This is a genomic window from uncultured Roseobacter sp. (assembly GCF_947492555.1).
Lineage (GTDB): Bacteria > Pseudomonadota > Alphaproteobacteria > Rhodobacterales > Rhodobacteraceae > Roseobacter.
In genome coordinates this window covers 1-56,541 of the sequence record NZ_CANLNE010000005.1, presented here as the reverse complement: position 1 = coordinate 56,541, position 56,541 = coordinate 1, and the positions used below count along the sequence as shown (strand labels likewise).

The window sequence follows — 56,541 nt, the reverse complement described above, 5'->3', positions numbered from 1 at the left end:
CGGAGGGCCCACCGCCCACGACAAACACATCATACATGGCTCATTCTCCCGGAACCAGAACCTCATGCCGCACCGCGGGTCGGTCCATCACCCGCAACGCCATATATGCAGCGGCCACGAAAAGCGCCGCCTCGATCAGAAAAACTGTGCCGAAGGCCGTGGCGTCCCGGCCCATTCCAGCGCGCATCACATCCACCAATGCTGCGCCCATCAGCCCGCCGAAGCCTGCGGCCAAGGCCTGTGCCGCGCCCCAAAGCCCCATGCGGGTGCCTTCCCGCGCGTGCCGGCCCTGTCCGGCCAGGGCCATCATCGACCCGATCGCCCCGACGGCAAAGACGCCGTTGAAAAATCCAAGACCCACCACTGCGGGCGTCAAAGGCACCCCGGCACCGAGCTGCCCCAGCAGGGTCAAGGCACCCAGCATCGCCGCCGATCCTAGGCAGCCGCCGATCACCCAGGCGCGCAGGCTGCCCAGTTTGAACCCCGTGGCCATGACGCCCACGACCACCATGCCCAGAAACACGCCGCCGTTTTGCGCCCCGGATAGCGTGGTTGACTGACCGGGGCTGTAGTCAAAAACAAGTCCGGCGTAGGGTTCCAGGATCAGTTCCTGCATGAAGTAGGCCGTCATCGACAGGAAGACGAAGAAGGTGAAATTGCGCGCCTTACGCTCTGCCCAGATCTCCGCCAGCCCTTCGCGGAAGGGCACATGGGCTGCTTCCGGGGCGGCGTCGACACGGGCTTCGACGCCCCAGACAGCGAGGCAGGTCAGGACAAGGGCGCCACCGGTGACGCAGGCCACGATCTGTAAAAGCAGCCCGGATGAATAGGGATCAAGCTGCGCGCCCACCACGCCCGCGGTCACCGCAATCCCGGCGATCATCATCAGCCACGTGATCGTTGCTGCCGCGGCGCGCCGGGTGGGCGCGGTGGCTGTCGCAAGCAGAGCCAAAAGAGAGGTGCCCGAGGCCCCGACGCCAAGACCAATCAGCGCATAGGCGAGGATCGACAGCAGCAGCCCCAGGGTAAACCGCGCCTCCAGCACGACAACCCCATAGGCGGCAAGCATGGCACCGGCCGCCAGCGCCGCCATCCCGAGGATGATCCACCGGGTCCGGTTGCCACCTGTGTCCGACAGAAACCCCCAGTTCGGGCGTGTGATCTGAATGCCGTAGTGCAAGGCGACCAAGAGGCCCGGCATCACCGCAGGCAGGGCCAGTTCCACCACCATCAGGCGGTTCAGGGTCGAGGTGGTGAGCACCACAATCGCGCCCAGACACATCTGCACCAGGCCCAACCGCACGATGGAGAGCCAGCTCAGCCTCATGACAGGCCCCGGACGGCAAAAGCGGTGATCATCATGCCGCTGACATAGAGCAGAACACCGGTGCCGTTGTACCAGGGCGCCTTTGCTTTGGGATCCTTGAACATCACGGTCATCGCCCAGAATTGCACGCCCAACACGGCGCCGACACCGAGAGCATGCAAGGGCTTATCCCAGAGGACTAGCAAGGCAACGACCACCACCTGCGGCACCGCCATCACGGTACAGGCAACCTTGGCCGCCCGTTCGGGCCCAAGTGTCACCGGCAGGGAGTTAACCCCGGTTTGCCGGTCCCCTTCCAGCGCCTTGAAATCGTTCAGTGTCATGATCCCATGCGCCCCGATACCATAGAGCAGGGCCACAGTGATGACATAAAGGCTCGGCGCCCCCGCGCTCAGAATGGCGGCACCGGTAAACCAGGGCAGGGTTTCGTAACTCAGGCCCACCAGCCCCGGCCCCTGGATACCGGAACGCTTCAACCGCACCGGCTCTGCTGAATAGGCCCAGGCCGCGAGCACGCCGACAATGGTGGCCCCAAACCCCCAGGGACCGAATTGCCACCCAACGATCAGGGAGAGTACCGACATCGCCAGCGCGATCCACAAGCCCCAGCGGCCCGGGATGCGCCCCGAGGGGATCGGCCGGTCGGGCTCGTTGATGGCGTCGACGTGGCGGTCGCACCAGTCGTTCGCCGCCTGGCTCATGCCGCAGACAATCGGGCCCGCGAGGATTACCCCGAGGACCACCAGCCACCATTGCCCGGACGGCGACACGCCAGAGGAGATCACCCCGCACAGGTAGGCCCACATCGGCGGGAACCACGTGATGGGTTTGATCAATCGCAGCGTCGCTGCAGGGTCAGGAAAACGGCGCGACTGTATGACCTGAGTGACAGACATGTGTAAACTATGACTGACACTTTGAGTCGGCGCAAGAGGAACGGGGGATGGAGTTGTTGCTCAGCTGTTCTTGCTGAGCAGCCCGTATTTCCGCAGCTTCACGTAGAGGCTCTGGCGCGACAGGCCAAGCATTTCCGCCGCCGCCACACGGTTGTTGCTGGTCAATTCGACCGCGGTCTCGATACACATCTTTTCAACGACATCCGTCGTCTCGGCCACGATATCCTTGAGCGATGCGGAGCCCACCAGCTCCATCACATTGCGCGCAGGCTCTGCAGGCATCTGCGCAGACCCGCCCCCCATGGGCTGGCGCCCGGCCTCCACATGGCTCACATCACGAATGACACAGCCGATCACAGCCTCACCCGTCTCTTCCAGATGCGACGCGGAGATCTCGACCGACAGCCGTGTCCCCAGATCGTTGATCAGTTTGGTAGCGTAGATACGCATCTGCCCGGACCGCTGAGGCTGATCCGTCAGCACACCCAGATCGATCTGCCCGCGCCCCAGGAAATCCGCAAAACTACGCCCGACGACATCCGACAGATGCGCGGCCCCGATGATATCGAGAAAGCTCTCGTTCACCGACACGATCACGCCCTTGCCCGTCATGAACAGCATCGCATCGCTGCCCGACCTGAAAAGCGACAGGGCTTGTGTGGCCGCCGCATCAGAAGATTTCACCTTTTCGTTCTGCTCCTCGATCCGGCAGAGCAGAACACGCTGACCGCCCGCGCGGAAGATGACGGGACGCACAGTCAACGCACGTCCGCCCCGCTGGGCGCGTAATGTGACCTTGCCACCTTCTTCCGCCAGGGTGGCATTCATCAGGCTTTCGGTCAGCTCTACGGTAGAGCGGTCGGCAAACTGCTGCGCAAAGGCACTGCCTTTCAGCGAGTCCAGCTTCAGACCCAGAAGAGACGCCGCCGCTTCATTGGCGTCATCCACCCGGCCTGACTGAACCGAGACGAATGCAATCGCCTGATCGGTATTGGCCAGAAGGACACGGAACCGTGCATCAAACTCACGGCGCGCCTCGTACCCCTGCTCCAGCGCGATCTGCGCTTGCACCAGCTGTTGCTGTGTCTCGGCGATCGGGCGCAGATCGCGGCCCAGCAACAGGGCCGCATTCTCCTGACCAAACCGGTGGAACGTATAGCGCACGGGATATTGCCAGACCGCATTGTCGCTGTGGTTCAGCTCAAGCGGCTTGGTCGGCACCTCCCCTTCCAGATAGGCGGCATGTGCTGCCTCAAACTTCGGCGCCGTCTCGCGGGTCAGAAACTGGACAACCGGCCGGCCTTCCCAATGTTTGAGATTGCCAAAGGATTCGCTGTGCGTGTTCAGCACAACCGACAGGATCACCCCTTCGGCAGAGACCACCAGCGCGATGTCAGAGGCCGCCCCCAGAATGCTGCTCAGGAATTCAGGCTCGATCAGCGGCACAGCGCCACTGCTCCAGAACGTATTGGCGCCGGTTGTCATTTCCTGTTCGGCATCCGGCCACTTTTGGTACAGAAGGTAACGGCGTCTTTGGCAGTCTTGGTCACAATATCTACGCCCGTTGCTTTCTTCAGATCTTCGGCCTCGTCCAGAACGGCGCCGCCAAGCGCAATGACGGGACTCTTCTTGGTTGCCGCGCGGATTACTTGCACTGTCTCCACGACAGTTTCAAGGGTTTCACGCCGCGCGCAGGAGATCATCACCAGATTGGGAAGCTCCTTGAAGACGCGGGCGCTGAGGCTGCCGAGCGTCTCATCAAAGGACACCGAGACCTCGCAGCCCATACGGCGCAATTGTGCTGCGACGACGTTTATACCCAGGAAATGCTGTTCGCCCTGCGGCAAGACAACCATGACCTGCAGCCGCGTTTCATCGGTCGGCAGGTCGATCAGGGTCTGACGCGACGCCTCGCCCAACAGCGATTGCAATCGCAGTGCCCCGACCGTGACGTCCGCAAAACTGATATCATCATCAACCCAGCTTTGCCCCAGAACGCAGGCCGCGTGCGGAATATAAAGGTCAATGATCGCATCGACGCTGAGCCGATGGCCGCGCATCTCCTCCAGCAGCAACCCGGCGTCGAATATGGTGCGCGAGAGAATGGCGCGCACCAGATGATCCAGCACGAACTGGCGCACCCCGTCGCGACACACAACCTGACGGTCGCGCAATACGGAAATGACCTTTGTCGCAAGTGTCCCGACGTATTCCGGCCGGTTGCGTTGAAGGCCACGCGTCTGTGATAGATCATCCTGCGACATGGCACCACCTTGGCCGACTCCGGACATAATGCTCACGGACACAGGCCCGCGCGGAGTCGCTGACTGCGTTAAGCTTCTGTCGTGACCGCCTTAATGTCAAATCAAATTGACAGATTCTGCCTACCTCTACCGCTAAAACTAGACACCCAAGCGCGTTCATACCCCAAAGGTTACTGAGCATTACATCGATTTCCAGCACGAACGGGCCGATCCGCAGTGTAAATACAGAGATTTGACAGTGTAAGTTTCAGTTGACACTTTTCCGGCATTGCCGCTACCGTTGAGAGTATAAATCGAGGGAGGTCATCCACGCGATGGACAGCCACAAGGCTCGAAAATCCGCTCCAACAGGGCTCTATACTGCCGAAGAACGCGCCCGCCGCGACCAAACCGTATGGACCCTGATCCAAGGCATTCTCGCACCTCTTCAATTCGTGGTTTTTCTGATCTCTCTGGTCCTCGTCCTGCGCTATCTTTGGACGGGCCTCGGATATGAAATCGCAACGGTCTCGATCCTGCTGAAAACAGCCCTTTTGTACCTGATCATGATCACCGGTGCGATTTGGGAGAAAATCGTTTTCGGTCAGTATCTTTTCGCGGCCGCGTTCTTCTGGGAAGACGTCTTTTCCTTCGCCGTCATCGCCCTTCACACGGCCTACCTCTGGGCACTGTTTACCGCCGTCCTGGCCCCGGTCCCCCTGATGCTGTTGGCCCTGGCCGCCTATGCGGCCTACGTGATCAATGCGACCCAGTTCGTGCTCAAGCTCCGGGCGGCGAGATTGCAGGCCCAGACCTCCCAAAATCCAGCGCAGGAACTCACCGCATGACCGAGGTCCCACGCCTTCCGACATCTGGTGGTTGCCGCAGCGAACCGATTCTGAAACAGCGCGGCCAGCGGGAAGTCTTTTGCGGCCTGACCGGCATCATTTGGCTGCACCGCAAAATGCAGGATGCCTTTTTTCTCGTCATCGGCAGCCGGACCTGCGCGCATTTGCTGCAATCGGCGGCAGGTGTGATGATTTTTGCCGAACCGCGGTTCGGAACGGCGATTCTCGAAGAGACCGACCTTGCAGGGCTCGCAGATGCGCAGACCGAACTCGATAAAGTCGTCGATCAGCTGCTGGCCCGCCGCACCGACATCAAACAGCTGTTCCTCGTCGGTTCCTGCCCCTCAGAGGTGATTAAGCTCGACCTCAGCCGGGCCGCCGAGCGCATGACGGAAAAATACGCGCCCTCGGTCCGGGTGCTGAATTTCTCCGGCTCCGGCATTGAAACGACCTTTACCCAGGGCGAGGATGCCTGCCTGGCGTCGATGGTACCAGTCCTACCGGAGACCTCCGAACGACAATTGCTTCTGGTTGGTGCATTGCCCGATGTAGTCGAAGAACAGGCCGTCTCCCTGTTAACCCAGATGGGCATCGGCCCGATCAAGGTTCTGCCTGCCCCCCGCGCCGACACGGACCTCAGACTTGGGGAAAACATAGTCTTCGCGCTGACACAACCGTTCCTGGGCGACACGCACGCAGCGCTGGAACGACGCGGTGCACGCCACCTGCCGGCCCCCTTCCCCTTTGGGGAGGAAGGCACAACTGCCTGGCTGCGCGCCATCGCCGATGAATTTGACATCGACGCGGAAACCTTCGAGCGTGTCACCGCAGCGCCCCGCACCCGCGCCCGCAAAGCCATCGCACAGGCGTCCGAGGCCCTGCGCGGCAAATCCATCTTCTTCTTTCCCGACAGCCAGCTGGAAATCCCGCTGGCCCGTTTCCTGACCCGGGAATGCGGCATGGAGGCGATCGAAGTCGGCGCGCCCTTCATCCACAAGGGCATCGTCGGCCCCGATCTGGACATGCTCGCCCAGGGCCCGACCTTGTCCGAAGGACAGGATGTCGACCTGCAGCTCGACCGCTGCCGAACCGCCCGCCCCGATCTCACGGTCTGCGGCCTTGGTCTCGCCAATCCGCTGGAGGCTGACGGTCTGGCCACCAAATGGGCCATCGAACTGGTCTTCACCCCGGTGCATTTCTACGAGCAGGCAGGCGATCTCGCGGGCCTCTTTTCCCGCCCGGTCCGCCGCGCCAACCTGCTGAGACTGGAGGCCGCCGAATGAGCCTTCATTGTTCCAAAAATATGCAAAAGCACCCCAAACCATGAAGCTCACCGTCTGGACATATGAGGGTCCGCCCCATGTCGGCGCCATGCGTGTCGCCACCGGCATGACCGGTCTGCACTATGTCCTGCATGCCCCGCAAGGCGACACCTACGCCGATCTGCTCTTCACGATGATCGAGCGGCGCAATCACCGTCCCCCCGTCACCTACACCACCTTCCAGGCCCGCGATCTGGGCTCCGACACGGCCAATCTCTTCAAGACCTCGCTGCAGGACGCCTATGCACGGTTTCAACCGGAAGCGCTGATCGTCGGCGCCTCCTGCACCGCTGAACTCATCCAGGATGATCCGGGTGGCATGGCCGAGACCATGGACATCCCCGTGCCCGTGATCCCTTTGGAACTGCCAAGCTACCAGCGCAAGGAAAACTTCGGCGCGGATGAGACTTTTTTCCAAATCGTGCGAACCCTCGCAAAACCTATGCAGCGCACTGCGCAAATCACCTGCAACCTGATCGGCCCAACCGCGCTCGGCTTTCGCCACCGCGACGACATCACCGAGATGACCTCGCTGCTGTCGGACATGGGCATCAGTGTTAATGTTGTGGCCCCGATGACCGCACGCCCCTCCGACATTGCCCGCATGGGAGCTGCGCATTTCAACGTGCTGATGTACCCCGAGACCGCCGAAAGTGCGGCGCGCTGGATGGAGCGGGAACTTAATCAACCCTATACAAAGACGGTGCCCATCGGCGTTGGCGCCACCCGTGATTTCGTGTCTGAAGTCGCCAAGATCACCGGCGTAAAACCTTACCTGGACGACAGCCGCCTGCGCCTGCCGTGGTATTCGAAATCCGTCGACAGCACATATCTGACCGGCAAGCGCGTCTTTCTCTTTGGCGACGGCACCCATGTGGCCGCCGCAGCCCGCATCGCGCGGGATGAGATGGGCTTCGAGGTCGTGGGCCTGGGCTGCTACAACCGCGAAATGGCGCGGCCCATCCGGGCGTTGGCAAAGGACTATGGCGTCGAGGCGCTGATCACCGATGATTATCTAGAAGTCGAGCGCGTGATCGAAGCGCTGCAGCCCGAGATGATCCTCGGCACGCAGATGGAACGTCACATCGGCAAGCGGCTTGGTATTCCCTGCGCCGTCATCTCTGCGCCGGTGCATGTGCAGGATTTCCCTGCGCGCTACTCTCCCCAAATGGGGATCGAAGGCGCGAATGTGATCTTCGACACCTGGGTGCACCCGCTGGTCATGGGGCTGGAGGAGCATCTGCTGCACATGTTCCGGGACGATTTCGAGTTCCATGATGCTGCGGGACCTTCGCACCACGGCGGTCACGCACCGAAACCTGATATGGAAGGGGGGCCAGCCCCCCAAGCTGCGCTTTCCCCCCGGGATATTTCAAGCCAGAAGAAGCAGGGCGCGGATGTCATCTGGTTGGACGATGCAGAGCGCGAATTGAAAAAGATCCCCTTCTTCGTACGCGGCAAGGCGCGGCGCAATACCGAGAGTTTTGCCACCGAACGTGGGGTTTCAGAGATCAGCATCGACACGCTTTACGAGGCCAAGGCCCATTATGCGCGATGACCGGGGCATAAACGGGCGTCTGCCCGGCTACCGCGTCGTGATCCTGACGCTGGACAGCCACGCAGCTGGCCCTGCTCTGCGCGCGATGGACCGGCTGAGCCTCGACTATCCCGGCCTTTCCGTCTCAGTGCACGCCGCCGCCGAATGGGGTGAGACGCCTGGGGCTTTCGAGGCCGCAAAGGAGGCCGTTGAGACCGGCGACATCATCGTCGCCAATCTGCTGTTCCTCGAAGAACATATCTCGCGCATCCTGCCCAGCCTGCAGGCCCGCCGTGATCATTGTGATGCGATGATCGGCGTGATCGCCGATGCAGCGATTGTGAAGCTGACGCGCATGGGATCACTCGACATGATGGCGCCGCAGTCGGGCACCATGAAGCTGATGAAACGGCTGCGCGGCTCGTCCAAGCCTTCGAGTTCTTCCGGCGCGCAGAAAATGGCGCTGCTGCGGCGTCTGCCTAAGATCCTAAAGTACATACCCGGTAAGAGCCAGGATCTGCGTGCCTGGTTCCTGACCATGCAATACTGGCTCGGCGGGTCGGACGATAACGTCGAGGCGATGGTCCGCTTCCTGGTGAACCGTTACGCGCAAGGGACCGGTTGGACCCCTGCGCCCGAGGCCGCAGCCCCCATCGAATACCCCGATGCCGGGCTCTACCACCCAGATTTGCCGGGCCGGATCACCACGGATGCGGCTCACCTGCCCGCGCCCAAAGGGGCAACGATGACCGTGGGGTTACTGATGATGCGGTCTTACGTGCTGTCGTCAGACACGGCACATTACGATGCGGTCATCAGGGCCTTCGAAGCCCGCGGCATCCGGGTTCTGGCAGGGTTTGCCGGAGGGTTGGACGGTCGGCCCGCCATCGACGCCTATTTCCGTGATGGCAATGACGTAAAGATCGATGCGCTGGTCTCGCTGACCGGGTTTTCGCTGGTCGGCGGCCCGGCCTATAATGACAATGTCGCCGCGATCGAGGTACTGACCGCGCTTGATGTGCCCTACATCGCCGCCCATCCGCTGGAGTTCCAGACGCTTGCTCAATGGTCTGCGTCCGCTCAGGGGCTAGGGCCGATCGAAACAACAATGCTGATCGCCCTGCCCGAGCTGGATGGCGCCACGACACCCACGGTCTTTGCAGGCCGTCACGGGGAAAGCGGTTGCCAGGGCTGCGCCCGTGCCTGCAACGGCCGGAGCGCGAATAAGGCAATGGCCCCCTGCCCTGAACGGATCGAGGCGCTGGTCGCGCGCACCGAACGGCAGGCGAGATTGCGCCAATCAGAGACCTTCAACCGGACCGTCGGCATCGTGCTTTTTGGCTTCCCACCAAATGCGGGTGCCGCTGGCACTGCCGCACACCTCAGCGTTTTTGAAAGTCTTTTCAATACGTTGGTGCGTATGAAAACAGAAGGCTATGATGTCGAAGTGCCCGAAAACGTCGACGCTTTGCGCGCCGCGGTGCTCGAAGGCTCGGCCCAAAGATACGGGCAGGAGGCCAATGTCGCCGCCCACGTCAGCGCCGATGAGGTTGTCAGCAACACCCCCTGGCTGAGCGAGATCGAAGCGCAATGGGGTCCGGCTCCCGGACGCGTGCAATCGGACGGGCGCGGGGTGTTCGTTCTGGGCGCACAGTTCGGCAAGGTCTTTGTCGGGTTGCAACCGGGGTTCGGCTATGAGGGTGACCCGATGCGTCTGCTCTTCGAGCGCGGCTTTGCCCCGACACACGCCTTCACGACCTTCTATCTCTGGCTTAAGAATACGCTGAAGGCCGATGTGCTGCTGCACTTCGGGATGCATGGTGCGTTGGAATTCATGCCGGGCAAGCAGGCGGGGCCCTGCGGTGCGGATTGGCCCGACCGGTTGATCGGTGACATGCCGAATGTCTATCTCTATGCGGCCAACAACCCGTCTGAGGCAACACTGGCCAAGCGGCGCAGCAACGCGGTGACCATCAGCCATCTGACGCCGCCGCTGGCCACTGCCGGGCTCTACAAGGGGCTGGCGGAGTTGAAAGACAGCCTGACCCGGTGGCGCGGCAGCGATCCTGCGGCGCCGGACCGCGCCGATCTGGAAACGCTGATCGCGGAACAGGCTGCAGCAGTGGATATGGGCGGCGTGCCTGTCGAGGCGCTCTGGATCAAGCTGCTGGAGACCGAGGAAGCGCTGATCCCCGAAGGTCTGCATGTGGTTGGCCAACCGCTAAGCAATGCTGAGCGGACTGAGTACCTGCGCATCCTGCCCGACCTTGATGACGGTACACGGGCACACGTCGATCACCTGTTGCGGCAGGAAACCGAGCTTGATGCATTGATGGCCGCCCTTGCCGGGCATTTCACGGCGCCCGTGGCAGGTGGCGACCTGATCCGCTCCCCCGAGATTCTGCCGACGGGGCGCAATATCCATGCCTTTGACCCGTTTCGGATGCCCACGGCCTTTGCGTGTCAGGATGGGGCCAAACAGGCGCGACTGCTGCTTGAGACCCATGACAGCCTGCCGCGCACCGTGGCGCTGGTGCTCTGGGGCAGTGACAATATCAAGTCCGACGGCGGGCCCATTGCCCAGGCGCTTGCATTGATGGGCTGTACCCCGCGTTTCGACAGTTTTGGCAGGATTTCCGGCGCTGATCTGATCGCGCTGGAGGACCTGGGACGGCCCCGCATCGACGTGATCATGACGCTCTCGGGGATTTTCCGCGACCTGCTGCCCTTGCAGACGCGCATGCTGGCTGAGGCGGCGCTGAAATGCGCAACGGCAGATGAGCCGCTGGATCAGAACTACATCCGCGCCCATGCGCTGGCCTATGTGGAAAAGACCGGATGCGCTGTTGAGGAGGCCGCCCTGCGGGTCTTTTCCAACGCGGAAGGCGCGTATGGGTCGAACGTGAACGGGCTGGTAGACAGTTCAGCCTTCGGCGACGAGGACGAGTTGGCTGATGCCTATGAGGCGCGCAAGAGCTTTGCCTATGGCACCGACGGCAAAGCCGCCGCCAATACGGCGTTGTTACAGGCCACACTGGCCGAGGTCGACGTGGCCTATCAGAACCTTGAATCGGTTGAGCTGGGTGTGACGACGGTTGATCACTATTTCGACACGCTGGGCGGCATCGCCCGCGCGGTGAAACGCGCCAAGGGATCGGATGCGGCCGTCTATATCGGCGATCAGACCCGCGGGACGGGCAAGGTCCGCACGCTGAAGGATCAGGTGGCGCTGGAGACCCGCGCCCGCAGTCTGAACCCCAAGTTTTTCGAGGGTTTGCTGAAGCACGGTCCCGAAGGCGTGCGCCAGATCGAGGCGCATGTGACCAATACGCTGGGTTGGTCGGCGACCACCGGGCAAGTCGATGATTGGGTGTATCAGCGCATTTCCGAGACTTTTGTGCTGGACACGGAGATGCGCCAGCGTCTCGCTGACCTGAACCCCACCGCCTCCAGCCGCATGGCGAACCGTTTGCTGGAGGCCAATGACCGGAATTACTGGTCGCCTGACGCGGACACGTTGGCCGCGCTGCAGGAAGCGGCAGATGCGCTTGAAGACCAGTTGGAAGGGATCGCAGCACAATGATCCGGATCTCCGACATCGACGTAGGAAGCCTCCGGCGGGCATATTTTTGGAACAATGAAGGGGAGTGCGCCCCTTTGAAAGGACGTGTGACATGAGTCCACTCGACAGGACACCCCCCTCGTTGCGGGGTCAGGACGGCGAAGGCTCGGTGCAGGTCCATCAGGACGAAAGTGCCAAGATCGAGGGCGCCAAGGTCTTTTCGGTCTACGGCAAGGGCGGGATCGGGAAATCGACCACCTCGTCGAACCTGTCGGCGGCGTTTTCCATGCTGGGCAAGCGGGTGTTGCAGATCGGCTGTGACCCGAAGCATGACAGTACGTTTACGTTGACCGGCAGCCTCGTGCCCACGGTGATTGATATTCTGAAGGAGGTGGATTTCCACCCCGAGGAGCTGCGCGCCGAGGATTTTGTCTTTGACGGCTTCAACGGCGTGAAATGCGTCGAAGCCGGGGGGCCCCCCGCAGGTACCGGCTGTGGCGGTTATGTGGTTGGCCAGACCGTGAAGCTGCTGAAACAGCATCATCTGCTGGAAGACACCGATGTGGTGATCTTTGACGTGCTGGGCGATGTGGTCTGCGGCGGGTTTGCAGCGCCTTTGCAGCACGCGGACCGGGCGTTGATCGTCACCGCCAATGATTTCGACAGCATCTATGCGATGAACCGGATCATTGCCGCCGTGCAGGCGAAATCGGCCAATTACAAGGTGCGGCTGGCGGGCTGTGTCGCCAACCGCAGCCGCGAGACTGATGAGGTGGATCGGTACTGCAAGACCGTGGGGTTCAACCGGATCGCGCATATGCCGGATCTGGACGCCATTCGCCGGTCGCGGCTGAAGAAAAAGACGCTCTTTGAGATGCCGGATGATGAAGAGATCGTGCAGGTGCGCAAGGAGTACATCCGCCTTGCCGAAACGCTGTGGAACGGCACGGAACCGTTGGCCCCTGCCCCGCTGCCCGATCGAGATATTTTTGAACTGCTGGGATTTGACTGATGCGGGACGTCGCCCCTTTCACTTCACCGGCCGCTGTGCCTGAGGCCGCGTTGCAGGCGCGGTCCGGGTATGATGCGACCCTGGGGCGCGTCGAGACCTATTTCGACAAGACCGCGACCAAGACCTGGGCGCGGCTGACCTCGGATGCGCCGGTGTCTCGAATTCGCGAGACGGTCCGGCAGGGGCGCGACCGGATGCGGGCGCTGATGCTGAGCCGTCTGCCCGCCGATCTGACCGGACATCGTGTGTTGGATGCTGGCTGTGGCGCGGGGCAGATGACGGCGGAACTGGCCGCGCGCGGGGCCGAGGTCCTAGCGATTGATATTTCACCGCAGCTTGTGGACATCGCCGAGCTGCGCCTGCCGGAAGAGTATCGCAAGCAGGTCACTTTTACCTCCGGCGACATGCTGGACACCGCCCTGGGCCGCTTCGACCATGTGATCGCGATGGACAGCCTGATCTACTACAACGCCAGGGACATCGGCACAGCGCTGGCCGGGCTGGAAAAGCGGACGGACCGCACGATTGTCTTCACTGTCGCCCCGCGTACCCGCCTGCTGATGGCGATGTGGTATGCGGGCAAGCTGTTCCCCCGGTCCGACCGCAGCCCGGTCATGATCCCGCACGCGCATCAACCACTGGCACAGGCCGCGCGCGCAGAAGGGGTCAGCGGCATGATCCGCCCGGTGGAGCGTATCTCTTCCGGGTTTTACATCTCTCAGGCGATGGAGGTGCGTGCATGACGTCGCGCCTGCAGTCCCTCTCGCTCAAGGCCATGCCCTTTGCCGATGCGGCCAGCGCTGACCTGCCGATGGGGCAGCTCTTGCGCCTGTCGCTGTTTCAGGTCTCGGTGGGGATGGCTTCGGTACTGCTGCTGGGCACGCTCAACCGGGTGATGATCGTGGAACTGAGCGTACCTGCGATGATCGTGGCACTGATGATCGCCCTGCCAGTGCTGATCGCGCCCTTCCGGGCCCTGCTGGGGTTCCGCTCGGATACCCACAAATCCGCGATTGGCTGGAAACGCATCCCCTACATCTGGTTTGGATCGCTGTGGCAGTTTGGCGGGCTGGCAGTGATGCCCTTTGCGCTTCTGGTGCTGGGCGGCGATGTGGTGCACGACATTCCCTTTGCGGGTGAGGTGCTGGCCGCACTTGCTTTCCTGATGACCGGTCTTGGCATGCATATGACGCAAACCGCCGGGCTGGCTTTGGCCTCGGACCGGGCCACGGACGAAACCCGACCCCGGGTCGTTGCGCTCCTCTATGTCATGTTCCTTGTCGGCATGGGGATTTCGGCGGTGATCATGGGCGTGCTGCTCACCGATTTCACCGCGCTGAAACTGATCCGCGTGGTCCAGGGCGCCGCCGTCGTGGGCATCGCGCTGGTGCTGATTGCCCTTTGGAAACAAGAACATGTGCGCCCGATGAGCCGCGAGGAGCGGGCGGAACCCCGCCCGGCCTTCTCGGAGGCATGGCGCGATTTCATGACGGGCGGGCGCGCCGGACGGCTGCTGGCCTGCGTCTTTGTCGGCACCATGGCCTTCAACATGCAGGACGTTCTGCTGGAACCCTATGGCGGCGAAATCCTCGGGCTGTCCGTCTCTGCCACCACCTTGCTCACCGCCCTCTGGGCCGCAGGCGCGCTGATCGGGTTTGCGCTGGCCGGGCGGCGGTTGTCGGGTGGCTCCAACCCCTACCGTCTGGCCGGGGCCGGGATCGTGGCGGGTATTTGGGCCTTCTCCATGGTGATCTTTGCCGCACCGATGAATTCAAACGCACTGTTCTTTGCAGGGGCGGGCGTCATTGGCTTTGGCGGCGGGCTTTTCGCCGTGGCCACGCTGACCGCGGCCATGACCATGCCCGCGACCGGCAGGGCGGGCCGGGGTCTTGCCCTCGGGGCCTGGGGCGCGGCCCAGGCCACCGCGGCGGGCGTCTCCATCGCCATCGGCGGGGGCCTGCGCGACTGGGTGGGCCATGCGGCCACCTCCGGCCAGCTTGGCGAGGTCCTGAACAGCCCCGCCACCGGATATTCATTCGTTTACCACACCGAGATTGGCCTCTTGTTTGCCACGCTCGTAATCCTGGGACCGCTCGTGCGCCAAAGTGGCCCCCTCACCCCGACGGAACGCGGCACCCGGCCCATGGGCCTCGCCGATTTCCCGACATGACCCCGTTTCAGGAGGAAACACTATGACTGGAACATTCTTTGGCGAATTCGATCTGGCGAGCCTTTCGCTCTGGCTCTTTTACGTGTTCTTCGCGATCCTCATCATCTGGATTCAGCGTGAGAACATGCGCGAGGGCTATCCGCTGGAAGATGACGAGGGCAACAAGTCCTCCAACCCCAGCATGTGGCCCCTGCCCGAGGATAAGACCTTCAAACTGCCGCATGGGCGCGGCGAGGTCACCGTGCCGAGCGGCCAGACGCCGGAACGCGCGGATATCGCGCTGAAACGGGTCGGGCCGGGTAATGGCTATCCGCTGGAACCGACGGGTGATCCGATGCTGGACGGGGTTGGACCTGCCAGCTGGGCCCCGCGCCGCGATGCGCCGGAACTGGACGGCCATGGGCACCCCAAGATCGTACCGATGTCCGGGGCCGAAGGCTTCCATGTCGCCGCAGGCCGTGACCCGCGCGGGCTGCCCGTTGTTGCCGGAGACGGCGAGATCGTAGGTAAGATCGTGGACATGTGGCTCGATGAACCGGAACAGTTGGTCCGCTATCTGGAGCTGGAACTAGATAGCAAGTGGGGCTCCGGCAACCGCCTGCTGCCGATCACCTTCGCCCGCATCCGGTCGAACCGCGTCAGCGTGCATGCCCTGCACGGCAAGCATTTCGCCACCGTGCCCACCATCGCCAGCCCGCGCCAGGTGACCCTGCTCGAAGAGGACAAGATCTCGGGCTACTACGGCGGCGGCAAGCTCTTTGCCGGGAACCGCGCCGAACCGAAACTCTGACCACCTGCGCGCGGGTGGCCAAGGGCCCGCGCGCATCAACCCGCAAATGGAGATACTCGCCATGTCCCATGATGATTTCGAGATCGAGCCCGTGGAAGGGCTGCCCGAGGAGCCACCCAGAGGAGAGCAGATCCTCTGGCAGGGGCGCCCCGACTGGTGGCGCCTCAGCATCGAGGCGCTCAGCCTGAAATGGGTGGCGGGCTATTTTGCCCTGCTTGCGATCTGGCGATTTCTCTCCGGTGTCGACCTGATGCCGCTCGGCCGGGCGATCGGATCGGCGGTGCCCTTTGTCCTGCTGGGTCTGGTGGTCTGCGGGCTACTGATGCTGGTGGCCTACGTGCAGGCGCGGGCCACAGTGTACACGGTAACTGACGCCCGCGTCGTGATGCGGATTGGGGCCGCGCTCACCATCACGCTGAACCTGCCCTACACGCAGGTGGGCAACGCCATGCTGGATTTGCGCAAGGGCGGCACCGGCACCATCGCGCTGGAGACCATCGGCGATACCAGGCTGAGCTATCTGGTCTGCTGGCCGCATGTCCGCCCCTGGCACATCAAACATACGCAGCCCGCGCTGCGCTGTATCCCCGAGGCGGAAAAGGTCGCCCGCCTGCTGGCCGAGGCCGCAGAGGCACGCGTATCTGTACCGCATGTAAGCCGCGCCCTGCCCCGCACAGCCGTGGCAGCGGAGTAAGCGGATATGAGCACCCACACCCACCCCCGCATCCATGCCAAGCCCGAAGAGCTGGTGCCCCGCATCCTTGTGCGCATCATGTTCGGGCTGGTCGCCTGCGTGCTGGTGATCGTGAGCCTCGCCACGCTCACCGGTCGCCCGGTGCAGAACACGCCCCCCGTCGCCCCGATCATCGCGGAGCGCGCGATCATCCTGACCGGCGATGCCTCGGGCGCTGCGCGTGTCTTTGACACCAATGGCGTACTGATTGCCGATTTCCCGTCTGACAAGGGCGGCTTTGTCGCTGGTGTCGAACGGGTGCTGGCCCGCACGCGCGGGCTGCAGGGCATCGACCCCGCCACCCCCGTTCTTTTGCAATTGCGCGAGGGCAACCGCCTGTCGCTGCATGACCCCGCCACCGGATGGTCCGCCGAGCTTATGGGCTTTGGCGCATCCAACTCCCGCGTCTTCGCCAGACTGCTGGACCAACCCTGAACCTTAGGAGGAAGCCACCTATGGGACTACTGACGAAAGACTTTGAACGTGCCCCCTGCACGGTCGAAATCAGCCACAAATTCGAGAGCCTGCATGCGCATGTGCGGTTCGACAACGGCGCCGTGATCTACCCCGGTGACGAAGTGAAGGTGCACGGCGACGAGATCATGGCCCCTTTCGGTGAGATCGTCACCGAGAAGCGTGAGGCCACGATCATCCGCGCCAGCAAGCTCGAACAGCTCTGGACCCGCCTGACGGGCGATTTCGAGGTCATGGAGCTGTGTGAATTTTCCTTCTCTGAGGAGGTCACACTATGAACGTTCAGACCCCCCGCCCCTCTGATGCGCCGAAAAACCTCAAGCATACGGCGGACGCCACCACGGTCGAGGAAGGCCTCGCAATCCAGGAAGAGCAGGCCAAGTTCGACAGCAAGGCCGCGACCGAGATCGCCATGCAGAACACCCTGCTGACGCCACGGTTCTACACCACCGATTTCGACGAGCTGGATGCGATAGATGTGTCGTCCGTGCGTGAGGATTGGGACAAGCTGATCGACCAGATGGTGTCAGACCCCAACAAGGGCCATTTCCGCAAGAATGAAGACTGGGACCATGTGGATTGGGACGGGATGGAACCGGGCCTGAAGAAGGAGTTCATCGACTTCCTGATAAGTTCCTGCACGGCCGAGTTTTCGGGTTGCGTGCTCTACAAGGAAATGAAGCGGCGCGGGGCCAACAAGGACATCACCCAGCTGTTTCAGCTGATGGCGCGGGATGAGGCGCGGCATGCGGGCTTCATCAACGATGCGCTGCGCGAAGCGGGTGTGGCGGTGAACCTTGGGTTCCTGACACAGAAGAAGAAGTACACCTACTTCAGACCAAAGTTCATCTACTATGCCACCTATCTTTCCGAGAAGATCGGCTATGCGCGGTACATCACGATTTTCCGCCACCTTGAGGCGCATCCAGAGCATCGGTTCCACCCGATCTTCAAGTGGTTTCACGAGTGGTGCAATGATGAGTTCAGCCACGGCGAAGCCTTTGCACTGCTGATGAAGACCAATCCCAAGCTGACAAGCGGGTTCAACGTCTATTGGATCAAGTTCTTCCTGACGGCGGTCTATGCCACAATGTATGTCCGCGACCACCAGCGCCCCGCCTTCCACGAGGCTTTGGGGGTTGATCCGGATTGGTATGCGCATGAGGTCTTTACCAAGACCTCGAAGCTCAGCGAGCAGATTTTCCCGATCACGCTGGACATCGACCATCCGCGCTGGCAGCCGACGCTGGAGAAGCTGCAGAAGGCCAATGCAGACCTGGCCAAGGCGACGCAAGAAGGTCGGTTCTTTGCCAAAATCGGCGCCCAGGCGCGGGCGGCGGCGGCCTTTGTGTCGCTGATCACGATCCCGGCGAACAAACATCAGGTGCCAACCTCGACCCGGCTGGAGCCGGCGTATTGAAACAGGCGCACATCATAGATGTTTGCGCTTCAGGCAGGCGCGGGCGCTGGGGCCATACGAGGCCCTGCGCGCCCGGTCTCCCTTGCGGGAGACGTGACCCGTGAACCTCTGGACGCCTGCCCTTTTTGCGCTGTTTCTGTGGTGGTTTTCCACCGGTGCGATCCTTTGGGTGGTGAAGTCTGCAGATCGCAACGGGTTGGCCGCACGCAAGCGTGCGGTGCTGCTGGGTCTGCCGTTCCTCGGGCTTGGCTGTCTGGGGTTCTGGGCGTCGCTGCAGGATGCGTCGGCTTTCGGGGCCTACACGGGCTTTGTTGCAGCGCTGGCGATCTGGGGCTGGATCGAACTGGCGTTCCTGACCGGGATCATCACCGGGCCCAACGACCACAAACTGCCTGAGAATGTCCCGGAATGGGAGCGGTTTATCCGCGCCTGGGGCACGCTTGCCTATCACGAGATGCTGCTGGTGGCGACGCTGATCGCGATGGTGCTGATCGACTGGAATCTGGGTGCTGAGAATAAATTCGCCACCTGGACCTTTGCGGTGCTGTTCTTCGCGCGTCTCTCCGCCAAGCTGAACCTGTTTTTCGGCGTGCCCAAGATCAACATCGATTTCCTGCCCGAAGCGCTCGCCCATCTGCCGAGCCACTTCCGGCACCGCGCGATGAACTGGTTTTTCCCGATCTCCATCACCGCGCTGACTTTTGCCGCAGCCTGCTGGCTGGAACGGCTCTATGCCGCCGAGACCGCAGGCGCCATCGCAGGGTTCACCCTGCTGACCGCCATCACCGCCTTGGCGCTTTTCGAGCACTGGATGATGGTGCTGCCAATCCCGGACGAGAAACTCTGGCGCTGGATGATGCCAACTGAAGCGCCGACAAAAAATCAAAATCAACCTATACCGACAGCTAAAATCAAGGGGGGACATCATGGACTTTGATGCACTGTTCCAGACACAGCTCGATGAGCTCAAGAACGATGGCAACTACCGCATCTTCGCGGAACTGGAGCGCAAGGCTGGGGCCTTTCCGACCGCGAAATGCCATGATGAGGACAGCCCTGATCAGGTGACCGTCTGGTGCTCGAACGACTATCTGGGCATGGGCCAGCACCCTTCCGTCATCAACGCGATGAAAGAGGCGATTGATAATTGCGGTGCAGGCGCAGGCGGGACCCGCAACATCTCGGGCACCAACCACAATCACAAACTGCTGGAGGCAGAACTGGCCGACCTGCACGGCAAGGAGCAGGCGCTGCTGTTTACCTCGGGCTATGTCTCGAACTGGGCGGCGCTTAGCACGCTGGGCGCGCGGATCCCCGATTGTGTGATCCTCAGCGATGAACTGAACCATGCCTCTATGATCGAAGGCATTCGTCACTCCCGCGCCAACAAGGTGCTGTGGCGGCATAACGACCCGGAAGACCTGGATCGCAAACTGGCCGCCCTGCCCGCCAATGCGCCAAAGATCGTGGCGTTTGAGAGCGTTTATTCCATGGACGGCGACATCTGCCCGATGAAAGAGATCGTCGAGGTGGCCGAAAAGCACGGCGCCATGACCTATCTCGACGAGGTGCACGCGGTGGGCCTTTACGGACCGCACGGTGGTGGCATTTCGGAACGCGAGGGGCTGGCGGACCGTATCACCCTCATTGAAGGCACCCTGGGCAAGGCCTACGGCGTCGTGGGCGGCTATATCACGGGCTCTGAGGCCTTATGCGACTTTATCCGGTCCTTTGCCTCCGGTTTCATCTTCACGACCGCCCTGCCCCCCGCTGTGGCGGCCGCAGCGCAAACCTCGATCCGGCATCTCAAGCAGTCCGATCAGGAGCGCCTTTTGCAGCGCGAGCGCGTGGCCTATCTGCGCAAACGGCTGGATATGGAAGGTATCCCGCATCTGGACAACCCCAGCCATATCATCCCCGTGATGATCAAGGACCCGGTCAAGTGCCGCATGATCGCGGACTACCTGATGCAGCAGTACGGAATCTACGTACAGCCCATCAACTACCCGACGGTCCCGAAGGGCACCGAACGGCTGCGCTTCACCCCCTCCCCGCTGCACAGTGTCGATGATATCGAAAAACTTGTGCTCGCGCTCAAGGAGCTGTGGAAGCAATGCGCAATATCGCACGCAGTGGCCTGAGCGCGCGACATTGTGACTGTTGACTCTGATCGATATCTCCTACGTTGTACCCCAAGCAACTAAGGAGATAACGATGATACGTACCTTTGCAGCCATCATAGCGATCAGCTTTGCCGCCCCGGCATTCGCCGACGGCCATTCGGCAGGTGACGCGGCAGCTGGCGAAAAGACCTTCAACAAGTGCAAGTCCTGCCACATGATCGAGACAGATGACGGCGAGGTGATCGTCAAGGGCGGGAAGACCGGCCCGAACCTCTATGGTGTTATCGGTCGCCAAGCGGGCAGTGCTGACTTCCGCTATGGCGATGATCTGGTTGCCGCCGGAGAAGCCGGCCTCGTCTGGGATGAAACGACCCTGGCGGAATACACTGCGGACCCCCGCGAATTCCTGCGCACCTATCTTGACGATTCCAAAGCCAAATCGCGCATGGCCTTCAAGTTGAAGAAAGGTGGCGAAGACGTTGCAGCCTACCTCGCTTCGGTAGGCCCACAGAGCTAAACCTGACGAACACACAACAAGCCGTCGCTCGTGACCCGGGCGGTGGCTATTTTTTTGCCTGCACCTTGACGCTTTACTGTGAAACGGTCACCGCATCAGGCAAAATCTCTTCCAGCAACCCATTCAGGAAATCCTGCACTTTATCGTGCCGCACCCGCGCAAGCCGCCGTCCTGTGGCGGTCTGAAAAGAACCGCTCAACGTCAACAGCTTGGTTTGGAAATGATCCATGGCAAAGGCCCGGTCATCAAGCGCCCGTCGGTCTGCCCCCGGATCGAACGGGTCACAGATTGGCCGGTTCATCTGGCCCGACACATGAAAACAGCGCGCGATCCCGATATGCCCTATGGCGTCGAGCCGGTCCGCGTCCTGTAGAATCTTCGCCTCTAGCGTAGTGGGTACAATACCCGCAGAAAAGCTATGGGCCTCAATGGCATGTCGTACTTTTTCGACATCCCCTGCGGTCCAGTTCAGGCTGTCCAGCACGTGCGCCGCCTTTTCGGCTGCCATGCGCGAAGCAGATGATCTCAACGGTGAATCCTTCGGCACGTGAACGCAATCGTGCAAGAGTGTCGCAGCTGTCAAAACCGGCCTGTCACCGCCTTCCTCTGCCATGAGCCTTTCGGCGTTCCCCCAGACGCGCAGGAGATGCCCGACATCATGCGCCGCATCCATCGGCTCGCCGAGGGTGGCCTGTAGCAAATGTTCCGCAAGCTCTTGATGGGGTGCAAACCGGCTGGCAACCGACCTCATACGATAATCCTGACCTCTGCCACATCGGCGTCGACATCCTGACAAGCTGCCAGCAACCGGCGCTCCAGATGCGTCTGCACGTAGGCCGCGTGAAAGCGGGACGGAGCGCGCAGGGTCAACCGCCCCCCTGCCCTTTCCGCACGTTCCAGCGCCGCGATCCAGCTGGCATATGTGCCTGCGTCCTCGGTATGCAGGACAAGCCGCGCCAACGCCCATTCCGTGCCGTTGGAGACGTCGGGGGCTGCAACGGACCCGCGTACCGGCAAGGGCACGACCTGCGGCTGCGCATCCCCCTGCCCCATGCGCACTTCGAAGTCGGAGCCGACGCAGGCCCATGTCACGGCAGTGTCGGTCAACAACTGATCGATGCCCAGCCCATATTGCGTCACACGTCCGCGCGCGCCCTGGCGTTTCACCACCAGCCAGCCCCGGCCCCGCAGCTGCGCCATCTCCCGTTTCACAGTGCGTTCATCAACGGACCACAGCCGTGCGATTTCACGCTGCCCTACGGCAAGCTCGTCACGGGCCCAATTGTACCGCGCGGTGATCAGGGTCATCAGTCGAAGCGCTCTGCGCTGATCATGCTTGCCCTGCGACAGGGCAAAAGCCCCCAAAGCGGTCAACAGATCATATTTGCGTGCAGACGCTCCACGACCTACCGGTTTCGTGGAAAGCATGGAACTGCCCTCATTTTATGTGATGTACGGCCATTGGCCGGTACTGCCTCGGAAACGGGCTGATGTGTCAGCCTCTTTCGGCTTGGTCTGGAAAACCCGCCGCTTTTCAATGTGGTTCCCTGATTTGCGTCCGATTGAACGATTCTGTCAAGCTTGAAGTCATTCGGGCCCTGGTGACGCCCCTGAAATCAGAAAGAAAAATTGGTTTAAAGGTATTGGGGGACGTTCAATATGTCCCCTATTTCCATGGTTTTGTCCCCCAATAGGATGTGGGGTCATAAAAACTGTCCCCCAATATCTCGTCCTATCACGAGGGGCAGTGTCTCCCGCAGGGAATCACCGCTGTAGTGCATATCCCCCTTTGTCCTCACGTTGTCCGTGTCTGCGAAAATCTGCTCTTGTGATCATATTCGCTTTTGCATTTTTCTCCAAATCCGCGTAAATCTGGAAAAAACAAGAATTAGCGTCCCCGCGGGGACAGAAGATAACAGGCATTCCATGTTTACACATACGGATCTGGCACGGCTACAGGCGCAATCGCTTAAGATGCAGGGGTTCATTCGGCAGCAGACCTATAGCCCGCAGAATGAAAAGACCCTGCGCCGCTTTTCCAGCTGGGAAGTGGCCGAGCTGATCTTCAAGGTGAACCAGTCCACGATGCGGGGGCGGCTGGCAGCAGACCCTACCCTGCCCCAGGGCACGGTGGAGGCCGATGGCCGCCAGCATTGGTACAGCCTCGAAGAGATCAACGAGCTGCGCCGCCGCCTCAAGGTGAACCGCAAGTCTCTGATGCCTTACCGGCCGGTCGGCAAACGGGCGATGCGCGCCGCCATCGCGAACTTCAAAGGCGGCGCGGGCAAGTCCACTGTCGCCCTGCACTTTGCCCATGCCGCGGCCCTGGACGGCTACCGCGTACTCTGCGTCGATTTTGACCCGCAGGCGACGCTCAGCCATTCTATGGGCCTCAGCGATGTGGCCGAAGAATACACTGTCTGGGGCATCATGGCGCGCGATCTGGCGAGCGAGACGGAGCGTATGAACCGTGCCAGCCAAGGGGCGGAGAGCGGCACCGCCCTGCCCCAACGCCGCCTGCCCGCCAGCATCACTGACATGGGGCTTGCCGACCTGCGCGCCGCGGATTTCATCAAACCGACGAACTGGCCAACCATCGACATCGTACCCTCCTGCGCCAATGCCGCCTTTGTCGAATTTGCCTCCGCCCAGTACCGACACCTGAACCCCGAATGGTCGTTCTTTGCTGCCGTCTCGCGCTTCCTCGACCAGCTGCCCGCCGACGCCTATGACCTGGTGCTGTTCGACTGCCCGCCCGCTATCGGCTATCAGTCGATGAACGCGGTCTTTGCCGCCGATATGCTCTACATCCCCTCCGGGCCGGGTTATTGGGAGTACGACAGCACCACGTCCTTCATCGGTCAGCTCTCTGAGGCACTGGAGGATCTCAGCCGCTTCAACGGACTTGTCCCCGCGGGGACAATGAACCTGCCCAAGGCATTTCTTGACCTGCGGTTCCTGCTCACCCGGTTCGAGCCCAACAATGATCTGCACCGCGCGATGCAGCAGGCCTTCATCAAGGTCTGGGGCGATAGGGTCGCGGAACACCCGATCGAAATGACCCGCGCAGTAGAGCAATCAGGCCGGTTCCTGTCCTCGATCTACGAGATCGACTACCGCGACATGACACGCGAAACCTGGCGACGGGCCCGCGCGAGTTTCGATCAGGCCTATGGGGAGTTTCACAGACATCTCTGCGCGGCCTGGGATCAATTGGAGGATGAGGCATGAGCAAGCGACGCGTCTTTGACATCGACTTTGACGAGGCGGCTGTCCCCGCGGGGACGGAAGAGGCCCCTGCCCGCCGTGGACCCATGGCGGCGGCGATTTCCGAGAACGCCGACGCCCTGAGCGCGCGTCAAGCGGCAGAGGCCGAGATCCGGGCGGAGAATGACCGGCTCGCCCATGAATACGTGGCGCTCAAGAAAAACGGCCAGATCGTCGGGATGGTGGCGCTGGACCAGATCACGGCGGTAAAACTGATCCGGGATCGGGCGGCGGATCGCGACCCTGATCTGGACGAGTTGAAAGCCTCTATTCTGGCCGTAGGATTGTCCAATCCAATCCATGTGGAGGAAGTCGCGGACGGTTATGAGCTTATTCAGGGCTTTCGTCGTCTCAGCGCCTACCGCGAGCTCTTTGCCGAAACCGGTGAGGCGCGCTTTGCGCAGATCCCCGCGACGCTGCAGGCGCGCGGCGCGCAGCTCGATCACCTCTACCGGCGCATGGTGGACGAGAACCTCGTGCGACGCGATATTTCCTTTGCAGAGATGGCGCAGCTGGCCATGTCCTATGCCAACCGAAGCGGGCAAAGCGTGGCGGCGGCGATCGAGGCGCTTTACGCCTCTGCCGGACGGCAAAAACGCAGCTACATCCGGCATTTTGCACAGCTGCTGACGGTGCTGGGTGGGGATTTGAAACACCCCGAGGTGATCCCTCGCGCCACGGGCTTGAGCCTCGTGAAACTGCTGGAGGAAAACCAGCGCTTTGCCGGACAGGTGCGCGCGGTGCTGAACAGCCAGCCGGACCGCGATGCCGCCCTGGAGTTGTCCCTGCTGCGCAGCGCCGTCAGTGGCGGGCAGACCAAGCCGAAAAAAGCCAAGGCGCCGACGCCCAGATCCTCCGCCAAGACCACCATCAAACTGAACCGTCCGGAGGGGGTTGCGAAATGTACCGCGTCCTCCGGTCGGTTCGAGGTGACGCTGGATCACGATTTCGGGTCCATTGAACCGCGTCGGCTGGAGGCTGCCGCACGCGCGTTTTTGGACAGTCTCAAGGACTAGGTTTGCAGGAAATCTCTGATGTGCGCCGCGACTTCTTTCGGCGCTTCTTCATGAGCGAGATGGCCTAGGCTCGGCAGGTCGATCACGCGTGCGTCACGCATGCGCTTTGCTGCTTCGTGAGAAACCTTTGCCGGGACCGCGCCATCCTTGCCGCCTGCGAGGAACAGCACCTGGCTCGTAATCTCAGGCAGCGCGCGCGACAATTCGGTCAGGGACCATTGCGACATCATGAGCAATGTGGCGTCGACATGATCACGATCTGCCACCAGGCGGCGGTAAAGATCCAGGCCTTCCGCGTCCAGTTCAGAGCCTGTTCCCCTTATTAGAGCCTTGATCCGCGCCGGTGATGCAGAGGTGGCCGAGAACAGGCTGGCGCTGAACGGAATGGCCGCCAGCATCTTGGCGAGCGCGGGAAAGAGCACGCCAGCGATGCCGTCAAATGTGTCCAGTGCGGGATTGATGCCGGCAATTCTGAGAGGTTGTCCCCGCGGGGACAGCATCATTTGCGACAGTCGCAACGCCAGCGCGCAGCCTGCGGAGTGGCCGATGATGATGTCGGGGTGCCAATCTTCCTGATCGCAGAGTGCCTTGATGTCTTCCGCCATGGGGTTCAGCCCGCACCGATGTCTGGCCCCCAGCTGTGTGAACCCTTGCCCGGGCAAGTCGAGCGCAACGATATGATGGCTTTCCCGAAGCTCGGCCATGAGCCCGCGCATGGAGTGGGTGCTGCCCCCGGCGCCGTGCAGCATCAGCATCGTCGGACCTGCGCCGGTTTCCTGAATGTGCCACCTGTGCGGCGCGGCAAGCACCTGGCGCGACAGCGCCGCATTCGGCCAATCTGAAGGGGGTGGCCAACGCATGGACCGCTACCCCTGCAGAGCGGCGCTCACAGCGCCTGTGAGCGCCTGTGCGTCTGCGCGGGGGAGTGGGAGGTACTGACCGTCGAATTGGCCTGCCAGGGCCTTCAGGGTCGCCTGTGGGCGCGCGGACATGTCGATGACCAGCGTCTGAATGCCGTGGGCACGAAAAACATGGGCCATCTGCTCGGCGTCCTCCATCGCTTGGGTGCGGTTCGTGCTGCCATCCAGCGCGATATTCGCGCGCCCGTCGGTCAGCACGATTAATGTGGGCGTGAGGCCCTTGCTGCGTGTCTGTGTGGCCAGTGCCAGCGCGTGCTGCAATCCGGTGGCCAAAGGCGTGCCGCCGCCGCCGGGCAGGCTGGCCAGACGCCGTTTGGTCTGCACCAGGGATCGGGTCGGCGGGAGCAGCAGATCAGCGGTCGACCCCCGGAACGAGATCAGCGCCACGTGATCGCGCGCCGCATAGGCCTGCGCCAGCAGTAACTCAACCGCGCCCTTTGCCTCGTTCAGGCGCGAAACGGCTGCGGAGCCCGAGGCGTCCACGGTAAAGATCAACAGCCGGTCAGACTGTTCGACATAGCGTTTCAGCCGGATATCAGACGGGCGGATCAGCAGTCCCGGCGTATTCGGCTGGGCTTCGCGTCGGATCGGCTGCCACGGCGCGGCAGCGCGTAGGGTCGCTATGAGATCGATCCGGCTGCGGCCGTCCAGTCTGCCGGGCCGGGAGGGCAGGGGACGTCCCCGCCGATTGCCTTTGCGCTTTTGGCCCGCGCCGTCTCCGCCCGTGCGCCGTCCTGTCCCCGCGGGGACAAGCCCGGCCAGAAGGTCTGGCGGCAGAAGTGCCCGCACCGCTTCAACCAGCATGTCGCCTTCTGGCATGCGGGATGACGCGTCGCTTTCAGCTTCTTGGCCCGTTTCGGGGTTGGAGGGTGGGGGCGCCTCGTTTTCTGGTTCGGCTTGTGGCAGGCGCGTCGCCCTGTGCGGGAATACGAGGCATGCCGCAACCTCCAGATCCGTCTGCTCCAGAGATGTGCGCTTATGGGTGGCGGCGTGCACGCGGGCGACCCGCAAGGCCATCAGCGGCACGCGCAAGCTATCGATGCCAAACTGGGCCGCCAGCAGGACCAGCGTCTCTGCATCTGTCGCAGAGGCGCTCACCGCTGCAGGCGTCACGGAAAGTGTCCCCGCGGGGACAACCCGCCAGTCTTTTGGCATACGACCCTCCGGCGCGATGTGAAACGGCAGGCGTTCGGCGAGGGCAGGGGGAAGGGTTTCATCCGGTTCGGCGCCCTCGTCCAGCGCGATGAGGCAATGACCGATATCGCGATCCATCTGATGGGCCAGCTTGGCGGCCAGATCGCCGCCGCAACGCTCAGCCATTCCGACAACCATCGTACGTGGATCAGATAATATTCCTTTATTTTCAATTACTTGACTGTAATTCAGGGTTGCGCTGAGGTCGAGGCCTCCAAACAGTTGTTCATCGGAAATGGAGGGATGGATTCTGCGCATGTTCAGCGGTTGTAAGATGCTGAGCAGCCGGTCGCGATCCGGGCTGGCACGCATGCGAATGCTTGCGCCCGCCAGGTATCCGGGGGCGGACAGCAGCAGGCGCAGGCAGAGCGCCGCGCGCGCCCAGCTGTCCGCGTCCGGCGTCACCCCAGAACCTCGTCGACGGTGCGCAGGACGCGGGTTCCGGATCCGGCTTCATCCAGCGGATCGCGGCGCAGGCGGTGGGAGAGGGCGGAGGGGGCGACGGCCCGCAAATGGTCACGGCTCAGTTTCCGCCTTCCCTGATAGGCGGCCAGCGCGCGGGCGGTGCGCAGCAGCGTCAATTCTCCGCGCAGCCCGTCTGAGCCAAGAGCGATGCACAGGGCGGCGCAATCTTCGAGAATCGCGTCCGGCGTTGCGATTTTCGGCAGCCGTTTGCGGGCCTTCAGGATCGTGTCGCGGATCTTTGCATCCTCGGCGCTGTAGTGGGCCATGAACGCGGCGTGATCAGTCTCAAAAGCGTCGCGGCGTTTGATCACCTCGACCCGTTCGGTCACATCATTGGGTGAGCGTACCTCGACGGACAGGCCAAACCGGTCGAGCAGTTGCGGGCGCAATTCGCCCTCTTCGGGGTTGCCGGATCCGACCAGCACGAAACGCGCGGCATGGCGGATTGACAGCCCTTCGCGTTCCACAACGTTCTCGCCGGATTGCGCGACGTCCAGCAGCAGATCGACGATGTGATCCTCCAGCAGATTGACCTCATCGATGTAGAGATAGCCGCGATTGGCACGGGCCAGCAGGCCGGGTTCAAACGCCTTTTCCCCGCGCGTCAGGGCGCGTTCGATGTCCAGCGCGCCGACCACCCGATCTTCGGTCGCGCCCAAGGGCAGATCAATGACGGGCGTCGGGCGGGAGACCAGCTTTTTCGACCCTAACTCGGCCCATTCCGGGCATTCCGCGCTTTTGGCGGAGTTGACGGGGCAGCTTTCCACGGCTCGAATAGGGGGCAGCAAGGCCGCCAGGGCCCGCACGGCGGTGGATTTGCCGGTGCCCCGGTCGCCGAAGACCAGAACGCCACCGATGCCGGGATCAACCGCCGTCAGCACCATGGCCTGTTTCATGGCCTCCTGACCGACGATGGCGGAGAAAGGGAAGGGGGTGTTCATAGATGCAGATCCAACGTGTCGAGCGGGCTTTTCCCGCCCCAGGAGCCGGTCTCGCCGAGAATGGCGAAACGGGCATAGAGTTCTTCGGAAAACCAGTTCCCGTCCCTTACGGCGCGAATGGCTGCCGCATGGGGTCCGTTTTCGCGGGCGAACCCTGCCATGGCGCTGGCATCCGGCCAGATGGAGAAGGTGATCTGATGCAAAAGCGGCACCTCGCCAATACCGATCTTGAAGGCGACGTTCCGATCTGCCCCGATCATCCGGCTGATGTCGGGCACGCGCCGCCAGAATTTGAGCGCGATGGCCGGCTTGATCGTTGCGCGGGTCAGGGCGGCGAGGGGGCCTTTGGACGTCTCCGCAGTGGCATGAAAGGGCGTTTTTCCCGACCATTGGCCCCGCGCCGAGGTGGTTTCCAGAAATATCGTCCAGTTTTCCGATGCGCGGCGGCGATACCGCGCGTAAATTCGCGCGTCTTCAGTCTGGGTGCGCGCCGTCATCTCATCCGGCCAACTGGCCAGAATCGCATAGACGGCGGTGTTGGGCAGAGGCGTGAAGCCTTCGCCCGTACCGGAGCCGCAGAGCTTCCAGAAACCGATACCGGGCACCTTTGGCAAAGCCAGGCGTGCAAAGCCCATCATCGCGAGTGCCCAGAGCCGCGCGGTTGGGCGCGCAAAGCGAAAAAAGCTCAAAGATACAATGGGTGTGTCGGTCATTGCGCGCGGTATTTGTCCCAAGTGTCAAGTAAGTCTGACACGCAAAAGCCCGAATTGGAAGAACGCAATTGTCAAGTTAACTAGACACATCTACTGTATCAGTGTGATGACACGTGTTGATCCCATCGAATCTGCTGAGGCCGCCACGGCGGGACGAAACCGGGCGATTGTGATCGGTGCGGGCCTGGGTGGTCTGGCGGCGGCGATGCGGCTTGGCGCGAAGGGCTACCGGGTCACAGTGATCGACAAGCTGGATGTGCCCGGCGGGCGGGGGTCGGCCATCTGGCAGGACGGACATCGGTTTGATCTGGGCCCAACAATCGTGACCGTGCCACAGCTTTATCGTGATCTCTGGGCGGCCTGCGGGCGGGATTTCGATGCGGATGTGACGCTGAAATCGCTCGATCCGTTCTATCAAATCCGCTGGCCGGACGGCACGACGTTCGTTGCGCAGCAGGACACCGACAAGCTGCGTGCCGAGGTCGCAAAGCTTGCGCCCCATGATGTTGCCGGGTTCGACCGTTTTCTGAAAGACAGTGCCGCGCGCTACTGGTTCGGGTTCGAGGATCTGGGGCGCCGGTCGATGCATCAGCTTTGGGAGCTGATCAAGGTGCTGCCCACCTTTGCGATGCTGCGCGCGGATCGGTCCGTCTATGCCCATGCCGCACGGCGCGTGAAGGATGAAAAGCTGCGCATGGCGCTGAGTTTCCACCCGCTGTTCATCGGCGGTGACCCGATGCATGTCACCTCGATGTATATCCTCGTGGCCTATCTCGAAAAGGAATTCGGGGTGCATTATGCCATGGGCGGTCTGGCGGGCATGGCACGCGCCATGGCGGATGTGATCGAGGATCAGGGCGGCACGCTGCTGATGGAAACACAGGTGGATGAGATCGTGGTCCGCGACGGTGCCGTGACCGGGGTGCGGCTGGCCTCCGGTCTGGAAATGGGCGCCGATGTGGTCGTTTCCAACGCTGATTCCGGGCACACCTACAATAGCCTTTTGCGTAATCACAAAAAGCGGCGCTGGACGCCGAAACGTTTGGCGCGGACGCGGTATTCGATGAGCCTGTTTGTCTGGTATTTCGGCACCAGAGGCACTGCGGATAAATGGCCGGATGTGGGCCACCACACCATTCTGAACGGGCCGCGCTATACCGGGCTGCTCAGGGATATCTTCATCAAGGGCAAGCTCTGCGACGACATGAGCCTTTACGTGCATCGCCCGTCGGTGACGGACCCGTCGGTGGCGCCCGAGGGGGATGACAGCTTTTACGTGCTCAGCCCGGTGCCGCATCTGGGGCATGACAACGGTGTCGATTGGGCGGAGGAAGAGCCGCGTTACAAGGCGAAGATGCTCAAGGTGCTGGAGGATCAGCTGTTGCCCGGGTTGGGCGAAAAGATCAGCACCGAGGTTGTGTTCACGCCCGAGACATTCCGCGACCGCTACCTCAGCCCCTTTGGCGCGGGCTTTTCCATCGAGCCGCGCATTCTGCAAAGCGCGTGGTTTCGCCCGCATAATGTCTCCGAAGAGGCGAAGGGTCTCTTTCTGGTGGGTGCGGGCACGCATCCCGGGGCAGGGGTGCCGGGGGTGATTTCCACGGCTGAAGTATTGAGCACCCTGGTGCCGGATGCGGAGCCGGTTCGATGAGGATGCAAGGGAGGATGTCCGGTGATTGCGCCTGCTGATCTTGACCACTGCCGCGAGGCGATCCGGCACGGGTCGCTGTCCTTTCATGCGGCGTCACGGCTGTTACCGGCGCGCGTTCGTGACCCGGCGCTGGCGCTTTATGCCTTTTGCCGTCTGGCGGATGACGAGGTTGATCTGAAGGCCGAGAAGGTGGAGGCGGTGCTGCGTCTGCGTGATCGGCTGGATGCGGTGTACGCGGGCAGACCGCAGAATGCGGCTCCGGACCGAGCCTTTGCCGCGATCGTCGAGGATTTTCAGATGCCCCGCGCGCTGCCCGATGCCCTCCTGGAAGGGCTCGCGTGGGACGCAGAGGGGCGCCGATATCACACGCTTTCCGACGTGCGGTCCTATTCCGCCCGGGTTGCCTCCGCCGTGGGGGCGATGATGTGTGTGCTGATGGGCGTGCGGGATGCCGATGCGCTGGCGCGGGCCTGTGATCTGGGCGTGGCGATGCAGCTGACCAATATCGCGCGGGACGTGGGCGAGGATGCTCTGGAAAACCGTATCTATCTGCCGCTCGACTGGCTGGACGAGGCGGGCATTGACGTCGAGGATTTCCTGGCCAGCCCGAAACCCACCAAGGCTCTGCGCAAGATGGTCAAACGTCTGGTGATGGAGGCGAACCGGCTTTACATGCGCTCGGAGGCCGGGGTCGGGGCCTTGCCCCGCGGCTGCCGCCCGGGGATTTACGCCGCGCGGTTCATCTATGCGGGGATCGGTGGCCAGCTGACGGCGATGGGGTACGATTCCATTTCGGCTCGGGCCCGTACCAGCAAGGCGCAGAAAATCGGCTGGCTGGGGCAGTCGATGCTCCTAACCGCGGCGGGTCTGGTGATGCCGCGATCTCCGGTGCTTTTTGCCAAGCCGCTGCCCGAGGTGCAGTTCCTGGTCTCGGCGGCGGCGCGCAACACGACTACGACATCGCGCAGTGATACGCTGATTTCGGTGCTGGCGACGCTGGAGGCGCGCAGGCAGGCGCAACGTGAGCGCTTGACCGGTCGCAGGACTGGTCTTACCTAGGCGCATGTTCTGGTTCCTCTTCTGCATCTTCCTCGCGGCCTGTTTGGCGGCAGGCGTCACCGGTGGGCTGTTTGCGCCCGGTCCCTGGTATCGCAGCCTTGACAAGCCCTGGTTCACGCCGCCCGATTGGGTGTTCCCGGTCACGTGGATGGTGCTCTACGTCTGTATCGCGACCGCTGGCGCGCGGGTTGCGATGCTGGAAGGGAACGGGGTCGCCATGGCCTTCTGGGCGCTGCAGATTGCGTTCAACGGATTGTGGACACCGGTTTTCTTTGGCCTCAAGAACATACGCCTCGGTATGGCGATTGTCTCGCTGCTCTGGCTGTCGGTGCTCTGCGGGATTTTGGCGATGTGGTCGCTGGATGTGATCGCGGCCCTGCTGTTCGTGCCCTACCTGATCTGGGTGAGCATCGCGGCGGCGCTGAATGCTGGCGTCTGGCGGTTGAACCCTGAGGTCGCGCGCCACCCGCCGCCGGTGCCGTCTTAAAGGCTAGTCGAAACTCCAGTGCCGACGGCGGGGCACCCGCACGGCCAGCATCGGTTTGATCAACGGGCTGCGGAACCGCCGCAGGTCCAGCGCTTCATGCACGCCGGTGACGCGTTCCTTGCCCAGCTGAATTTCCACAGCCGAGCGTGTGTAGAACGGCGCGTCCAGCATGCCGAGCTTTTGTTTGGGCGCAGGTCCCGGATCGGACCGGGTTTCGCGCTTTACCGCCCAGAGGCTGCGGGGCAGGCGGGTCTTGGGGGGCAAGGGGATTGCCGCGCCGTGTCCGTCTTCGTCAAAGTGGAACCCTGCCGCGAGCTGTGAGCCATCCAGCCGGGTGGCGTCGTAGAAACACGTGGCCCCGTCGCCGGTCGGAAACCGACCCCATGTCCAATAACTGAAATCCTCTTCGAGGGCGCGGGTCCCGAAATTGGCGTCGAAATATCCTTCGCCCTCCCACTGCCAGCCCGGTCTGTCGATTGTGACCTCGATCCGTGATTTCGGCGCAAAGGGGCGCCAGATATGCGCGCCATCCTCGGTCAGCGGCAGTTCCACGGATGTCAGCGCCGAGGGGGTCACGCGGATCTGCCCGCGCAGGCGGTTGATCAGCGGCGGCCCGGAGATCTCGTCGATGTCGATGATTAGCTGCGCACCATTCCAGCGCATCATCGAGGGGCCAACCTCAAGCCGCGAGGCGGTCTGCCGCAGGGCAGAGGTGCCGCGATCCGTCATGGCAAAGCGCCCGCCCGGACCATAGGTCGCCACGTTGATACAGACGTGGTTGTGCGGGTTTTTGCGCCCGGACCAGCGGTACCAGGGTGAGAAGACCGACCCGATGAACCCGATGACGGAGACCGCGCGGGTGCCGCAATCGCTCAGGCCGTCGACATACCACCACGCATAGCCGTTTGGCCCGACTTTGATGTCGAAGTTTGGCCGCGCAAGATCGCCTCGGCCGCGTGACGGGCGGAGAGGGTGGCCATCGGCAGGCCCGCGCCCGGATGTGTCCCGCCGCCCGCCAGCCACAGCCCCCGGATCGGTGTCTGCGCCGTGGGCCGCCTCAGCGCCGCGGTCAGCCCGTGCGGCGTTTGCCCGTAGAGCGCGCCTAGCGTTTCGGGGAACATCTCGGCGAACTGCTGCGGTGTCGTGATCGCTGTGGCGGTCGGTGTCGGCGACATAGTCACGCCCATATCCGCCATCCTCTGCATGATCTGATGATGCCATAGGTCCAAATCCGTTGGAGGGGTGAGTGTTGAGGTGGCCGGCGCGTTCGAGATGATCTCAAAGCGCTCCTTTGTGCAAGGGGGGCTGTCCTGGCCGCGATCCTCGGCGCAGAGATAAAGCGTCGGGTCGCGGGGGATTTTGCCGGCCATCAGGTCATCGAATTCCGACCGGGGATCATCGGCGAAAAAGACGTTGTGATGGGCGAGGTCGACCCCCGAGGGGATCGCGGCAAAGCTGTGTACGCGCGCCGAAAAGGACCGGGGCAGTCTGGCGGTTTGCGGCGCAACGCAGGTCAGGGCCGCTCCCATGCTGCCGGTGGCCAGTGCGCGCGGATCCCCGGCGTAGACAATCGTATCGGCGTCCAGCTGTTCACCGCCGTTGATTTCTACGCCGGTGACCGCCCCGCCGATAACATTGATCCGGTCCACGTGGGTGTTGCGGCGCAGGTGGACACCCCGATCCAACGCAAGCCGGGTCAGGGCCTCGGTCAGCGCATGCATGCCCCCTTTGACGACCCAGACACCTGCGGATTCCGCCTGCCAGATCAGCGACAGGATCGCCGGGCTGAGGTGCGGCGCGCCGCCGACATAGGTGGCATAGCGGCCAAAAAGCTGCGCCAGACGCGGATCGCTGAACTGCCGTTTCAGATGTGCCGCCAGCGTCGACAGCGGGGCCATGGCGGGGATCAGCGTGGGCTGGCGCAGCACACGGGGGATCAGTTTTGCCACTCGGGGGCGGGGGGCCTGCATCATCGGCGCGTCAAAAGCCGCGAACAGTCGGGCGGTGTGGGTGTGGAATTGACGAAACTCATTGGCTGCCGCACCGCCTGCAAAATCATCAATCGCGGCGATGGTGCGATCCGTGTCTGCGTAGAGATCAAGGCGGCTGCCGTCGGACCAGAAATGCCGGGCGAGGGTGTCCTGTTTGATCAGCGTCACATGATCGTCGAGCCGCGCGCCCGCGCAGGCAAAAAGCGCATCGAAGACATGGCGCAGGGTTAGCACCGTGGGGCCCGCGTCCACCGGTCCTGCGTCGCTGGGGAGGGTTCTGATCTTGCCGCCGGTGTGGCCGTGACGCTCCAGAAGCGTGACGGACATGCCGCCCGTGGCCAGCCTGAGCGCCGTGGCCAGCCCGGCAATACCCGCACCGATCACGATGGCCTCCGGGCGCGGGCGTCTCAGGGAAGGGGATTTCACAGCCATAGGGGATTGTTGACTCGCAGCGGCAATGTGTCCAGTATGATTTACACTTTAGTGTCGGAAATATATGACACTCTGCCGGTGAAAGGATCCCCCATGGGCATGACCTCCCGAATCGAAGCGGCAATTTCCTCGGCAGTTTCCGTGGGGCAGGGGCGGGGTGCGGTGCCGCCCCGGCTGGCCTCGGCGCTGGGATATGCGACCGCGCCCGGGGGCGCACGCATAAGGCCCACAATCCTGACATCCGTGGCGATGGCCTGCGGGGACGACAAGCCCGGGCTGACCGATGCCGCCGCCTCTGCGCTGGAGATGATCCATTGCGCGAGCCTCGTACATGACGATCTGCCCTGTTTCGATGACGCGGATGTGCGCCGGGGCAAGGCGTCGGTGCACAAGGCCTATTCCGAACCACTGGCCGTGCTGACCGGGGACAGCCTGATCGTGCTGGCCTTCGAGACGCTGGCGCGGCAGTCGGCGCATGCCCCGGACCGTGTGGCGCAGATGATCCTGACGCTCGCACAGCGTACCGGCATGCCGGGTGGCATCTGCGCAGGGCAGGGGTGGGAGAGCGAGGCGGAGATCGACCTCTCGGCCTACCATCAGGCCAAGACCGGGGCGTTGTTCATCGCGGCGACGCAGATGGGTGCGGTGGCCGCCGGTCAGGAAGCAGAGCCCTGGTTTGAATTGGGCGCGCGGATTGGCGAGGCGTTCCAGGTGGCGGATGACTTACGCGATGCGCTCTACGATGAAGAAACTCTGGGCAAACCCGCCGGTCAGGATGATCTGCACGGGCGTCCCAACGCGGTGTCGCTGCTGGGCGTGCAGGGCGCGATCTCGCGGCTGAAGGATATTCTGGGCGGGGCCATTGCCTCGATCCCCTCTTGTCCGGGAGAGGCGCAGCTGGCCGAGATGGTGCGCACCTATGCCGAGCGGCTGACGCCCGTCGCGCCCCATGTGACCGCCACGCGCAGCAATGTCTGACACCGCTGGCGACATGCCGGGCTGGCGTGGTGGCTGGCTGAACCGGCTGGTCGCACGCCCCGGCTTTCAAAGCTGGGCCAGTAAATTTCCCCTGACCCGCAGGCAGGCGCGCAAAGATGGCGCGCTGCTTTTCGATGTGGTGCAGGGGTTTGTGCAAAGCCAGGTGCTGATGGCGTTGGTGGAGCTCGATATTCTCAGACGTCTGCGCGCAGGGCCGCAAAGCGCTGATCTGCTGGGACGCGCGACAGACATTCCGGCGGATCGGATGCGGGTGCTGCTGCAGGCGGCCGCGGCGCTGGACCTGCTCAAGCGGGACCGCAAGGGGGCGTACCGGTTGGCGCGCAAGGGGGCGGCGCTGATGGGCGTGCCGGGGCTGGAGGCGATGATCCGTCATCACCGCGCCTTTTACGCCGACCTGGCCGATCCCGTTGCTTTGCTGCAGGGGCCAACGCAGACGGAGCTATCGGAATTCTGGCCCTACGTCTTTGGCGCGCGCGGCGACATTGATCCGGACGTAGCTGCGACATATTCCGACCTGATGGCGCAAAGCCAGCGGCTGGTGGCAGAGGACACGCTGCGCGCCGTTTCGCTGAAGAACACGCAGTGTTTGCTGGATGTGGGCGGCGGCACCGGCGCCTTTCTAGAGGTAGCCGGGCAACAGGCCATGGGGATGAAGATGATGCTCTTCGATCTGCCGCAGGTGGTATCGGCGGCGCGTGTGCGGCTCAATGCGGCGGGTATGGGGGACCGGGTGACCATCCACGCCGGGTCGTTTCGGGAGGATCCCTTGCCTCCGGGTGCAGATGCGCTTTCGTTGATCCGGGTGCTTTACGATCACTCTGATGACACCGTGCGCAAGCTGCTGGCGGCGACCTTCGCGGCGCTGCCGCCCGGTGGTCGTCTGATCATTTCCGAGCCGATGGGCGGGGGCACCTCCCCCGATCCGGCGGGGGACGTCTATTTCGCTTTCTATACGCTGGCTATGCAGACCGGGCGCGTGCGGTCGGCGGATGAGATATCCGACCTTTGTGCGACCGCAGGATTTGTGGACATGCGCAGCCCGAAACCGGCGCGGGCTTACGTCACGCGGGTGCTGACGGCGCGCAAACCGGGATAGTGTCCTGGGCGAACTGTCCAATTTAGTTGACACAATAAGATGTAAGATTAAACTGACAGTGACAGCATGAGCTGCGGGATGAGTCTTTGACAGAGATCAAAAGCGGTCACGCCAGCGAGGAGAGAGATTTGGAAACCACCGCCGTTCTCCTGAAAGGTCCACGCGATCTTGACGTAGATACCCTGACGCTCACACCGCCGGGGGCCGCGGATCTGGTGGTTGATATCCAGCACTCCGGTATTTCCACAGGAACGGAAAAGCTCTTCTGGACGGGGGATATGCCGCCCTTTCCGGGCATGGGTTACCCACTGGTGCCGGGCTATGAGGCCGTCGGCGAAGTGGTCGAGGCTGCCTCTGCAACCGGCTACCGCCCCGGCGATCATGTCTTCGTGCCGGGGGCGAATTGCTATGACGGGGCCTTCGGGCTGTTTGGCGGTGCCGCCTCCCGGATCGTAACCGCAGCAGATCGTGTAACGCGAATCGATGCAGGTCTTGGCGCGCAAGGGGCGCTGCTGGCGCTGGCGGCCACGGCACGGCACACGATGGCCGGATTGAACAAGTCCGTGCCCGACCTGATCGTGGGTCACGGTGTGCTGGGCCGCTTGCTGGCCCGCCTGACAATCGCCGCCGGGGCACCTGCGCCCACCGTCTGGGAGATTGACCCGGCACGGCGGGGCGGGGCCATGGGCTATGAGGTGATCGCACCCGCGGACGACACGCGCTGCGATTACATGTCCGTCTATGATGCCTCGGGCAGCATGGAGGTGCTGAACGATCTGGTGGCTGCTCTGGGTAAGGGCGGTGAGGTCGTGCTGGCAGGCTTTTACAAGGAGCCCATTCGTTTTGATTTCCCCCCGGCCTTCATGAAGGAGGCGCGGTTCCGCGTTGCCGCCGAATGGACACACGACGATCTGGCCGCCACCCGCGCGCTGGTGGAAAGCGGCACGCTGAGCCTGGATGGGCTGATCACCCATGAGACGGGTGCGGATCAGGCCCCGTCGGCCTACCGGCAGGCCTTCACCGATGCGGATTGCCTGAAGATGATTTTGAACTGGAAGGACGTGGCGTGAAAGACGGTATCGACACCAAGACCCCGGCTGCGGGCGACGTGCCAGACCTGAAGGATTTCGACAAGCGCCTGCGCGAGGAGGCGTCCGAGCCGACGCTGGAGGTGCCGCAAAGCGAACCCACCTCGAAAACGCAGATCATCGCAATCTATGGCAAAGGCGGGATTGGCAAATCCTTTACCCTCGCCAACCTCAGCCACATGATGGCGGAGCAGGGTAAGCGCGTGCTGTTGATCGGATGTGACCCGAAATCAGACACCACCTCTCTGCTCTTTGGCGGCAAGGCTTGCCCGACGATCATCGAAACCTCGACCGCCAAGAAGCTGGCAGGTGAAGAGGTGAAGATCGGCGACGTCTGTTTCAAACGCGGCGGCGTCTTTGCAATGGAACTCGGTGGCCCCGAGGTCGGGCGCGGCTGCGGCGGGCGCGGGATCATCCATGGGTTTGAGCTTCTGGAGAAGCTTGGTTTTCACGATTGGGATTTTGACTACGTGCTGCTGGATTTCCTTGGCGACGTGGTCTGCGGCGGCTTTGGCCTGCCGATCGCTCGGGATATGGCGCAGAAGGTGATCCTGGTTGCGTCGAACGATCTGCAATCGCTTTATGTCGCCAACAACGTCTGCTCGGCAGTGGAATACTTCCGCAAGCTGGGCGGTAATGTCGGTGTCGCGGGTCTCGTGATCAACAAGGACGATGGGACTGGGGAGGCCGCGGCCTTTGCCGAGGCCGTCGACATTCCGGTTCTCGCGGCCATTCCGCAGGACGATGACCTGCGCAAGAAGTCCGCGAACTACCAGATTGTCGGCACGCAGGCCTCGCAATGGGGAGACCTCTTTGCCCAGCTTGGCGAGAACGTGGCAGAGGCGCCGCCGGTGCGGCCTGTGCCGCTGGATCAGGATGGGTTGCTGGGTCTTTTCGATGCCTCCGAGACGGGGGGTGACATCGTGCTCGAACCTGCCTCTGACGCGGATATGCGCGGCAAGAACGCAGCCCCCAAACCGTCGCTGGAGGTGGTCTATGACGAGGCCTGAGCTTTTCACCCACAGCCAGCAGGCGGTTGAACGCAGCGCTTCCAAGAGCCGGCAGTCGCTCGCCATCCACGAGGCCAGTCGGGAAGTGATTGAGAAATCCATTTCCCTGATGGATGCGATGCGCCGTGAAGGGCGCGGTGACAAGGTCAAAGCAGAGTGAAACAGGAAGTCACATATGATGACGCTGCCGGGGTGGAGGTGATCAAGGGTCATCCCCATGGTGACGTGACGCGTGTGGCGGAGGCGGCGCCTGCCGATGGCGCAGGGTGCCATTCCGGTGCGGAGATGGCCGATGCCGCGCGCATGGCCGGACAGTCGGAATTGCTCGACAAGTTCAAGGCGGATTACCCGATGGGACCGCATGACAAGCCGCAGTCGATGTGCCCGGCGTTTGGATCGCTGCGTGTAGGTCTGCGGATGAAGCGGGTGGCGACGGTGCTTTCCGGTTCGGCCTGCTGCGTCTACGGGCTGACCTTTGTGTCGCATTTCTACGGCGCGCGGCGGTCGGTGGGCTATGTGCCCTTCAATTCCGAAACGCTGGTGACCGGCAAGCTCTTTGAAGACATTCGCGAGTCTGTGCATGAGCTGGCAGACCCGGATCGCTATGATGCGATTGTGGTGACGAACCTCTGCGTGCCGACGGCCAGCGGCGTGCCACTGCGGCTGTTGCCAAAGGAGATCAACGGCGTACGGATTGTTGGCATCGACGTGCCGGGTTTCGGCGTGCCAACCCATGCCGAGGCCAAGGATGTGCTGGCTGGTGCGATGCTGAGTTATGCTCGGGCCGAGGCCGAAGCAGGCCCGGTCGCGGCCCCGGTTGGCGGTAAGTCCACGCGCCCGACGGTGGCGCTTTTGGGCGAGATGTTTCCCGCTGATCCGATGATGATTGGTCAGATGCTGGCGCCGATGGGGCTGGCCGCCGGGCCGGTGTTGCCCTGCCGGGAGTGGCGCGAGCTTTATGCGGCGCTCGACTGTTCGGTCGTCGCGGCGATCCACCCGTTCTATGTGGATACGGTGCGGGCGTTCAAAGCCGCCGGGCGGCCCGTCGTCGGCTCCGCGCCGGTAGGGTATGATGGCACGGCCAGCTGGTTGCAGAGCATTGGCGAGACCCATGGTGTCTCTGCTGCTGATATCGCTGCTGCGCAAAACGCTGTGTTGCCCGCGATCCGGGGCGCGCTGGCTGCGACACCCATCAAGGGCACCATTACGCTCTCGGGCTATGAAGGGTCTGAGTTGCTGGTCGCACGCTTGCTGATCGAGAGCGGGGCGGAGGTGCCTTATGTGGGCACGGCCTGCGCCAAGTCACCCTGGTCGGCGGCGGACGCAGAGTGGCTGGCGGCGAAGGGGGTCACGGTCAAATACCGCGCGTCGCTGGAGGATGATTGTGCAGCGATGGAAGCGGTGCAGCCTGATCTGGCGATTGGGACCACGCCGGTGGTTCAGAAAGCCAAGGAGCTGGGCATTCCCGGTCTCTACTTCACCAACCTGATTTCCGCGCGACCTCTTATGGGTGTCGCGGGGGCCGGATCGCTGGCGGAAGTGATCAATGTGGCCATCGACAACAAGGATCGCATGGGCCGGATGAAGGCGTTTTTCGAAGATGTGGGCGCAGGCGATACTGCGGGTGTCTGGGAGGGTGTGCCGAACCTGCGGCCTGACTTCCGGGCGCAGCATCAGAAGAAGCTGGATAAGGCCGCAAGGGCGGCCAAAGCGGCGCAGATGATATGATGACGGTGCAAAATACATATTTTGCGCCGCGGGCGCGGCGGCGGGTTTCGCCAGAAACCTGGGTGCGCACCCCAATGGTGTATTGCGGAAAGGGGGCTCTGCCCCCTCGCTGCGCGCTCCCCCGGGATATTTTTGGCCAGAAGAAGCTGGGGGGTCTCTGCTGATGCTGGTGACGGATCATGATCGCGCGGGCGGATATTGGGGGGCGGTTTATGCTTTCTGCGCCGTGAAGGGACTGCAGGTCGTGATCGACGGGCCGGTGGGCTGTGAGAACCTGCCGGTGACCTCCGTGCTGCATTACACGGACGCGCTGCCGCCGCATGAGTTGCCGATTGTGGTGACGGGTCTGGGCGAAGGCGAGATGGGCGCGGGCACGGAAGAGAGCATGAAGCGGGCGTGGGATACGCTCGACCCGGCGTTGCCTGCGGTGGTGGTGACAGGGTCCATCGCCGAGATGATCGGTGGCGGTGTCACGCCGCAGGGCACCAATATTCAGAGGTTCCTGCCGCGCACCATTGATGAGGATCAGTGGGAGGCCGCGGACCGGGCGATGACCTGGATCTTCACCGAGTTCGGTATGACCAAGGGCCGGATGCCGCCGGAGAAGAAACGCGAAGAAGGCGCCAAGCCGCGCGTGAATATCCTCGGGCCGATGTATGGCACGTTTAACATGCCGTCGGATCTGGCTGAGATCCGCCGTCTCGTCGAGGGGATCGGCTGTGAGGTCAACATGGTGCTGCCTTTGGGTAGCCATGTGGCTGAAATGAGAGATTTGGTAAATGCGGATGTGAACATCTGCATGTACCGCGAGTTCGGGCGCGGGTTGAGCGAGCTTCTTGCCAAGCCGTATCTGCAAGCCCCGATAGGGGTCGAGAGTACGACCAAATTCCTGCGCGCACTGGGGAATTTGGTGGGCCTCGACCCCGAACCTTTTATCACGACCGAGAAGCATTCCACGATCAAGCCGGTCTGGGACCTCTGGCGGTCGGTCACGCAGGATTTCTTTGCCACGGCGAGTTTTGCCATCGTGGCGAATGAGACCTACGCACGTGGCGTCCGGCTGTTCCTTGAGGATGACATGGGGCTGCCCTGCGCCTTTGCAGTCGCGCGGGTGGCCGGGAAAAAGACCAACAACGAGGAAGTGCGCGCCCTGATGGGGCAGAAGCGACCCCTGATCGTCATGGGCTCGATCAACGAGAAGATGTATCTGGCCGAACTCAAGGGCGGTCATGGGCCAAGCCCCGCGTTCATCCCGGCGAGCTTTCCAGGGGCTGCAATCCGGCGTCACACGGGCACGCCGTTTATGGGCTATGCGGGGGCGACCTATCTCATTCAGGAAATCTGTAACGGGCTCTTTGATGCGCTCTTCCACATCCTGCCACTGGGCACGGAGATGGATGCCACAGATGCCACGCTGACACCGCTGCGCCGGGACTTCCCCTGGGATGCGGATGCGCAGGCGATGCTCGACCGGATCGTGGAGACACATCCGATACTCACACGAATTTCAGCTGCAAAAACCTTGCGCGACGCAGCAGAGGCGGCAGCACTTGCCGCTGGAGATGAACGGGTGGTGCTCGACACCATCCGTGCGCTGGACCCGGCTATGGCCGGCATGACCCGGGAGGATCAGACATGAGTGACATGACATCCGACATGTTGGAGGCGACGACAGACGCGCCACGCGAGACCCGACGCAAGACCGAGAAGACCGAATTTATGGTCTACTTTGCCATCATCTTCGTGGCGACGCTGCCGCTGGCGACCCTGACCTGGGCGCTCTCGGCGATCCGCAGCCGCAGCTTTACCGAGAAGGGCCCGATGGCCCGTGCCTGGAGCCAGGCACGGATCATCACGCCTATGATCTTTTCGGCCTGAACGACCTCGCGCCGCATTGGCTGGCAAGACCAGCGGCGCGACCCGACTGCTCGATTGTTGTGCGCTTGTCGAGTTCCAAGACTGTCCGCCTCTCAACAAGGTGAACAGACCCCCGAGGGGGAAACCCCCCAAAGGACCCGGCCGCGGGGTGCGCGGCGTCAGCATAACGTTCCGGAGGAATATTTATGGCTGATAATACCGACCTGTCCTTTACAGGTCTCACAGACGAACAGGCGCAGGAACTGCATTCCGTCTACATGAGCGGCCTCTGGCTGTTCTCGGCGGTAGCTGTGGTCGCACATCTCGCGACTTACATCTGGCGTCCCTGGTTCGGATAAGGAGAGATGGATATGGCAAAGTTCTACAAGATCTGGCTCATCTTCGACCCCCGCCGCGTTTTCGTGGCACAGGGCGTCTTTCTCTTCCTTTTGGCTGCGATGATCCACCTGGTGGTTCTCAGCAGCGGCCTGAACTGGTTCGAGGCGGCAGCTGCCGCAGGTGGTCAGTAAATCTTGGGCGCGCGGCAAGGCGTGCTTTTGATCAACTGATAACGAAAAGAATGCTGCGGGCGGCCTGAGTGTGCGCCTCTGCCCGCAGCGAACCAAGGACATAATAATCTGACGGCCTCCGCCTTGACCGAGGCGTGCCGCACACACGCGGAGAATGAAGATGGCGTTGCTCAGCTTCGAAAGAAAATATCGCGTCCGCGGAGGGACGCTGATCGGGGGCGATCTGTTCGACTTCTGGGTGGGGCCTTTTTACGTGGGCTTCTTCGGGGTTACGACGGTCTTCTTCGCTCTCTTGGGAACCATTCTGATTTTCTGGGGTGCCAGCCAGCAGGGAACCTTCAACCCCTGGCTGATCAACATCGCCCCGCCGGACCTGAGCTACGGGCTTGGCCTCGCGCCCCTGATGGAAGGCGGTCTGTGGCAGATCATCACCATCTGCGCGACGGGGGCCTTCATCTCCTGGGCGCTACGCGAGGTGGAGATCTGCCGCAAGCTTGGCATGGGCTATCACGTGCCCGTCGGCTTTGGCTTTGCGATCCTCGCTTATATGACGCTGGTCATCTTCCGCCCGCTGCTGATGGGGGCCTGGGGGCACGGATTTCCCTACGGCATCTTCAGCCACCTCGACTGGGTCAGCAACACCGGCTACGCCTATCTGCACTTCCACTACAACCCGGCGCATATGCTGGCGGTGACGCTCTTTTTCACCACCACGCTGGCGCTGGCGCTGCATGGCGGATTGATCCTGTCGGCGGCCAACCCCGAGAAGGGCGAAGAGGCCAAGACACCGGATCACGAGGATACGTTCTTTCGCGATTTCATCGGCTATTCCATCGGCACGCTGGGCATCCACCGGTTGGGCTACCTGCTGGCGATCAACGCGGTGTTCTTCTCAGCCGTCTGCATCATCATCTCCGGCCCGGTCTGGACGGCCGGTTGGCCGGAATGGTGGAACTGGTGGCTCGATCTGCCGATCTGGGGTGACCCCATCGCCGTGGGAGGGATGTGATCATGGCTTATCCTGAATATCAGAACATCTTCACGCAGGTGCAGGTCCAGGGCACGCCCGAATGGGGCATGGACGATGCCGGCAACAACATGATGGAAGAGCGGGTGGGCAAGCCCTTCTTCAGCACGCTTGCCGGGCTTTTCGGCAATGGCCAGATCGGTCCCTATTACTGGGGCTGGACCAGCATGGTGGCCTTTGGCACCGGGCTTGCGTGGTTCTTTATCGTGGGGTTCAACATGCTGGCGCAGGTCGGCTGGTCGATCCCGCAGTTCATCCGGCAGCTCTTCTGGCTGGCGCTGGAGCCGCCCTCGCCTGAATACGGGCTGACCATGCCGCCGCTGAACGATGGCGGCTGGTACATCATTGCCAGTTTCTTCTTGCTGGTCTCGGTGATGACATGGCTGCTCAGGGCCTATCTGCTGGCCGAACAACACAAGATGGGCAAGCACATCTTCTGGGGTTTTGCCGCTGCCGTGTGGCTGTTCCTGGTGCTGGGCCTCTTCCGTCCGATCCTGATGGGCTCGTGGAGCGAGGCCGTGCCCTACGGTATCTTCCCGCACCTTGACTGGACCACGGCGTTTTCGATCCGTTACGGCAACCTATACTACAACCCGTTCCACTGTCTGAGCATCGTCTTCCTCTACGGCTCTGTGCTGCTCTTCTGCATGCACGGCGGCACGATCCTTGCCGTTACCCGCTACGGCGGCGACCGCGAGCTGGAGCAGATCTATGACCGCGGGACGGCGACTGAACGCGCCGCGCTCTTCTGGCGCTGGACCATGGGCTTCAACGCCACGATGGAGGGTATCCACCGATGGGCGTGGTGGTTCGCAGTGCTGACCCCGATCACCGGCGGCATCGGCATCCTGCTGACCGGCACGGTGGTCGACAACTGGTTCATCTGGGCGCAGGAGCACAACTTCGCGCCAATGTATGACGGCTCCTACGGATACGCTGACTACGGCTCCTACGAAGCCTTTATCGGGAAGGAGAACTGATCATGCTGCCCAAGTGGTTCAACAAATGGAATCAGGATAACCCGACCAATATCTTCGGCCCGGCGATCCTGGTCGGCGTGGCCGGGGCTGCGGTGTTCATCGCTGCGATGGTGGTCAGCTGGGGCAATCCGGCGCAGACCTCCAGCCTGCAGACCGGGCCAAGGGGGACCGGCATGTCGGTGCCCGAATTCAACGTGGTGCGCATGGCAGCGGATCCGACCATCGAAGACTATTATACCGAAGCGCCCTATGTGCCCGAAGGCGGTGAGGATCTTGCCCGCGACATCTATGAAAACGTGCAGGTGCTGGGCGATCTGACGGAGGACAACTTCAACCGTGTGATGAACGCCATCACGCAGTGGGTGTCGCCCGAGCAGGGCTGCGCCTACTGCCATGGGGATGGTGATCTGGAGACCTATGGCGAAGACACGCTTTACACCAAGGTCGTGTCGCGCCGGATGATCCAGATGACGCAGGCGATCAACGAGGACTGGGACGCGCATGTAAATGCGGTCGCCGAGGTGGGCGTGAATTGCTACACCTGCCACCGCGGCGAAAACGTGCCGTCGGACATCTGGTTCAAGGTCTCGCCGGTGAACGCATCCGCGGCGGGCTGGTCGGCCAACCAGAACCAGGCCACATCGCTGAGCCAGTCCACGTCTCTGCCGTCTGACGCGCTTGAGAAATACCTGCTGGAGGGCGAAACCATTGCCGTGCATTCGCTGGAAAGCCGCGAAGCCGGGGTGGCAGGCGTGGATGGCTATGCCTCCATTCAGGATACCGAACGCACCTATTCGCTGATGAATTATTTCTCCAACAGCCTCGGTGTGAATTGCGTCTTCTGCCACAACAGCCGCGCGTTTTATGATGGTTCGCAGAACACGCCACAGTGGGGCACCGCCTCCCTCGGCATCCTGATGGTGCAGGAACTGAACACCGAATACCTCGTTCCGCTGCAGGATACATACCCGCCAGAGCGCCTTGGCCCAATCTTTGCCGATGCGCCGAAAGCGGCCTGTAAAACCTGCCACAAGGGCTATCAACGCCCGATGCAGGGGATGAACGTGATTGCAGACTGGCCCGAGCTCGCGACGACAGAGGCGCCGGTCTACGAATGAGCCATCGGGCAGCGTCTAGGCGCTGCCCCTGGCACAGCCGTGCACGGACCCTTGGCTTCCTGGGTCCGGGCAACGGGGTCCTTCGGCACCCCGGTTCCCTTCCTGTTGGCTACAGGAACCTGGCGTCGCAACCGGTTCAATCCGGATGCGACGCCTATCTTTTCCTGAAGGGCGGCAGCCCGGCTTTGGCAAGAGCCCGCCACCCGTCACAGAAACGGAGATGTGCGCCATGACCAAACCCGCAACCCCGATGTTAGACCGCGTCGCTGGCCCGTCGGACCTGCGCCAGATGCCGGACCGTGACCTGCGACAGCTGGCGGATGAATTGCGCGCCGAGGTGATCGATGCCGTCAGCCAGACGGGCGGGCATTTGGGCTCCTCTCTGGGTGTGGTGGAGTTGAGCGTGGCCCTCCATGCGGTTTTCGACACGCCGCGCGACAAGCTGATCTGGGATGTGGGGCACCAATGCTACCCGCACAAAATCCTCACTGGCAGGCGCGACCGCATGCACACGTTGCGGCAGGGCGGGGGGCTCAGCGGGTTCACCAAGCGCAGCGAGTCCGACTACGACCCCTTTGGCGCGGCCCATTCCAGCACGTCGATTTCCGCAGCCCTCGGGTTTACCATCGGGCGCGACATGGGGCAGCCGACAGGGGACGCGATTGCGGTTATCGGTGACGGCTCGATCAGCGCGGGTATGGCCTATGAGGCGCTGAACAACGCCGGTGCCGAAGGGCGCCGCCTTTTCGTTATCCTCAACGATAACGAAATGTCGATTGCGCCGCCCGTGGGGGCGATGTCGTCTTACCTGTCGTCTCTGTCGGACCTTACCCGCAAGGGGCCGTTCGGGGGTCTGGTCGCCGTGGCCGAAGGGATGGAGCAATTCGCGCCGAAGCCGGTGCGCGAGGGCGCGCGGCGGGCCCGTGAGATGGTGACCGGGCTGGAAAGCCGAGGTACGTTTTTTGAAGAGCTGGGCTTTGACTACATCGGCCCCATCAACGGGCATGACATGGGCCAATTGCTCAGCGTCTTGCGCGCCGCGAAGACGCGGGCAACCGGGCCGGTGCTGATCCATTGCTGTACGGTCAAGGGCAAGGGCTATGCGCCCGCCGAAGGTTCCGCTGACAAGTATCACGGGGTCAGCAAATTCGATGTAGGCACCGGAGTGCAATCCAAGGCCAAGGCCAATGCGCCTTCCTACACAGGCGTGTTTGGCGACGCGTTGACCGCCGCTGCAGCCCGCGACCCCAGCATTGTCGCGGTCACCGCCGCGATGCCAAGCGGGACCGGCGTGGACCGCATGGCAAAACGCTTCCCGGGCCGAGTGTTCGACGTGGGCATTGCCGAGCAGCATGGAGTCACCTTCGCCGCCGGGATGGCGGCGAGCGGTCTGAAACCTTTCTGCGCCATCTATTCGACGTTCCTGCAGCGCGGGTATGATCAGGTGGTGCATGACGTTGCGCTGCAGGGTCTGCCGGTGCGCTTTGCCATCGACCGTGCCGGGTTGGTCGGTGCCGATGGCGCGACCCATGCGGGGGCTTTTGACATTGGCTGTCTGGGCGCGCTGCCGGGCATGGTGGTGATGGCTGCCGCCGATGAAGCAGAGCTGGTGCATATGGTCACCACGGCTGCCGCGCATGACGCTGGCCCGATTGCCTTCCGTTATCCGCGGGGCAACGGGACGGGTGTCGCCTTGCCAGAAGTTGGCGAGGTTCTGGAGATCGGAAAGGGCCGCATGGTCCGCGAGGGGGAGGGCGACGTCGCCCTGTTGTCGCTGGGCACCCATCTGGGTGAGTGTGAAGCGGCTGCAACCCTGCTGGCGGCGGAAGGCATCAGCGTGACCATCGCAGACGCGCGCTTTGCCAAACCTCTGGACATGGAACTGATCGCGCGGCTGGCGCAATCGCACGGCGCGCTTGTCACGGTTGAGCAGGGGGCGAAAGGCGGATTTGGCGCCATGGTGCTGCAAGACATGGCAGCGCACGGTTTGCTCGATCACGGGTGCCGGGTGCGCACGCTGTGCTTGCCGGACCGGTTCATTGATCAGGCCGCCCCCGCAGAGATGTACCGCGACGCGGGCGTCGATGCCGAAGGGATTGTCGGAACGGTTCTGGCGGCGCTACAGAGGGATCGCAAGGTGGTGTCGTTGCAGCGCTGACGCCGATCAATAGCTGTCAGTGAAGCGTTTTATGGCGCGCGCCACTTGATCCGGCGCGTCCCAGTGGGGCGCATGCCCGCATCCCGACACAACCTCGGTCGGGATCCCGTTCAGCGCCTGCCGGGCGAGATCCAGAGGGATCAGCAAGTCTTTCTCTGCCAGAATTGCCTGCATCGGCACATCCGGGCGCGCCTGAAACAGTGCCGGGTCCGCCATTGCAACGGCTGTCAGCTGATGCGCCATGGCGTCCGCTGACTGCGCATGCGGATAGGCCAGCGACTGTGCGATGGCAGCGTCGATGGCGCCCGGTGTCTGGTAGAATTCCGGCGTGAAAATCCAGGGCAGGAACACGCGCAGCCAGGTATCCGGCGGTGCGTCTGATCTTCGGATTGCAACGAGGCTGCGGAACAGGTCCATGTTTCGGAAAAGGCTCAGCGGGGCCGAGGCGACCATTGTGCAGCTTTGCATCCGGTCCGGGGCCAGTGAGGCCATGGCCCAGGCGATGTAGCCACCCAGGGAATGGCCCACCACGTGGCATGTTTCGTGCCCAAGATGGGACAGCAGGGCCAGCGCATCCTCTGCCCAGATCTTCGGTGAGGCGGGGGCGTCCTGCGGGAAAGTTCTGCCGGTGGTGCGGTTGTCGGGGCAGATCAGGGTGAAATGATCTGACAGAAACGGGATCAGCGGTGCCCAGCTCGCGCTGTCCGAAAGCATGCCCGCGACCAGCATCAGGGGTGGGCCATTGCCGATGACCTCGTAGTGTAGCGTGACATCTGGCAGGCCCAGATCAGGCATTCAGCGTGCTCCAGCAGGGCAACAGGTCGCCGTCTTCCGGGGTCGCCTCATAGACGGCGCGGGCAATGGCGCGGGTCAGGCAGAGGGCTGCCGCATGGCCGATCAGCGTGACATCTCGCGCCGCATCGGTGTCGGGACGCGCGCCGGTTGAGAGCGCAAAGACCAGATCGCCATCCCCCGGCGAATGGGCAGGCACGCAGGCGCGGGCGATACCGTCGTGGGCTGCCACCGCCATGCGGTGGCACTGTGGTTTCGTCAGGGCGGCATCGGTGGCCACGATGGCGATGGTGGTGTTGCCGCGGTCAAAGAACGCCTCGTGTTTGCGGCTGGTCATGTCCCGTCCGAGGCCGGAGGCCGGATCGGGGCCAAGTCCGCCGAACTCGCCGTCGATCTCAAAGGGGGCCGCGTAGAAATGCCGATCACCTGGTGTTGTCACCGCGCCCAAGGGGTTTGCGGCGGCCAGCGCCCCGACGGTAGTGCCATCCGGCAGCGCCAGCGACGCCGATCCAAGACCGCCTTTCATCATGGCGGTCAAGGCGCCGGTCCCGGCGCCTGCAGTCCCCAGAGCAAAATCCGGACCTGCAGCGTCAAAGGCCGCTCGGCCCAGAGCAGAGTAGGGGTTTCGGGCCCAGTCCTTCTCCCCGCCGTTGAGCAGATCGAACAGGATCGCCCCGGGCACGATGGGCACGGTAGCATCGCCCACGCGGTAGCCGCGCCCTACGGCGCGCAACCCGTCGACCACACCCGAACAGGCATCGAGCCCGTAGGCGGAGCCGCCCGAAAGCACCAGTGCATCAATCTCGGACACGGATTTGTCTGGGGCCAGCAGATCGGTCTCGCGCGTGCCGGGGGCGCCGCCCATTACATGCACCGACGCCATGAAAGGCGCGCGTGCGGTGACAACCGTGCAGCCTGACTTGAGCTTGCTGTCCTCGGCGTTGCCGACCCTCAGCCCGCTGACGTCGGTGATAAGGTTGCGCGGGCCCGGGATCATGGGGTGCAGATCAGGAACACGCGCCGCGCGTGCCTGCCGATGTTGATTTGCATATTTGAAGAACGATGAAACACCCCGGGTCAGATGCGGGGCTTCGAGGTTGCTGTGGCCGGGTCGCCTGTGTTGGGCACGCCTTTGGGCTCGATCAGCAGCACCTTGCATTCTTTCGCCGCGCGGGGCCGGTGGGTCACGCCCCTGGGGACCACGAACAGCTCGCCTGCTTTCACCGGGTGGGTTGAATCCTCAAGGTCCATGGCCATCTCGCCCTCCAGCACCAGAAAGAAATCATCCGTGTCTTCATGCAGGTGGAACGGGAATTCGCCCTGAAATCGGACCACCATGACCTCGTTGTCATTGTAGTCGGCCACCACATGCGGGTCCCAGTGGTTGGTGAATTGCGCGAGCTTCTCGGCCAGGTTCACCGTCTTCATATGCAACGCCCTCCATCGACCTCCATGGCCACACCGGTGATCATAGAGGCCTCATCCGAGCACAGAAAGCAAGCCGCATTTCCCATGTCCTGTGGTGTTGAAAACCGGCCCAGCGGGATGGTGGCAAGGAACCTGGCGCGCATTTCCGGCGTGTCCTCTCCCATGAAGGATTTGAGCAGCGGTGTTTCCCCTGCCACGGGGTTCAGGGCGTTCACGCGGATGCCCGCGGGGGCCAGTTCCACGGCCATCGCCTTGGTGGCCGTGATCATCCAGCCCTTGGAGGCGTTGTACCAGTTCAGCCGCGGGCGCGGCGACACCCCGGCGGTGGAGGCGATGTTGAGGATCGCCCCGGCCTTGCGGGTTTTCATATGCGGGACAAAGGCGCGGGCGGTCAGATAGACCGATTTGGCATTCACCGCCAGCACCCGGTCGAAATCCTCCTCCGCCACCTCTTCCAGCGCGGTGGGCAGGTGGGTCACACCGGCGTTGTTGACCAGAATGTCGACATGCCCCCAGGCATCGAGTGCCGTTTGCGCCATGGCATTGACCGAGGTCCCGTCCGAGACGTCAACCGCACAGGCCAGCGCGTGATCGCCCATCTGGTCACATAAATCCTGTGCGCCATGCTGGTTGAGGTCTGCGATCATCACCCGCGCGCCTTCGGATGTGAACTTGCGCACGATACCCGCGCCAAAGCCCGAGGCGCCGCCTGTGATAATGGCCGTCTTTCCTGTCAGTCGCATCTTGTCCTCCCTAAAGATGGTACTTCAAAACCCACCGGTCGTGCCCGTCGCTTTCCGGCGTTGCCGGGGCATGACGATGCGGGACAAACCCCTCGCGCATCCAGAAATGCACCGCACGCGGGTTCGCCTCGAGAACCGAGAGTTTCAGCATTGTCATCTTGGCCCGGCGGGCATTTCGCTTGACCAACCTTAGCACAGCGCGCCCAATCCCGCGCCTGCGAAAGGCCGGATCCAGCAGCATCAGGCCGATCCACCAATCGTTGGGAAACTCGTATCCTTCGGCAATGCAGATCATGCCGGCCATGGCTTGTTCCTCCATCACTGCAAAGGTCATGAGGGCGTCTTGGCTGAGGCCCGGCGGTACGGCAGTGAAAAACCCGTCGATGAAATCCATGTTCGGGGCGTGGCCGACCTCCAAGGTCACGTAGTCAGCGGCGCGTTGTGCCAGATCAAGCGCGTCTTCGGCATCGTCGGATCTGGTGATCGGGCGCAGGACAATATCAGACATGCGCAGGCGCAGTCTGTCGGTTTCTTTTGCGTGCAGAGCGTTTTCGATCAGCCATGCGTGGCGTCTTCATGCGCACTCCTCAGGTCCGGCAGCTGAGGCGCTGCCGCAATGAGCTTTCTGGTGTAAGGATGTTGAGGCTTGGTAAAGACGGATTCGGTCGGGCCCTCTTCGACGATCTCTCCGGCCTGCATCACCATGACGCGATCCGTGACGGACCGGACTACACTAAGGTCATGGGAGACAAAAAGATAGGTCAGCCCATGGGTGCGGCATAGCTCTGCCAGCAGATCGAGGATCTGCGCCCGGACGGAGACATCGAGGGCCGACACCGCCTCGTCAAAAAGGATGAGATCAGGTTTGATGATCAGCGCGCGGGCGATGGCGATGCGTTGGCGCTGGCCGCCCGAGAATTCGTGAATGTAGCGTGTGGCATCTTCGGGATGCAGGCCGACGGCGGTCAAGGCTTCGGCGATGGCATCCTGCCGCGCGACACCCTTGGGCGGGTCCGTCAGCAGGTGGAAGGGTTCAGTGATCAGCCGGGCGACCCGGTGACGCGGGTTGAAACTGCCAAAGGGGTCCTGAAAGACCACCTGCATGCGGCGCCGCACGTCGAGATTGGGCTTTCCTTGCGTGGTGACCGGGGCACCGCCCAGCGTGATCTGTCCCCGCTGCGGCTCTTCAAGGCCCAGGAGGGCGCGGGTCAGGGTGGACTTGCCGCAGCCACTTTCGCCCACCAGCCCCAGCCGTTCGCCCCGCATCAGCGTAAAACTGACGCCTTTCACGGCATCGAATTGGCCGGGCGCGGCAAAGAGCTGGCGACGGGGCAGGCGGTAGCTGCGGTGCACGTCCTGCACCTCCAGCAACGGCGCGGGGTCCGGGGGCTCCGGCAAATCGACCTGGTGGCCCGAGGCTTCGAACAGCATGCGCGTGTAGGGATGCCGCATGTTGTGCAGCAAGTCCTGCGTCGGGCCGGTTTCGACCACCTCGCCGTGGCGCATGACGGCGATGCGGTCGGCCATACCGGCCACCACGGCCAGATCATGGGTGATCATGATCAGCCCCATGCCGAAATCCTGCACCAGCCCCTTCAGCAGTTCGAGGATTTGCGCCTGGGTGGTGACATCCAGCGCCGTGGTTGGCTCATCCGCGATCAGCAGTTTGGGCCGCAGCGCAATCGCCATGGCAATCACGACCCGCTGGCGCTGTCCGCCCGACAGCTCATGTGGATACCGGCTGAGCGGGAAGCGGTTTGGCGGCAGCCCCACCCGGGTGAGGACCTCGCGGGCCCGCGTCTCTGCTTGCGCCGCTGTTGTGTCCGTATGCAGGCGGATGGTCTCCGCCACCTGCCGCCCGATGGTATGCACCGGGTTCAGCGCGGTCATCGGTTCCTGAAAGATCATGCCGATCTCATTGCCGCGCAGGGCGCACATCTGCGGTTCGGGCAGGGCGGTGAGGGTGGTCTGCTCCAACATGATGGTGCCCGTTGCCTGCGTCTCGCGGGGCAGCAGTTGCATCACCGCGAGCGCGGTCATGGATTTGCCGGAACCGCTCTCGCCGGTGATGGCGAGGATTTCGCCGGGGGCGACGGACAGGCTCACATCTTTCAGGATGGGGATACCCGCGATGCTCAAGGACAGCTGGTCGATCCGTAGAAGGCTCATGTGCGCAGCCTCTGCAACCGGGGGTCCAGCGCGTCGCGCAAACCGTCGCCCAGCAGGTTCAGCCCCATGACAATGCCGATGATGACAACGCCGGGCACAATCGCGATATGCGGCGCGAGGGTGACCAGCGTCTGGGCGTCGGCCAGCATCCGTCCCAGCGAGGGGGTGGGGGGCTGCACGCCAAGGCCCACGAAGCTCAGCGCGGCCTCGACCTGAATGCCCAGGGCGAACTGGATGGTGCCCTGTACGATCAGCAGGTTCAGCACATTGGGCAGGATGTGCTCGACCGAGATATGCGCGCGGGTCTTGCCCGCAACACGGGCGGCGAGGATGAATTCACGCTCCCACAATGGCAGCGCGCCGCCACGGGTGACACGGGCGAAGACGGGGATATTGAAGATGCCGAAGGCGACGATGGCGTTGGTGGCCGAGGGCCCGAAGACGGCTGTGATCAGGATCGCCATGACCAGCAGCGGGAAGGCAAAGACGATGTCATTGCCGCGCATGATCGTCTCGTCCAGCCAGCTGCCCTTGTGCATGGCGGCGGCCAGTCCAAGCGGGACGCCGAAGGTGAGGCCGATGGCCAGTGCCAGCAGCGCCACGCCAAGGGAGGTGCGCGCGCCGACCATGATCATACTGAGGATATCGCGGCCCAGATGGTCCGTGCCCAACAGATGCGCGCCTCCGGGTGGTTGCAGTTTGCCGGGGATGTTGAGCGTCGTGTGGTCGTGCGGGGTCCAGAGGAACGACAGCAGCGCCAGCCCGATGAAGAGGGCAGAGAGGGCCGCACCGATGATCAACGTGCGGCTCATGTGTGCGCCCTAAGGCGCGGATCGACGGCGGCATAGGCGAGGTCAACGAGGAAGTTGATCACGATGACGCCGAAGACGACCAGCATGACGACGCTTTCGACAACGATCAGATCGCGGGCCGAGATCGACTGGAAGATGAGCCGTCCGAGGCCAGGCAGGTAGAAGACCTGTTCGATGATGATGGTGCCTGCAAAGAGGAAGGAGAATTGCAGCCCGATGATTGTCAGCACCGGGATCATGGCGTTCCTGAGCCCGTGCCGCCAGAGGGTCTGGCGCGCGGTCAGGCCCTTGGCGCGGGCGGTGCGCATGAAATCCTCGCCCAGCACGTCGAGAAGGGCCGAGCGCATGACGCGGGTGAGGATCGCGGCCTGCGGCAGGGCGAGGGCCACGGCGGGCAGGGTGAGGGAGGTGAGACCGGCCAGCAGCCCCTTGTCCCAGCCCGCGAACCCGCCTGCGGGGAACCAGCGCAGGTTGATGGCGAAGACCAGCACCAGCATCATTGCGAACCAGAAATTGGGCAGGGCGACGCCGAATTGCGTCGCGCCCATGACGCCCAGATCGCCTGCCTGTCCCCGCCGGGACGCGGCGAAGATGCCCGCGGGGAAGGCGATCAGGATCGACAGGATGAGCGCATAGAGCGCCAGCGGGAGCGAGACAGCGATGCGGTCGGCGACCATCTCGGAGACCGGCGTGCGGTAGGTGTAGGAGGTGCCGAAATCGCCCGTCAGCATGCCGCCCACCCAGTTGAGGTAGCGTTGGAGCTTGGGCACGTCGAGGCCCAGTTCGGCGCGCAGGGCGGCGAGGGTTTCGGGCTGGGCATTGAGGCCCAGCATGAAGGAGGCGGGATCGCCGGGGGCCACTTCGATCACGGTAAAGATGATCAGCGACGCCACCGCGAGGCTGAGGACAAGCGAGGCCAGACGTTTGAGCACATAGCGCAGCATTGCGGGTGAGGTTAGGGGCAGGCCCGGCCCCGGTCCAGAGGGGTTGTTGGCGGGCCGCTGCGTGTTAGGTCTGAGGCCATGGAGGCTCCCCGGTTCATAGGGGCGGAGATTTTCCGCCATTCCAGCTATGGCCGCTGGCACCCGCTGCGGGTGCCACGGGTGAGTACCGTGATGGACCTGAGCCGCGCGCTGGGGTGGTTGCCAAAGGACCAGTTCATCACGGCGCCGCGCGCCAAGCCCAAAGCGTTGGAGGTCTGGCATACGCCCGATTATGTCGCGGCTTTACAACGGGTTGAGGCTGAACAGAAGGCAACGGCTGAGGACACGGCGCGGCATGATCTAGGCTCGGTCACCAACCCGGTCTACCCCGAGATTTACCGGCGTCCGGCGACTGCGGCGGGGGGCTCCTTGCTGGCGGGCGAGCTGCTGCGCGAAGGTGGTGTCATTTACAACCCGCCCGGTGGCACGCACCACGGGATGCCGGATCGCGCCAACGGGTTCTGCTATCTGAATGACCCCGTGCTGGCGATGTTGTCGCTGCGGCGAAACGGGGTGCGGCGGATCGCTTACGTGGACATCGACGCGCATCACTGTGACGGGGTGGCCGTGGGCTTTCATGGCGATCCCGACTGCCTGATGATCTCGGTGCATGAGGAGCGGCTCTGGCCGCGCACGGGGCTTCTGGAAGATGACGCAGGTGGCGCGGCGGTGAACCTGCCGGTGCCGCGCGGGCTGAATGACAGCGAGATGGGGTTCATCCGCGAGGCGCTGATCGTGCCGCAGGTCGAGGCGTTCCGACCGGATGCGATTGTCCTGCTCTGCGGGGCGGATGGGGTGGAGGAGGATCCGCTGGCGCATCTGTCGCTATCCAACAACGCGCATTGGGCCGTGGTCTCGGCGCTGATGGGCATGGCGCCGCGCCTGCTTGTACTGGGCGGGGGTGGGTATAACC

The 56,541-nt window shown here is 62.8% G+C and carries 56 protein-coding genes (1 of these 56 only partly in view); 35 read left to right on the top strand and 21 right to left on the bottom strand.

Features of this window, described 5'->3' with window-relative positions; translation table 11 throughout:
- The 5 genes in view from Q1A07_RS20125 to Q1A07_RS20105 are tightly spaced (at most 60 nt apart) and all read right to left on the bottom strand, a layout consistent with a single transcriptional unit that may run on beyond the window.
- A protein-coding gene (locus Q1A07_RS20125) for a geranylgeranyl diphosphate reductase (protein ID WP_299783960.1) crosses the window boundary here: on the bottom strand, positions 1-37 show its 5' portion. 1,142 nt of this gene lie to the left of the window's left edge; the window shows 37 of its 1,179 coding nt (coding positions 1-37); the start codon lies at positions 35-37; the stop codon falls past the left edge of the window.
- Positions 38-40: 3 nt separating this feature from the next.
- Entirely contained in the window at positions 41-1,327 is a 1,287-nt protein-coding gene (locus tag Q1A07_RS20120) for a BCD family MFS transporter (protein ID WP_299783958.1), read from the bottom strand.
- Entirely contained in the window at positions 1,324-2,223 is a 900-nt protein-coding gene (gene chlG / locus Q1A07_RS20115) for a chlorophyll synthase ChlG (protein WP_299783957.1), read from the bottom strand. The genes Q1A07_RS20120 and chlG overlap by 4 nt, the downstream gene beginning before the upstream one ends.
- 60 nt (positions 2,224-2,283) lie before the next feature.
- Positions 2,284-3,708 (bottom strand): transcriptional regulator PpsR, encoded by a 1,425-nt coding sequence (gene ppsR, locus Q1A07_RS20110; protein ID WP_299783955.1) that lies wholly within the window; start codon positions 3,706-3,708, stop codon positions 2,284-2,286.
- On the bottom strand, positions 3,705-4,487 hold the full coding sequence (locus tag Q1A07_RS20105; protein WP_299783953.1) for a B12-binding domain-containing protein: 783 nt from the start codon (positions 4,485-4,487) through the stop codon (positions 3,705-3,707). The genes ppsR and Q1A07_RS20105 overlap by 4 nt, the downstream gene beginning before the upstream one ends.
- Before the next feature lie 314 nt (positions 4,488-4,801).
- Here Q1A07_RS20105 and bchF point away from each other — a divergent pair, with 314 nt between their 5' ends.
- The 15 genes from bchF (at position 4,802) to Q1A07_RS20030 (ending at position 20,974) form a co-directional block, all read left to right on the top strand.
- The gene (gene bchF / locus Q1A07_RS20100) at positions 4,802-5,314 is read left to right on the top strand and encodes a 2-vinyl bacteriochlorophyllide hydratase (protein ID WP_299783951.1); all 513 of its coding nucleotides are present in this window, start codon (positions 4,802-4,804) and stop codon (positions 5,312-5,314) included.
- Positions 5,311-6,597: a ferredoxin:protochlorophyllide reductase (ATP-dependent) subunit N gene (locus Q1A07_RS20095; RefSeq protein WP_299783949.1), complete on the top strand. Its 1,287-nt coding sequence runs from the start codon at positions 5,311-5,313 to the stop codon at positions 6,595-6,597. The genes bchF and Q1A07_RS20095 overlap by 4 nt, the downstream gene beginning before the upstream one ends.
- Before the next feature lie 40 nt (positions 6,598-6,637).
- Positions 6,638-8,194, top strand: coding sequence for a ferredoxin:protochlorophyllide reductase (ATP-dependent) subunit B (gene bchB / locus Q1A07_RS20090; protein WP_299783947.1), 1,557 nt, complete (start codon positions 6,638-6,640; stop codon positions 8,192-8,194).
- A complete protein-coding gene (locus Q1A07_RS20085) occupies positions 8,184-11,756 on the top strand; it encodes a magnesium chelatase subunit H (RefSeq protein WP_299783945.1) in 3,573 nt (1,190 codons plus the stop codon). Before bchB ends, Q1A07_RS20085 begins: the two co-directional genes overlap by 11 nt.
- A gap of 91 nt (positions 11,757-11,847) precedes the next feature.
- Positions 11,848-12,747: a ferredoxin:protochlorophyllide reductase (ATP-dependent) iron-sulfur ATP-binding protein gene (gene bchL / locus Q1A07_RS20080; RefSeq protein WP_299783943.1), complete on the top strand. Its 900-nt coding sequence runs from the start codon at positions 11,848-11,850 to the stop codon at positions 12,745-12,747.
- Positions 12,747-13,490 carry a magnesium protoporphyrin IX methyltransferase gene (gene bchM, locus Q1A07_RS20075; protein WP_299783941.1) on the top strand — a complete coding sequence of 248 codons (744 nt, stop codon included), beginning with the start codon at positions 12,747-12,749 and terminating at the stop codon, positions 13,488-13,490. The genes bchL and bchM overlap by 1 nt, the downstream gene beginning before the upstream one ends.
- Positions 13,487-14,917, top strand: coding sequence for a PucC family protein (locus tag Q1A07_RS20070; protein WP_299783939.1), 1,431 nt, complete (start codon positions 13,487-13,489; stop codon positions 14,915-14,917). The genes bchM and Q1A07_RS20070 overlap by 4 nt, the downstream gene beginning before the upstream one ends.
- A gap of 22 nt (positions 14,918-14,939) precedes the next feature.
- Positions 14,940-15,707: a photosynthetic reaction center subunit H gene (puhA, locus tag Q1A07_RS20065; RefSeq protein WP_299783937.1), complete on the top strand. Its 768-nt coding sequence runs from the start codon at positions 14,940-14,942 to the stop codon at positions 15,705-15,707.
- A 61-nt stretch (positions 15,708-15,768) separates the two neighbouring features.
- Positions 15,769-16,401 (top strand): photosynthetic complex putative assembly protein PuhB, encoded by a 633-nt coding sequence (puhB, locus tag Q1A07_RS20060; RefSeq protein WP_299783935.1) that lies wholly within the window; start codon positions 15,769-15,771, stop codon positions 16,399-16,401.
- Between the two features lie 6 nt (positions 16,402-16,407).
- Positions 16,408-16,875 carry a photosynthetic complex assembly protein PuhC gene (gene puhC / locus Q1A07_RS20055; RefSeq protein WP_299783933.1) on the top strand — a complete coding sequence of 156 codons (468 nt, stop codon included), beginning with the start codon at positions 16,408-16,410 and terminating at the stop codon, positions 16,873-16,875.
- Positions 16,876-16,895: 20 nt separating this feature from the next.
- On the top strand, positions 16,896-17,192 hold the full coding sequence (locus Q1A07_RS20050; protein ID WP_195822125.1) for a hypothetical protein: 297 nt from the start codon (positions 16,896-16,898) through the stop codon (positions 17,190-17,192).
- Positions 17,189-18,334: a magnesium-protoporphyrin IX monomethyl ester (oxidative) cyclase gene (gene acsF / locus Q1A07_RS20045; RefSeq protein ID WP_299783931.1), complete on the top strand. Its 1,146-nt coding sequence runs from the start codon at positions 17,189-17,191 to the stop codon at positions 18,332-18,334. Before Q1A07_RS20050 ends, acsF begins: the two co-directional genes overlap by 4 nt.
- Positions 18,335-18,434: 100 nt before the next feature.
- On the top strand, positions 18,435-19,271 hold the full coding sequence (puhE, locus tag Q1A07_RS20040) for a putative photosynthetic complex assembly protein PuhE (RefSeq protein WP_299783929.1): 837 nt from the start codon (positions 18,435-18,437) through the stop codon (positions 19,269-19,271).
- Positions 19,261-20,475, top strand: a complete 1,215-nt coding sequence (gene hemA / locus Q1A07_RS20035; protein WP_299783927.1) for a 5-aminolevulinate synthase — start codon at positions 19,261-19,263, stop codon at positions 20,473-20,475. The genes puhE and hemA overlap by 11 nt, the downstream gene beginning before the upstream one ends.
- A 73-nt stretch (positions 20,476-20,548) precedes the next feature.
- Positions 20,549-20,974, top strand: a complete 426-nt coding sequence (locus tag Q1A07_RS20030; RefSeq protein WP_299783925.1) for a c-type cytochrome — start codon at positions 20,549-20,551, stop codon at positions 20,972-20,974.
- Positions 20,975-21,047: 73 nt separating this feature from the next.
- On the opposite strand, the gene Q1A07_RS20025 is transcribed toward Q1A07_RS20030, so the two are convergent.
- Positions 21,048-21,674 (bottom strand): HD domain-containing protein, encoded by a 627-nt coding sequence (locus Q1A07_RS20025; protein ID WP_299783923.1) that lies wholly within the window; start codon positions 21,672-21,674, stop codon positions 21,048-21,050.
- A 47-nt stretch (positions 21,675-21,721) separates the two neighbouring features.
- Positions 21,722-22,402 (bottom strand): hypothetical protein, encoded by a 681-nt coding sequence (locus Q1A07_RS20020; protein ID WP_299783921.1) that lies wholly within the window; start codon positions 22,400-22,402, stop codon positions 21,722-21,724.
- A 498-nt stretch (positions 22,403-22,900) separates the two neighbouring features.
- Here Q1A07_RS20020 and Q1A07_RS20015 point away from each other — a divergent pair, with 498 nt between their 5' ends.
- Both Q1A07_RS20015 and Q1A07_RS20010 read left to right on the top strand, forming a co-directional pair.
- Complete coding sequence (locus Q1A07_RS20015; RefSeq protein WP_299783919.1) at positions 22,901-24,205, top strand: AAA family ATPase; 1,305 nt, start codon at positions 22,901-22,903, stop codon at positions 24,203-24,205.
- A complete protein-coding gene (locus Q1A07_RS20010) occupies positions 24,202-25,257 on the top strand; it encodes a ParB N-terminal domain-containing protein (protein ID WP_299783917.1) in 1,056 nt (351 codons plus the stop codon). Before Q1A07_RS20015 ends, Q1A07_RS20010 begins: the two co-directional genes overlap by 4 nt.
- Here the strand turns inward: Q1A07_RS20010 and bchO are convergent.
- From bchO to crtA, 4 genes are read right to left on the bottom strand one after another with little or no spacing between them, the layout of a single operon-like run.
- Positions 25,254-26,117 (bottom strand): alpha/beta fold hydrolase BchO, encoded by an 864-nt coding sequence (bchO, locus tag Q1A07_RS20005; RefSeq protein WP_299783915.1) that lies wholly within the window; start codon positions 26,115-26,117, stop codon positions 25,254-25,256. The genes Q1A07_RS20010 and bchO overlap by 4 nt on opposite strands.
- Positions 26,118-26,123: 6 nt before the next feature.
- A complete protein-coding gene (locus tag Q1A07_RS20000) occupies positions 26,124-27,776 on the bottom strand; it encodes a magnesium chelatase subunit D (RefSeq protein WP_299783913.1) in 1,653 nt (550 codons plus the stop codon).
- Positions 27,773-28,777 carry a magnesium chelatase ATPase subunit I gene (gene bchI / locus Q1A07_RS19995; RefSeq protein WP_299783911.1) on the bottom strand — a complete coding sequence of 335 codons (1,005 nt, stop codon included), beginning with the start codon at positions 28,775-28,777 and terminating at the stop codon, positions 27,773-27,775. Before bchI ends, Q1A07_RS20000 begins: the two co-directional genes overlap by 4 nt.
- Positions 28,774-29,490, bottom strand: coding sequence for a spheroidene monooxygenase (crtA, locus tag Q1A07_RS19990; protein ID WP_299783909.1), 717 nt, complete (start codon positions 29,488-29,490; stop codon positions 28,774-28,776). The genes bchI and crtA overlap by 4 nt, the downstream gene beginning before the upstream one ends.
- A 106-nt stretch (positions 29,491-29,596) precedes the next feature.
- Between crtA and Q1A07_RS19985 the strand changes: the two genes are divergently transcribed.
- The 3 genes from Q1A07_RS19985 to Q1A07_RS19975 are packed head-to-tail and all read left to right on the top strand — an operon-like array spanning position 29,597 to position 32,687.
- Positions 29,597-31,141 carry a phytoene desaturase gene (locus Q1A07_RS19985; protein WP_299783907.1) on the top strand — a complete coding sequence of 515 codons (1,545 nt, stop codon included), beginning with the start codon at positions 29,597-29,599 and terminating at the stop codon, positions 31,139-31,141.
- A gap of 21 nt (positions 31,142-31,162) precedes the next feature.
- A complete protein-coding gene (gene crtB / locus Q1A07_RS19980; RefSeq protein ID WP_299783905.1) occupies positions 31,163-32,200 on the top strand; it encodes a 15-cis-phytoene synthase in 1,038 nt (345 codons plus the stop codon).
- Between the two features lie 4 nt (positions 32,201-32,204).
- Positions 32,205-32,687 (top strand): TspO/MBR family protein, encoded by a 483-nt coding sequence (locus Q1A07_RS19975; RefSeq protein ID WP_299783902.1) that lies wholly within the window; start codon positions 32,205-32,207, stop codon positions 32,685-32,687.
- 3 nt (positions 32,688-32,690) lie between these two features.
- On the opposite strand, the gene crtC is transcribed toward Q1A07_RS19975, so the two are convergent.
- Positions 32,691-33,563 (bottom strand): carotenoid 1,2-hydratase, encoded by an 873-nt coding sequence (gene crtC, locus Q1A07_RS19970; RefSeq protein WP_299784080.1) that lies wholly within the window; start codon positions 33,561-33,563, stop codon positions 32,691-32,693.
- On the bottom strand, positions 33,560-35,110 hold the full coding sequence (gene crtD / locus Q1A07_RS19965) for a 1-hydroxycarotenoid 3,4-desaturase CrtD (RefSeq protein WP_299783900.1): 1,551 nt from the start codon (positions 35,108-35,110) through the stop codon (positions 33,560-33,562). Before crtD ends, crtC begins: the two co-directional genes overlap by 4 nt.
- Before the next feature lie 93 nt (positions 35,111-35,203).
- Between crtD and Q1A07_RS19960 the strand changes: the two genes are divergently transcribed.
- From Q1A07_RS19960 to dxs, 14 genes are all read left to right on the top strand, one after another.
- On the top strand, positions 35,204-36,088 hold the full coding sequence (locus Q1A07_RS19960; RefSeq protein WP_299783898.1) for a polyprenyl synthetase family protein: 885 nt from the start codon (positions 35,204-35,206) through the stop codon (positions 36,086-36,088).
- Positions 36,081-37,205 carry a methyltransferase gene (locus Q1A07_RS19955; protein WP_299783895.1) on the top strand — a complete coding sequence of 375 codons (1,125 nt, stop codon included), beginning with the start codon at positions 36,081-36,083 and terminating at the stop codon, positions 37,203-37,205. The genes Q1A07_RS19960 and Q1A07_RS19955 overlap by 8 nt, the downstream gene beginning before the upstream one ends.
- Positions 37,206-37,333: 128 nt before the next feature.
- Entirely contained in the window at positions 37,334-38,275 is a 942-nt protein-coding gene (bchC, locus tag Q1A07_RS19950; RefSeq protein ID WP_299783893.1) for a chlorophyll synthesis pathway protein BchC, read from the top strand.
- Positions 38,272-39,303 carry a chlorophyllide a reductase iron protein subunit X gene (locus tag Q1A07_RS19945; RefSeq protein WP_299783890.1) on the top strand — a complete coding sequence of 344 codons (1,032 nt, stop codon included), beginning with the start codon at positions 38,272-38,274 and terminating at the stop codon, positions 39,301-39,303. Before bchC ends, Q1A07_RS19945 begins: the two co-directional genes overlap by 4 nt.
- Positions 39,290-39,463, top strand: a complete 174-nt coding sequence (locus tag Q1A07_RS19940) for a hypothetical protein (protein ID WP_299783888.1) — start codon at positions 39,290-39,292, stop codon at positions 39,461-39,463. The genes Q1A07_RS19945 and Q1A07_RS19940 overlap by 14 nt, the downstream gene beginning before the upstream one ends.
- Complete coding sequence (bchY, locus tag Q1A07_RS19935) at positions 39,460-41,031, top strand: chlorophyllide a reductase subunit Y (protein ID WP_299783886.1); 1,572 nt, start codon at positions 39,460-39,462, stop codon at positions 41,029-41,031. The genes Q1A07_RS19940 and bchY overlap by 4 nt, the downstream gene beginning before the upstream one ends.
- A gap of 163 nt (positions 41,032-41,194) precedes the next feature.
- Positions 41,195-42,670, top strand: a complete 1,476-nt coding sequence (gene bchZ, locus Q1A07_RS19930; RefSeq protein ID WP_299783884.1) for a chlorophyllide a reductase subunit Z — start codon at positions 41,195-41,197, stop codon at positions 42,668-42,670.
- On the top strand, positions 42,667-42,909 hold the full coding sequence (pufQ, locus tag Q1A07_RS19925) for a cytochrome PufQ (protein WP_366944120.1): 243 nt from the start codon (positions 42,667-42,669) through the stop codon (positions 42,907-42,909). The genes bchZ and pufQ overlap by 4 nt, the downstream gene beginning before the upstream one ends.
- A 185-nt stretch (positions 42,910-43,094) precedes the next feature.
- On the top strand, positions 43,095-43,247 hold the full coding sequence (gene pufB, locus Q1A07_RS19920) for a light-harvesting antenna LH1, beta subunit (protein ID WP_195822146.1): 153 nt from the start codon (positions 43,095-43,097) through the stop codon (positions 43,245-43,247).
- 12 nt (positions 43,248-43,259) lie between these two features.
- Complete coding sequence (pufA, locus tag Q1A07_RS19915) at positions 43,260-43,418, top strand: light-harvesting antenna LH1, alpha subunit (protein ID WP_013984575.1); 159 nt, start codon at positions 43,260-43,262, stop codon at positions 43,416-43,418.
- A gap of 160 nt (positions 43,419-43,578) precedes the next feature.
- Entirely contained in the window at positions 43,579-44,427 is an 849-nt protein-coding gene (gene pufL / locus Q1A07_RS19910) for a photosynthetic reaction center subunit L (protein WP_299783882.1), read from the top strand.
- Positions 44,428-44,429: 2 nt separating this feature from the next.
- Positions 44,430-45,425 carry a photosynthetic reaction center subunit M gene (gene pufM, locus Q1A07_RS19905; RefSeq protein WP_299783880.1) on the top strand — a complete coding sequence of 332 codons (996 nt, stop codon included), beginning with the start codon at positions 44,430-44,432 and terminating at the stop codon, positions 45,423-45,425.
- A 2-nt stretch (positions 45,426-45,427) separates the two neighbouring features.
- Entirely contained in the window at positions 45,428-46,543 is a 1,116-nt protein-coding gene (gene pufC, locus Q1A07_RS19900; protein WP_299783878.1) for a photosynthetic reaction center cytochrome PufC, read from the top strand.
- A gap of 229 nt (positions 46,544-46,772) precedes the next feature.
- Complete coding sequence (gene dxs / locus Q1A07_RS19895) at positions 46,773-48,701, top strand: 1-deoxy-D-xylulose-5-phosphate synthase (RefSeq protein ID WP_299783876.1); 1,929 nt, start codon at positions 46,773-46,775, stop codon at positions 48,699-48,701.
- A gap of 6 nt (positions 48,702-48,707) precedes the next feature.
- Here the strand turns inward: dxs and Q1A07_RS19890 are convergent, their stop codons facing one another.
- From Q1A07_RS19890 to Q1A07_RS19855, 8 genes are all read right to left on the bottom strand, one after another.
- The gene (locus Q1A07_RS19890) at positions 48,708-49,496 is read right to left on the bottom strand and encodes an alpha/beta fold hydrolase (RefSeq protein WP_299783874.1); all 789 of its coding nucleotides are present in this window, start codon (positions 49,494-49,496) and stop codon (positions 48,708-48,710) included.
- Positions 49,489-50,490, bottom strand: coding sequence for a P1 family peptidase (locus Q1A07_RS19885; RefSeq protein ID WP_299783872.1), 1,002 nt, complete (start codon positions 50,488-50,490; stop codon positions 49,489-49,491). The genes Q1A07_RS19890 and Q1A07_RS19885 overlap by 8 nt, the downstream gene beginning before the upstream one ends.
- A gap of 80 nt (positions 50,491-50,570) precedes the next feature.
- Positions 50,571-50,921: a cupin domain-containing protein gene (locus tag Q1A07_RS19880; RefSeq protein WP_299783870.1), complete on the bottom strand. Its 351-nt coding sequence runs from the start codon at positions 50,919-50,921 to the stop codon at positions 50,571-50,573.
- Entirely contained in the window at positions 50,918-51,664 is a 747-nt protein-coding gene (locus tag Q1A07_RS19875) for an SDR family oxidoreductase (RefSeq protein WP_299783868.1), read from the bottom strand. The genes Q1A07_RS19880 and Q1A07_RS19875 overlap by 4 nt, the downstream gene beginning before the upstream one ends.
- Before the next feature lie 10 nt (positions 51,665-51,674).
- A complete protein-coding gene (locus Q1A07_RS19870; protein ID WP_299783866.1) occupies positions 51,675-52,172 on the bottom strand; it encodes a GNAT family N-acetyltransferase in 498 nt (165 codons plus the stop codon).
- 47 nt (positions 52,173-52,219) lie between these two features.
- Positions 52,220-53,833 carry a dipeptide ABC transporter ATP-binding protein gene (locus Q1A07_RS19865; RefSeq protein ID WP_299783864.1) on the bottom strand — a complete coding sequence of 538 codons (1,614 nt, stop codon included), beginning with the start codon at positions 53,831-53,833 and terminating at the stop codon, positions 52,220-52,222.
- The gene (locus tag Q1A07_RS19860) at positions 53,830-54,645 is read right to left on the bottom strand and encodes an ABC transporter permease (protein ID WP_299783862.1); all 816 of its coding nucleotides are present in this window, start codon (positions 54,643-54,645) and stop codon (positions 53,830-53,832) included. Before Q1A07_RS19860 ends, Q1A07_RS19865 begins: the two co-directional genes overlap by 4 nt.
- Positions 54,642-55,589, bottom strand: coding sequence for an ABC transporter permease (locus tag Q1A07_RS19855; protein ID WP_299783860.1), 948 nt, complete (start codon positions 55,587-55,589; stop codon positions 54,642-54,644). Before Q1A07_RS19855 ends, Q1A07_RS19860 begins: the two co-directional genes overlap by 4 nt.
- 78 nt (positions 55,590-55,667) lie before the next feature.
- On the opposite strand from Q1A07_RS19855, the gene Q1A07_RS19850 reads away from it, so the two are divergent.
- Positions 55,668-56,541 (top strand): acetoin utilization protein AcuC (locus Q1A07_RS19850; protein WP_299783858.1); only part of this gene is annotated, 874 nt, incomplete at its 3' end.

Excerpts from the sequence above, each read along its gene's own strand:
- Q1A07_RS20120 (WP_299783958.1), bottom strand. The coding sequence starts at position 1,327 with ATGAGGCTGAGCTGGCTCTCCATCGTGCGGTTGGGCCTGGTGCAGATG.
- chlG (WP_299783957.1), bottom strand. The coding sequence starts at position 2,223 with ATGTCTGTCACTCAGGTCATACAGTCGCGCCGTTTTCCTGACCCTGCA.
- ppsR (WP_299783955.1), bottom strand. The coding sequence starts at position 3,708 with ATGACAACCGGCGCCAATACGTTCTGGAGCAGTGGCGCTGTGCCGCTG.
- Q1A07_RS20105 (WP_299783953.1), bottom strand. The coding sequence starts at position 4,487 with ATGTCGCAGGATGATCTATCACAGACGCGTGGCCTTCAACGCAACCGG.
- bchF (WP_299783951.1), top strand. The coding sequence starts at position 4,802 with ATGGACAGCCACAAGGCTCGAAAATCCGCTCCAACAGGGCTCTATACT.
- Q1A07_RS20095 (WP_299783949.1), top strand. The coding sequence starts at position 5,311 with ATGACCGAGGTCCCACGCCTTCCGACATCTGGTGGTTGCCGCAGCGAA.
- bchB (WP_299783947.1), top strand. The coding sequence starts at position 6,638 with ATGAAGCTCACCGTCTGGACATATGAGGGTCCGCCCCATGTCGGCGCC.
- Q1A07_RS20085 (WP_299783945.1), top strand. The coding sequence starts at position 8,184 with ATGCGCGATGACCGGGGCATAAACGGGCGTCTGCCCGGCTACCGCGTC.
- bchL (WP_299783943.1), top strand. The coding sequence starts at position 11,848 with ATGAGTCCACTCGACAGGACACCCCCCTCGTTGCGGGGTCAGGACGGC.
- bchM (WP_299783941.1), top strand. The coding sequence starts at position 12,747 with ATGCGGGACGTCGCCCCTTTCACTTCACCGGCCGCTGTGCCTGAGGCC.
- Q1A07_RS20070 (WP_299783939.1), top strand. The coding sequence starts at position 13,487 with ATGACGTCGCGCCTGCAGTCCCTCTCGCTCAAGGCCATGCCCTTTGCC.
- puhA (WP_299783937.1), top strand. The coding sequence starts at position 14,940 with ATGACTGGAACATTCTTTGGCGAATTCGATCTGGCGAGCCTTTCGCTC.
- puhB (WP_299783935.1), top strand. The coding sequence starts at position 15,769 with ATGTCCCATGATGATTTCGAGATCGAGCCCGTGGAAGGGCTGCCCGAG.
- puhC (WP_299783933.1), top strand. The coding sequence starts at position 16,408 with ATGAGCACCCACACCCACCCCCGCATCCATGCCAAGCCCGAAGAGCTG.
- Q1A07_RS20050 (WP_195822125.1), top strand. The coding sequence starts at position 16,896 with ATGGGACTACTGACGAAAGACTTTGAACGTGCCCCCTGCACGGTCGAA.
- acsF (WP_299783931.1), top strand. The coding sequence starts at position 17,189 with ATGAACGTTCAGACCCCCCGCCCCTCTGATGCGCCGAAAAACCTCAAG.
- hemA (WP_299783927.1), top strand. The coding sequence starts at position 19,261 with ATGGACTTTGATGCACTGTTCCAGACACAGCTCGATGAGCTCAAGAAC.
- Q1A07_RS20030 (WP_299783925.1), top strand. The coding sequence starts at position 20,549 with ATGATACGTACCTTTGCAGCCATCATAGCGATCAGCTTTGCCGCCCCG.
- Q1A07_RS20020 (WP_299783921.1), bottom strand. The coding sequence starts at position 22,402 with ATGCTTTCCACGAAACCGGTAGGTCGTGGAGCGTCTGCACGCAAATAT.
- Q1A07_RS20015 (WP_299783919.1), top strand. The coding sequence starts at position 22,901 with ATGTTTACACATACGGATCTGGCACGGCTACAGGCGCAATCGCTTAAG.
- Q1A07_RS20010 (WP_299783917.1), top strand. The coding sequence starts at position 24,202 with ATGAGCAAGCGACGCGTCTTTGACATCGACTTTGACGAGGCGGCTGTC.
- bchO (WP_299783915.1), bottom strand. The coding sequence starts at position 26,117 with ATGCGTTGGCCACCCCCTTCAGATTGGCCGAATGCGGCGCTGTCGCGC.
- bchI (WP_299783911.1), bottom strand. The coding sequence starts at position 28,777 with ATGAACACCCCCTTCCCTTTCTCCGCCATCGTCGGTCAGGAGGCCATG.
- crtA (WP_299783909.1), bottom strand. The coding sequence starts at position 29,490 with ATGACCGACACACCCATTGTATCTTTGAGCTTTTTTCGCTTTGCGCGC.
- Q1A07_RS19985 (WP_299783907.1), top strand. The coding sequence starts at position 29,597 with ATGACACGTGTTGATCCCATCGAATCTGCTGAGGCCGCCACGGCGGGA.
- Q1A07_RS19975 (WP_299783902.1), top strand. The coding sequence starts at position 32,205 with ATGTTCTGGTTCCTCTTCTGCATCTTCCTCGCGGCCTGTTTGGCGGCA.
- crtD (WP_299783900.1), bottom strand. The coding sequence starts at position 35,110 with ATGGCTGTGAAATCCCCTTCCCTGAGACGCCCGCGCCCGGAGGCCATC.
- Q1A07_RS19960 (WP_299783898.1), top strand. The coding sequence starts at position 35,204 with ATGGGCATGACCTCCCGAATCGAAGCGGCAATTTCCTCGGCAGTTTCC.
- Q1A07_RS19955 (WP_299783895.1), top strand. The coding sequence starts at position 36,081 with ATGTCTGACACCGCTGGCGACATGCCGGGCTGGCGTGGTGGCTGGCTG.
- Q1A07_RS19940 (WP_299783888.1), top strand. The coding sequence starts at position 39,290 with ATGACGAGGCCTGAGCTTTTCACCCACAGCCAGCAGGCGGTTGAACGC.
- bchZ (WP_299783884.1), top strand. The coding sequence starts at position 41,195 with ATGCTGGTGACGGATCATGATCGCGCGGGCGGATATTGGGGGGCGGTT.
- pufQ (WP_366944120.1), top strand. The coding sequence starts at position 42,667 with ATGAGTGACATGACATCCGACATGTTGGAGGCGACGACAGACGCGCCA.
- pufB (WP_195822146.1), top strand. The coding sequence starts at position 43,095 with ATGGCTGATAATACCGACCTGTCCTTTACAGGTCTCACAGACGAACAG.
- pufA (WP_013984575.1), top strand. The coding sequence starts at position 43,260 with ATGGCAAAGTTCTACAAGATCTGGCTCATCTTCGACCCCCGCCGCGTT.
- pufL (WP_299783882.1), top strand. The coding sequence starts at position 43,579 with ATGGCGTTGCTCAGCTTCGAAAGAAAATATCGCGTCCGCGGAGGGACG.
- pufM (WP_299783880.1), top strand. The coding sequence starts at position 44,430 with ATGGCTTATCCTGAATATCAGAACATCTTCACGCAGGTGCAGGTCCAG.
- pufC (WP_299783878.1), top strand. The coding sequence starts at position 45,428 with ATGCTGCCCAAGTGGTTCAACAAATGGAATCAGGATAACCCGACCAAT.
- dxs (WP_299783876.1), top strand. The coding sequence starts at position 46,773 with ATGACCAAACCCGCAACCCCGATGTTAGACCGCGTCGCTGGCCCGTCG.
- Q1A07_RS19890 (WP_299783874.1), bottom strand. The coding sequence starts at position 49,496 with ATGCCTGATCTGGGCCTGCCAGATGTCACGCTACACTACGAGGTCATC.
- Q1A07_RS19885 (WP_299783872.1), bottom strand. The coding sequence starts at position 50,490 with ATGATCCCGGGCCCGCGCAACCTTATCACCGACGTCAGCGGGCTGAGG.
- Q1A07_RS19880 (WP_299783870.1), bottom strand. The coding sequence starts at position 50,921 with ATGAAGACGGTGAACCTGGCCGAGAAGCTCGCGCAATTCACCAACCAC.
- Q1A07_RS19875 (WP_299783868.1), bottom strand. The coding sequence starts at position 51,664 with ATGCGACTGACAGGAAAGACGGCCATTATCACAGGCGGCGCCTCGGGC.
- Q1A07_RS19870 (WP_299783866.1), bottom strand. The coding sequence starts at position 52,172 with ATGTCTGATATTGTCCTGCGCCCGATCACCAGATCCGACGATGCCGAA.
- Q1A07_RS19865 (WP_299783864.1), bottom strand. The coding sequence starts at position 53,833 with ATGAGCCTTCTACGGATCGACCAGCTGTCCTTGAGCATCGCGGGTATC.
- Q1A07_RS19860 (WP_299783862.1), bottom strand. The coding sequence starts at position 54,645 with ATGAGCCGCACGTTGATCATCGGTGCGGCCCTCTCTGCCCTCTTCATC.
- Q1A07_RS19855 (WP_299783860.1), bottom strand. The coding sequence starts at position 55,589 with ATGCTGCGCTATGTGCTCAAACGTCTGGCCTCGCTTGTCCTCAGCCTC.